General features: G+C 56.8%; 58 protein-coding genes and 1 tRNA gene (1 of these 59 only partly in view). 17 read left to right on the top strand and 42 right to left on the bottom strand.

Translation table 11 applies throughout. The features are described 5' to 3' along the window. Together hisB and hisH are read left to right on the top strand one after the other, a co-directional pair. Nucleotides 1-502, top strand: the 3' portion of a protein-coding gene (gene hisB, locus ACP15P_RS06570) for an imidazoleglycerol-phosphate dehydratase HisB (protein ID WP_424927709.1). 89 nt of this gene lie to the left of the window's left edge; the window shows 502 of its 591 coding nt (coding positions 90-591); the start codon falls outside the window, past its left edge; the stop codon is at nucleotides 500-502. Then, nucleotides 499-1140 carry an imidazole glycerol phosphate synthase subunit HisH gene (gene hisH / locus ACP15P_RS06565; RefSeq protein WP_424927708.1) on the top strand — a complete coding sequence of 214 codons (642 nt, stop codon included), beginning with the start codon at nucleotides 499-501 and terminating at the stop codon, nucleotides 1138-1140. Before hisB ends, hisH begins: the two co-directional genes overlap by 4 nt. A gap of 13 nt (nucleotides 1141-1153) precedes the next feature. Here the strand turns inward: hisH and ACP15P_RS06560 are convergent, their stop codons facing one another. Next, complete coding sequence (locus ACP15P_RS06560) at nucleotides 1154-2782, bottom strand: alpha-glucosidase family protein (protein ID WP_424927707.1); 1629 nt, start codon at nucleotides 2780-2782, stop codon at nucleotides 1154-1156. Between the two features lie 199 nt (nucleotides 2783-2981). Between ACP15P_RS06560 and parA the strand changes: the two genes are divergently transcribed. The 6 genes from parA to ACP15P_RS06530 all read left to right on the top strand — a co-directional run bounded on the left by parA (nucleotide 2982) and on the right by ACP15P_RS06530 (nucleotide 7972). Then, the gene (parA, locus tag ACP15P_RS06555; protein ID WP_424927706.1) at nucleotides 2982-3602 is read left to right on the top strand and encodes a ParA family partition ATPase; all 621 of its coding nucleotides are present in this window, start codon (nucleotides 2982-2984) and stop codon (nucleotides 3600-3602) included. An 80-nt stretch (nucleotides 3603-3682) separates the two neighbouring features. Then, nucleotides 3683-4378 (top strand): CoA transferase subunit A, encoded by a 696-nt coding sequence (locus ACP15P_RS06550; protein WP_424927705.1) that lies wholly within the window; start codon nucleotides 3683-3685, stop codon nucleotides 4376-4378. A 17-nt stretch (nucleotides 4379-4395) separates the two neighbouring features. Continuing rightward, nucleotides 4396-5445 carry a GSCFA domain-containing protein gene (locus ACP15P_RS06545; protein ID WP_424927704.1) on the top strand — a complete coding sequence of 350 codons (1050 nt, stop codon included), beginning with the start codon at nucleotides 4396-4398 and terminating at the stop codon, nucleotides 5443-5445. Beyond that, entirely contained in the window at nucleotides 5442-6254 is an 813-nt protein-coding gene (locus ACP15P_RS06540; protein ID WP_424927703.1) for a hypothetical protein, read from the top strand. Before ACP15P_RS06545 ends, ACP15P_RS06540 begins: the two co-directional genes overlap by 4 nt. Nucleotides 6255-6259: 5 nt before the next feature. After that, complete coding sequence (locus ACP15P_RS06535; RefSeq protein ID WP_424927702.1) at nucleotides 6260-6892, top strand: 3-oxoacid CoA-transferase subunit B; 633 nt, start codon at nucleotides 6260-6262, stop codon at nucleotides 6890-6892. 141 nt (nucleotides 6893-7033) lie between these two features. Beyond that, the gene (locus tag ACP15P_RS06530; protein WP_424927701.1) at nucleotides 7034-7972 is read left to right on the top strand and encodes a 2-hydroxyacid dehydrogenase; all 939 of its coding nucleotides are present in this window, start codon (nucleotides 7034-7036) and stop codon (nucleotides 7970-7972) included. A 46-nt stretch (nucleotides 7973-8018) separates the two neighbouring features. Here the strand turns inward: ACP15P_RS06530 and ACP15P_RS06525 are convergent, their stop codons facing one another. The 6 genes from ACP15P_RS06525 to ACP15P_RS06500 all read right to left on the bottom strand — a co-directional run bounded on the left by ACP15P_RS06525 (nucleotide 8019) and on the right by ACP15P_RS06500 (nucleotide 15002). Beyond that, the gene (locus ACP15P_RS06525) at nucleotides 8019-8774 is read right to left on the bottom strand and encodes an SDR family oxidoreductase (protein ID WP_424927700.1); all 756 of its coding nucleotides are present in this window, start codon (nucleotides 8772-8774) and stop codon (nucleotides 8019-8021) included. Between the two features lie 50 nt (nucleotides 8775-8824). Beyond that, nucleotides 8825-9457, bottom strand: coding sequence for an ABC-type transport auxiliary lipoprotein family protein (locus ACP15P_RS06520; RefSeq protein WP_424927699.1), 633 nt, complete (start codon nucleotides 9455-9457; stop codon nucleotides 8825-8827). A 1-nt stretch (nucleotide 9458) separates the two neighbouring features. Continuing rightward, complete coding sequence (locus ACP15P_RS06515; protein WP_424927698.1) at nucleotides 9459-11198, bottom strand: MlaD family protein; 1740 nt, start codon at nucleotides 11196-11198, stop codon at nucleotides 9459-9461. Between the two features lie 12 nt (nucleotides 11199-11210). Next, the gene (locus ACP15P_RS06510; RefSeq protein ID WP_424927697.1) at nucleotides 11211-11984 is read right to left on the bottom strand and encodes an ABC transporter ATP-binding protein; all 774 of its coding nucleotides are present in this window, start codon (nucleotides 11982-11984) and stop codon (nucleotides 11211-11213) included. Beyond that, nucleotides 11984-13099: an MlaE family ABC transporter permease gene (locus ACP15P_RS06505; protein WP_424927696.1), complete on the bottom strand. Its 1116-nt coding sequence runs from the start codon at nucleotides 13097-13099 to the stop codon at nucleotides 11984-11986. Before ACP15P_RS06505 ends, ACP15P_RS06510 begins: the two co-directional genes overlap by 1 nt. 136 nt (nucleotides 13100-13235) lie before the next feature. Then, nucleotides 13236-15002 carry a DEAD/DEAH box helicase gene (locus tag ACP15P_RS06500; RefSeq protein WP_424927695.1) on the bottom strand — a complete coding sequence of 589 codons (1767 nt, stop codon included), beginning with the start codon at nucleotides 15000-15002 and terminating at the stop codon, nucleotides 13236-13238. A gap of 372 nt (nucleotides 15003-15374) precedes the next feature. On the opposite strand from ACP15P_RS06500, the gene ACP15P_RS06495 reads away from it, so the two are divergent. Genes ACP15P_RS06495 through ACP15P_RS06475 form a run of 5 tightly spaced genes read left to right on the top strand, consistent with a single transcriptional unit; the run spans nucleotide 15375 to nucleotide 20000 of the window. Further along, a complete protein-coding gene (locus tag ACP15P_RS06495) occupies nucleotides 15375-16343 on the top strand; it encodes a Bug family tripartite tricarboxylate transporter substrate binding protein (protein ID WP_424927694.1) in 969 nt (322 codons plus the stop codon). Next, nucleotides 16343-16822, top strand: coding sequence for a tripartite tricarboxylate transporter TctB family protein (locus tag ACP15P_RS06490; RefSeq protein WP_424927693.1), 480 nt, complete (start codon nucleotides 16343-16345; stop codon nucleotides 16820-16822). The genes ACP15P_RS06495 and ACP15P_RS06490 overlap by 1 nt, the downstream gene beginning before the upstream one ends. Nucleotides 16823-16827: 5 nt before the next feature. Further along, on the top strand, nucleotides 16828-18333 hold the full coding sequence (locus ACP15P_RS06485) for a tripartite tricarboxylate transporter permease (protein ID WP_424927692.1): 1506 nt from the start codon (nucleotides 16828-16830) through the stop codon (nucleotides 18331-18333). Nucleotide 18334: 1 nt separating this feature from the next. Further along, nucleotides 18335-19696, top strand: a complete 1362-nt coding sequence (locus ACP15P_RS06480; RefSeq protein ID WP_424927691.1) for an acyclic terpene utilization AtuA family protein — start codon at nucleotides 18335-18337, stop codon at nucleotides 19694-19696. Further along, entirely contained in the window at nucleotides 19689-20000 is a 312-nt protein-coding gene (locus tag ACP15P_RS06475) for a DUF4387 family protein (protein ID WP_424927690.1), read from the top strand. The genes ACP15P_RS06480 and ACP15P_RS06475 overlap by 8 nt, the downstream gene beginning before the upstream one ends. Before the next feature lie 11 nt (nucleotides 20001-20011). On the opposite strand, the gene ACP15P_RS06470 is transcribed toward ACP15P_RS06475, so the two are convergent. Beyond that, complete coding sequence (locus tag ACP15P_RS06470) at nucleotides 20012-20917, bottom strand: AEC family transporter (RefSeq protein ID WP_424927689.1); 906 nt, start codon at nucleotides 20915-20917, stop codon at nucleotides 20012-20014. 223 nt (nucleotides 20918-21140) lie between these two features. On the opposite strand from ACP15P_RS06470, the gene ACP15P_RS06465 reads away from it, so the two are divergent. Genes ACP15P_RS06465 through ACP15P_RS06455 form a run of 3 tightly spaced genes read left to right on the top strand, consistent with a single transcriptional unit; the run spans nucleotide 21141 to nucleotide 23380 of the window. Continuing rightward, on the top strand, nucleotides 21141-21515 hold the full coding sequence (locus ACP15P_RS06465) for an MmcQ/YjbR family DNA-binding protein (RefSeq protein ID WP_424927688.1): 375 nt from the start codon (nucleotides 21141-21143) through the stop codon (nucleotides 21513-21515). 58 nt (nucleotides 21516-21573) lie between these two features. After that, nucleotides 21574-22314, top strand: a complete 741-nt coding sequence (locus ACP15P_RS06460) for a glutamine amidotransferase (protein WP_424927687.1) — start codon at nucleotides 21574-21576, stop codon at nucleotides 22312-22314. Between the two features lie 16 nt (nucleotides 22315-22330). Further along, a complete protein-coding gene (locus ACP15P_RS06455; RefSeq protein WP_424927686.1) occupies nucleotides 22331-23380 on the top strand; it encodes a Gfo/Idh/MocA family protein in 1050 nt (349 codons plus the stop codon). Nucleotides 23381-23404: 24 nt separating this feature from the next. On the opposite strand, the gene lipA is transcribed toward ACP15P_RS06455, so the two are convergent. After that, entirely contained in the window at nucleotides 23405-24355 is a 951-nt protein-coding gene (gene lipA, locus ACP15P_RS06450; protein WP_424927685.1) for a lipoyl synthase, read from the bottom strand. 236 nt (nucleotides 24356-24591) lie between these two features. Between lipA and ACP15P_RS06445 the strand changes: the two genes are divergently transcribed. After that, nucleotides 24592-24668, top strand: a tRNA-Asp gene (locus ACP15P_RS06445). A 118-nt stretch (nucleotides 24669-24786) separates the two neighbouring features. Here ACP15P_RS06445 and cysE read toward each other — a convergent pair. The 33 genes from cysE to tolQ form a co-directional block, all read right to left on the bottom strand. Then, a complete protein-coding gene (gene cysE, locus ACP15P_RS06440; protein ID WP_424927684.1) occupies nucleotides 24787-25602 on the bottom strand; it encodes a serine O-acetyltransferase in 816 nt (271 codons plus the stop codon). Between the two features lie 107 nt (nucleotides 25603-25709). Next, nucleotides 25710-26426: a DUF2793 domain-containing protein gene (locus ACP15P_RS06435; RefSeq protein WP_424927683.1), complete on the bottom strand. Its 717-nt coding sequence runs from the start codon at nucleotides 26424-26426 to the stop codon at nucleotides 25710-25712. Further along, entirely contained in the window at nucleotides 26410-30339 is a 3930-nt protein-coding gene (locus tag ACP15P_RS06430) for a baseplate multidomain protein megatron (RefSeq protein WP_424927682.1), read from the bottom strand. The genes ACP15P_RS06435 and ACP15P_RS06430 overlap by 17 nt, the downstream gene beginning before the upstream one ends. Further along, complete coding sequence (locus ACP15P_RS06425) at nucleotides 30339-30812, bottom strand: NlpC/P60 family protein (RefSeq protein ID WP_424927681.1); 474 nt, start codon at nucleotides 30810-30812, stop codon at nucleotides 30339-30341. Before ACP15P_RS06425 ends, ACP15P_RS06430 begins: the two co-directional genes overlap by 1 nt. Next, nucleotides 30784-31674 carry a DUF2163 domain-containing protein gene (locus ACP15P_RS06420; RefSeq protein ID WP_424927680.1) on the bottom strand — a complete coding sequence of 297 codons (891 nt, stop codon included), beginning with the start codon at nucleotides 31672-31674 and terminating at the stop codon, nucleotides 30784-30786. The genes ACP15P_RS06425 and ACP15P_RS06420 overlap by 29 nt, the downstream gene beginning before the upstream one ends. A gap of 5 nt (nucleotides 31675-31679) precedes the next feature. Further along, nucleotides 31680-32312: a phage distal tail protein, Rcc01695 family gene (locus tag ACP15P_RS06415; protein WP_424927679.1), complete on the bottom strand. Its 633-nt coding sequence runs from the start codon at nucleotides 32310-32312 to the stop codon at nucleotides 31680-31682. Nucleotides 32313-32324: 12 nt separating this feature from the next. Next, nucleotides 32325-32993 carry a phage tail tape measure protein gene (locus ACP15P_RS06410; RefSeq protein WP_424927678.1) on the bottom strand — a complete coding sequence of 223 codons (669 nt, stop codon included), beginning with the start codon at nucleotides 32991-32993 and terminating at the stop codon, nucleotides 32325-32327. Beyond that, nucleotides 32993-33205, bottom strand: a complete 213-nt coding sequence (locus tag ACP15P_RS06405; protein WP_424927677.1) for a rcc01693 family protein — start codon at nucleotides 33203-33205, stop codon at nucleotides 32993-32995. Before ACP15P_RS06405 ends, ACP15P_RS06410 begins: the two co-directional genes overlap by 1 nt. After that, the gene (locus tag ACP15P_RS06400) at nucleotides 33202-33531 is read right to left on the bottom strand and encodes a gene transfer agent family protein (protein WP_424927676.1); all 330 of its coding nucleotides are present in this window, start codon (nucleotides 33529-33531) and stop codon (nucleotides 33202-33204) included. The genes ACP15P_RS06405 and ACP15P_RS06400 overlap by 4 nt, the downstream gene beginning before the upstream one ends. 1 nt (nucleotide 33532) lies before the next feature. Next, nucleotides 33533-33946, bottom strand: coding sequence for a phage major tail protein, TP901-1 family (locus tag ACP15P_RS06395; protein WP_424927675.1), 414 nt, complete (start codon nucleotides 33944-33946; stop codon nucleotides 33533-33535). A gap of 28 nt (nucleotides 33947-33974) precedes the next feature. Continuing rightward, a complete protein-coding gene (locus ACP15P_RS06390; RefSeq protein WP_424927674.1) occupies nucleotides 33975-34394 on the bottom strand; it encodes a DUF3168 domain-containing protein in 420 nt (139 codons plus the stop codon). Next, nucleotides 34391-34732 carry a phage head closure protein gene (locus tag ACP15P_RS06385; RefSeq protein WP_424927673.1) on the bottom strand — a complete coding sequence of 114 codons (342 nt, stop codon included), beginning with the start codon at nucleotides 34730-34732 and terminating at the stop codon, nucleotides 34391-34393. Before ACP15P_RS06385 ends, ACP15P_RS06390 begins: the two co-directional genes overlap by 4 nt. Next, on the bottom strand, nucleotides 34729-35328 hold the full coding sequence (locus ACP15P_RS06380) for a head-tail connector protein (RefSeq protein ID WP_424927672.1): 600 nt from the start codon (nucleotides 35326-35328) through the stop codon (nucleotides 34729-34731). The genes ACP15P_RS06385 and ACP15P_RS06380 overlap by 4 nt, the downstream gene beginning before the upstream one ends. A gap of 1 nt (nucleotide 35329) precedes the next feature. Next, complete coding sequence (locus ACP15P_RS06375) at nucleotides 35330-35680, bottom strand: phage fiber-tail adaptor protein (protein WP_424927671.1); 351 nt, start codon at nucleotides 35678-35680, stop codon at nucleotides 35330-35332. Nucleotides 35681-35799: 119 nt separating this feature from the next. Further along, nucleotides 35800-36999 (bottom strand): phage major capsid protein, encoded by a 1200-nt coding sequence (locus ACP15P_RS06370; RefSeq protein WP_424927670.1) that lies wholly within the window; start codon nucleotides 36997-36999, stop codon nucleotides 35800-35802. Nucleotides 37000-37041: 42 nt separating this feature from the next. Then, nucleotides 37042-37602 carry an HK97 family phage prohead protease gene (locus ACP15P_RS06365; RefSeq protein ID WP_424927669.1) on the bottom strand — a complete coding sequence of 187 codons (561 nt, stop codon included), beginning with the start codon at nucleotides 37600-37602 and terminating at the stop codon, nucleotides 37042-37044. Further along, nucleotides 37599-37934, bottom strand: a complete 336-nt coding sequence (locus tag ACP15P_RS06360; RefSeq protein ID WP_424927668.1) for a hypothetical protein — start codon at nucleotides 37932-37934, stop codon at nucleotides 37599-37601. The genes ACP15P_RS06365 and ACP15P_RS06360 overlap by 4 nt, the downstream gene beginning before the upstream one ends. A 131-nt stretch (nucleotides 37935-38065) precedes the next feature. Further along, nucleotides 38066-38356, bottom strand: a complete 291-nt coding sequence (locus tag ACP15P_RS06355) for a hypothetical protein (RefSeq protein ID WP_424927667.1) — start codon at nucleotides 38354-38356, stop codon at nucleotides 38066-38068. A 2-nt stretch (nucleotides 38357-38358) separates the two neighbouring features. Continuing rightward, the gene (locus ACP15P_RS06350) at nucleotides 38359-39531 is read right to left on the bottom strand and encodes a phage portal protein (protein ID WP_424927666.1); all 1173 of its coding nucleotides are present in this window, start codon (nucleotides 39529-39531) and stop codon (nucleotides 38359-38361) included. Nucleotides 39532-39588: 57 nt separating this feature from the next. Beyond that, nucleotides 39589-40917 (bottom strand): DNA-packaging protein, encoded by a 1329-nt coding sequence (locus tag ACP15P_RS06345; protein WP_424927836.1) that lies wholly within the window; start codon nucleotides 40915-40917, stop codon nucleotides 39589-39591. Continuing rightward, entirely contained in the window at nucleotides 40895-41215 is a 321-nt protein-coding gene (locus ACP15P_RS06340) for a hypothetical protein (RefSeq protein WP_424927665.1), read from the bottom strand. The genes ACP15P_RS06345 and ACP15P_RS06340 overlap by 23 nt, the downstream gene beginning before the upstream one ends. Before the next feature lie 298 nt (nucleotides 41216-41513). Continuing rightward, a complete protein-coding gene (gene mltG / locus ACP15P_RS06335) occupies nucleotides 41514-42539 on the bottom strand; it encodes an endolytic transglycosylase MltG (RefSeq protein WP_424927664.1) in 1026 nt (341 codons plus the stop codon). 10 nt (nucleotides 42540-42549) lie between these two features. Next, nucleotides 42550-43812, bottom strand: a complete 1263-nt coding sequence (gene fabF / locus ACP15P_RS06330; protein WP_424927663.1) for a beta-ketoacyl-ACP synthase II — start codon at nucleotides 43810-43812, stop codon at nucleotides 42550-42552. A 73-nt stretch (nucleotides 43813-43885) separates the two neighbouring features. Beyond that, entirely contained in the window at nucleotides 43886-46378 is a 2493-nt protein-coding gene (locus ACP15P_RS06325; protein WP_424927662.1) for an AMP-binding protein, read from the bottom strand. Between the two features lie 285 nt (nucleotides 46379-46663). Then, nucleotides 46664-47557, bottom strand: a complete 894-nt coding sequence (folD, locus tag ACP15P_RS06320; RefSeq protein WP_424927661.1) for a bifunctional methylenetetrahydrofolate dehydrogenase/methenyltetrahydrofolate cyclohydrolase FolD — start codon at nucleotides 47555-47557, stop codon at nucleotides 46664-46666. 195 nt (nucleotides 47558-47752) lie between these two features. Beyond that, nucleotides 47753-49669, bottom strand: a complete 1917-nt coding sequence (gene ftsH, locus ACP15P_RS06315) for an ATP-dependent zinc metalloprotease FtsH (RefSeq protein WP_424927660.1) — start codon at nucleotides 49667-49669, stop codon at nucleotides 47753-47755. Between the two features lie 80 nt (nucleotides 49670-49749). Next, a complete protein-coding gene (tilS, locus tag ACP15P_RS06310; protein ID WP_424927659.1) occupies nucleotides 49750-51015 on the bottom strand; it encodes a tRNA lysidine(34) synthetase TilS in 1266 nt (421 codons plus the stop codon). Next, nucleotides 51012-51839 (bottom strand): tetratricopeptide repeat protein, encoded by an 828-nt coding sequence (locus ACP15P_RS06305; RefSeq protein ID WP_424927658.1) that lies wholly within the window; start codon nucleotides 51837-51839, stop codon nucleotides 51012-51014. The genes tilS and ACP15P_RS06305 overlap by 4 nt, the downstream gene beginning before the upstream one ends. A 17-nt stretch (nucleotides 51840-51856) precedes the next feature. Further along, nucleotides 51857-52387, bottom strand: a complete 531-nt coding sequence (gene pal / locus ACP15P_RS06300; RefSeq protein WP_424927657.1) for a peptidoglycan-associated lipoprotein Pal — start codon at nucleotides 52385-52387, stop codon at nucleotides 51857-51859. Between the two features lie 37 nt (nucleotides 52388-52424). After that, nucleotides 52425-53750, bottom strand: coding sequence for a Tol-Pal system beta propeller repeat protein TolB (gene tolB / locus ACP15P_RS06295; RefSeq protein ID WP_424927656.1), 1326 nt, complete (start codon nucleotides 53748-53750; stop codon nucleotides 52425-52427). Next, the gene (locus tag ACP15P_RS06290; protein ID WP_424927655.1) at nucleotides 53747-54841 is read right to left on the bottom strand and encodes a hypothetical protein; all 1095 of its coding nucleotides are present in this window, start codon (nucleotides 54839-54841) and stop codon (nucleotides 53747-53749) included. Before ACP15P_RS06290 ends, tolB begins: the two co-directional genes overlap by 4 nt. Before the next feature lie 12 nt (nucleotides 54842-54853). Continuing rightward, nucleotides 54854-55324: a protein TolR gene (gene tolR, locus ACP15P_RS06285; RefSeq protein WP_424927654.1), complete on the bottom strand. Its 471-nt coding sequence runs from the start codon at nucleotides 55322-55324 to the stop codon at nucleotides 54854-54856. Between the two features lie 2 nt (nucleotides 55325-55326). Continuing rightward, nucleotides 55327-56031, bottom strand: a complete 705-nt coding sequence (tolQ, locus tag ACP15P_RS06280) for a protein TolQ (RefSeq protein WP_424927653.1) — start codon at nucleotides 56029-56031, stop codon at nucleotides 55327-55329. Between the last annotated feature and the right edge of the window lie 73 nt (nucleotides 56032-56104).

The raw sequence follows: 56104 nt of genomic DNA, 5'->3' as shown, positions 1-56104 counted from the left end.
GACGGGTGTTGGTTTCTTCGACCACATGCTCGACCAGATCGCGCGCCACGCGATGGTTGACCTCGAGATCCGTGCGACCGGCGATCTGCATATTGATGACCACCACACGGTTGAGGATGTGGGGATTGCGCTCGGGCGGTCCATCGCGCAGGCTCTTGGCGACAAGAAAGGCATCCGGCGTTATGGCTCCTGCCTGCTTGCGATGGATGAGGCCCTGGTGCGCTGTGCGCTGGATTTGAGCGGACGGCCGTTCCTCGTGTGGAAAGTGGAACACCCGACCCCCAAGATCGGCACGTTTGACACGGAGCTGGTGCGGGAGTTCTTCACGGCGGTCGCCATGAATGGGGGCATCACGCTGAACCTCAACCGGCTGGATGGCGAAAACAGTCATCACATTGCGGAAGCGACGTTCAAATCGTTTGCGCGGGCGCTGCGTGTGGCGGTGGAGCCCGACCCGCGCGCCACTGGCATTCCGTCGACCAAGGGCACGCTGAGCGAATGATCTGCGCGATTATTGATTACGAGAGCGGGAACCTGCACTCGGCCGAGAAAAGCTTTCAGCGCATGGCGAATGAAACCGGTGTCGGGCGGATCGTCGTGACCTCCGACCCTGTGGAAGTCTTGCGCGCGGACCGTATTGTGCTTCCCGGTGTGGGGGCGTTTGCGGACTGCCGTGAGGGGCTCTTTGCGCGGGAAGGTCTGTTTGAGGCGATTGAGACGCGGGTCATTCGGGATGGCGTACCGTTCCTCGGTATCTGCGTCGGTCAGCAGATGATGGCGACCTGGGGGCGCGAGCATGGCATTGACTGCCGCGGTTTCGACTGGATCCCCGGAGAGGTCGTCGCAATTGAGACCGGCGACCCGACGCTAAAGGTTCCGCATATGGGCTGGAACGCGCTGGTGAACTGCGCCAGCCATCCGGTGCTGGATGGCATTAAGGACGGGGATCACGCCTATTTTGTGCATTCCTACCACCTGAAAGCGGACAATCCGGAGCATGTACTGGGACAGGTGAAACACGGGCGCGCGATCACCGCAATGGTGGGACGTGACAACCTGATCGGGACGCAGTTCCATCCGGAAAAGAGCCAGCAGACCGGCCTGCGGCTGATTGGCAATTTCCTGAGCTGGAAGCCCTGAGCCCGACGCGGGCTCAGGCGGAGCGGATGGCTGCGTCTTCCTGCGCGTCGAAATACCCAAATCCGTTCGGGCCGAGTATCAACGACCCCTCACCGGTTTTTGCGGCCTGAACCGGTGCATTCGGCATAAGGTTCAGACCCTCGATTTCCAGGTCGATCTCAAGCGGTGACAGGTTCAGGACAACCGCCGTGCGGGTCGCGTCCGTCGAGCGGATAAAGGCCAATACCGGTTCCTCGGTTTCCAGAAACCGGATATCGCCCGTGATCAGTTCCGGACGGGATTTGCGGAACCGCATCATCTCCCGGTAGAACGCAAGGCTGCCATTTGGGTCGGCCTCAACACTGTCCACGCTCCGCGCCAGTTGTGGTGGTTTGACCGGAAGCCAGGGTTTGACCTCGGAGAAGCCGCCATGCGGTTTGTCGGCCTCCCACGGGATCGGTGTGCGGCAGCCGTCCCGTCCCTTGTAGTCGGGCCAGAAACGGATGCCGGGCGGGTCGGTGAGTTCCTCAAATTCCAGTGCGGTCTCCGTCAGCCCAAGCTCCTCGCCCTGGTAGAGACAGACCGAGCCGCGCAGAGAGAGCAGCAACGCCAGAGCCTGTTTGACCAGCCCATCATGTGTATCGGCGTTCTCCGCCCAGCGGGTGGCATGGCGGACCACGTCATGGTTGGAAAAACTCCAGCAGGGCCAGCCATCCGAAGCTCTGTTGAAAAAGCGGGTTACCAGCGACCGGAAATGGCCGGCGGAATAATCCGGACCAAGCATGTCAAAGGAGTACGCCATGTGAAGTTTGTCACCGCCGGAGGTGTAATCACCCATGATACCCATTGACCGCTCACGCGTGTCGCCAACCTCTCCGACCAGGGTGCGACCGTCATATTCATCAACCAGAGCGCGAATGCGTTTCAGGAACCCGATGTTTTCAGGCCGAGTCTTGGAGTAGAGATGCTCCTGCATCTCGTAGGTATTGACAGGCGGCCAGTCATCGTCCGGTTTTGCCGGCGGGTTCGAGCGCAGCCCGGTGTCGTGGAAATAATAGTTCACGGTGTCGAGGCGAAACCCATCCACACCACGGTCCAGCCAGAAGCGCATCACGTCGAGCAGGGCGTCCTGAACTTCCGGCTCGTGGAAATTCAGGTCAGGCTGTGATGTCAGGAAATTGTGCAGGTAATACTGTCGCCTCGTTGCATCCCATTCCCAGGCGGAACCGCCAAACACGGAAACCCAGTTGTTGGGCGGCGAGCCATCCGGGTTTGCATCAGCCCAGACATACCAGTTGGCTTTGGGGTTGGTCCTGTCCCGCAGGCTCTCCTGAAACCAGGGGTGCCGGTCGGAGGAATGGCTGATCACCTGATCGACGATCACCTTCAGACCAAGTTCGTGGGCCCGGTCCAGCAGCGCGTCGAAATCCGCAAGCGTGCCGAACAGCGGGTCGATGCCCGTATAATCGGATACGTCGTAACCCATATCGGCCATGGGTGACGTAAACACCGGCGAAAGCCAGACAGCGTCCACGCCGAGACCCGCGATGTGTTCAAGCCGGCGGGTGATACCCGGAATATCGCCGATGCCGTCGCCGTCCGTATCCTGAAAGGATCTCGGGTAAACCTGGTAGGTTACACTGCCCCGCCACCAGTCACTCATGCCATCGCCTCCGGTTTGCCTCTAATCCCTGCTATGCGCCCCCGCGCTGCATGGTCAATGGGCACGTGCCGCGTGATGCGGGCGCACAGGGCAATTATTTTGCCCAACCGGCGGAAAACAGCACGGTTTTCGGAAAACCGCCCTTTTCTTCACCCCGCAACCGTCTAGTATTTCCGCAAAGCAACAAAAGGTGGGAACAATGGGTCAGGTCATCACGTTCGCGCAACAAAAGGGCGGTGCCGGTAAAACAACCGTGCTGGCGCACCTTGCCGCCGCCTGGTCCAGGGCCGGCAAATCCGTTGCGGTAATGGACCTGGATCCCCAGCAGTCCCTCGCACAGTGGGCGAAGCTGCGCAACGATGAGGGCGTCGAGTTCGTTGAAAGCAAGGATTACCGGGCCTCGTCCGACATGCGCTCCTGCCGCAAGAAATACGACCTTACGCTGGTGGACTGTCCGGGGGCCGCGGCGACACTGCTCGACAACGTCATTCGCGAAACAGACCTCGTTGTGGCACCCGTCCAGCCCTCGGCCATGGACATCTGGGCAAGCCGGACGATCATTGAGACTTCCACCAAAAACAAAACACCGTGCCGGCTTTTACTGAACCGGGTCCCCCCACGCTTCAATGGTGCGGATGACCTGATTGCCACGGTGGTCGATGGTGGTGGAGAACTGCTTGACACCAGACTGGGAAACAGGATCGCATACAGCCGTTCAATCATGACGGGCCAGTCCGCCCAGGAAATTTCACCAAGATCCCTTGCCGCCTCGGAAATTTCCGGACTGGCGAAGGAAATCGAGGCGCTGCTCAAAATTTGAGCGCTTGACAGTCGGGCCGATGATGGCCCAATCAATTTTCGGTTGCACTGCAAAATGAACCGGGACGCGAGGAAAACTGAATGAAAAAAGTGTATGACAACGCGGCCGACGCCCTGGATGGCCTCCTCTTTGACGGAATGCTGATCGCTGCGGGCGGCTTTGGTCTGTGCGGCATTCCTGAGCTTCTGATCGACGGGATTGTGGACGCCGGAACAAAGGATCTGACCGTTGCCTCCAATAATGCGGGCGTCGATGATTTCGGTCTGGGCAAGCTGCTGGCCACACGTCAGATCAAAAAAATGATCTCCTCCTATGTGGGCGAGAATGCGGAATTCATGCGTCAGTACCTGTCCGGAGAGCTTGAGCTTGAGTTCAACCCGCAGGGTACTCTCGCCGAGCGGATGCGGGCCGGTGGCGCGGGTATCCCGGGCTTTTACACCAAAACCGGCGTCGGCACCGTGATTGCCGAGGGCAAGGAGCACAAGGAATTCGACGGCGAGACCTACATCCTTGAGCGCGGCATCAAAGCGGATATTTCGATCGTGAAGGCATGGAAAGCCGATGACACGGGCAATCTGGTGTTCCGCAAAACCGCCCGCAACTTCAACCCGCCCGCCGCCACCTGCGGCAAGGTCTGCATCGCCGAGGTTGAGGAAATCGTTCCGCGTGGCAGCATCGACCCGGATCTGATCCACCTGCCGGGCATCTACGTCCACCGCCTCATTCAGGGCGAGCACGAAAAACGGATCGAGCAGCGCACGGTCCGCGCGGCCTGAAAGGTTTAGCCCCAGAAATGGCAAAAAAATCGGCCTCACCCTATTCCGGGCTGCCACCGAGGGCATTCTGGCGCAGCGGCGTTCAGGAACGATCGCCACTTGATCCGGGTGATATCTACACACCCCGGTTCCCGGTAACCCGTGACATGAAAATTGCCACGGCCGGTTCGTGTTTCGCGCAACACGTGGGTCGGGCGCTGCGCGGCGCGGGGCTGGATGTTCTGGATGCGGAGCCTTTGCCCGCCGCCGTGGACGATGCGACGGCGAATAAATACGGCTACAGGCTATATTCAGCCCGATACGGCAACATTTATACCGCCAGACAGTTGAGGCAACTTTGGGAAGAAGCCAACGGTGAGTTCACCCCTGCTGAACCTGTCTGGGAACACAAGGGACGCTACTTCGACGCTCTTCGGCCGAGTGTCGAGCCAGAGGGACTTCCCGATGTCGAGGCCGTCAGAGGTCACCGGGCCGGTCACCTTCGGGCAGTGATGGAGGCCTATTCGGCGGCAGATCTATTCGTATTCACGTTTGGCTTGACCGAGGCCTGGATCCACACGGAAACCGGGACGGTCTATCCAACAGCGCCAGGAACCATCGCCGGACAGTTTGATCCTGAAAGATGGTCATTCAAAAATTATGACGTGGTTGAGATTCTCGAGGATTTCGAGACCTTTCGATCCGCGCTTAAAACAGTCAATCCGAATGTGAAGTTCCTGATTACGGTGTCGCCGGTGCCGCTGACCGCAACGGCATCCGGCCAGCATGTGGAGGTGGCCACCTGCTACTCCAAATCGGTACTTAGAGCTGTGTGTGGCATGCTCCTGGAGCGCCATGACGACATCGATTACTTCCCGTCGTTCGAGTTGATCACCTCGCTGAATGCCCGGGGAGTGTATTATGAGCCGAACCAACGGAACGTCAGCAGCCAGGGCGTGAACACCGCCATGTCTACTTTTCTGAATGCACATGGACTGACACCGAAAAACCCGTCGGCCAAAGAAGACACAGATGAGGGCGAGGAAGTTGTTTGCGAGGAAATCCTGTTGGAGGCTTTCGCGCGATGACCAGAGTGCTGATCTTAGGAAACTCCCATGTTGCGGCGCTCAAACTGGGCTGGGAGTCGCTGGCCAAAAATCATTCCGATGTGGACGTCCAGTTCTTCGCCGCGCCCTGCGCAATGTTTCGACGCATAAAGCTCGACAAAAAAGGCGTATTGGGTCTCTCTGCGGCACATCGAAACGACCAGCATTCCATTAAGACGCTAGAAAAATTGAACGGCACCCTCTCGGTGACGCCTGGCGACTACGATGCCGTAATATGGGCTGGTCACGCCTGGTACAGACACATCGTACCGTCTTTCCTGCGGGAATTTTCCATCGATGGCGTTCGTGAAACGGACGCGATGCATCGCATGTCTGAAACGGCCTACAAAAACATGTGCATGAGCCTGTCCGAAAGATTTGCCCCAGGCGGCCGCTGGAAACGCTATTGCCGGGACAAACTCTGGATTGCCCCACATCCAATACAGTCTGAGAGCATCATCAAATCCACGGATGCCGAAATGGAGCGTTGGCGTCAAGCCGGAGCGCAGGGCAAGGGCTTCAGGCAGGCGCTCGACATCTACTTTTCACAGTTTGAGAACATGCTGACCAACCGAAATATCGGTTATATCGGTCAACCCGAGGAAACCTTGTCAGATACGGGACTGAGCAAAGAGGCATTCAGTTCCGGCTCCACCCGGCTGAAAGGTGGCGACAAGCACGGTGACGAGGACTACTCCCACATGAACCGCGACTTCGGAGAAATCATGATCCGTCTGATCATGGAAAAGATCCGTAAACCGCATACAGAAACCCCCGAAACAGGCAGGTGAATAAAATGGCATGGGACCGCAACCAGATGGCCGCCCGGGCGGCGCAGGAGCTTCAGGACGGATGGTACGTCAATCTTGGCATCGGGATTCCGACGCTGGTGTCGAACTACATCCCCGACGGGGTGGAGGTGACGCTGCAGTCGGAGAACGGCATGCTTGGCATGGGGCCGTTTCCGACCGAGGAGGAGATTGACCCGGACCTGATCAATGCGGGCAAGCAGACGATCACGGAACTGGCGCGCACGAGCTATTTCGACAGTGCGACATCATTCGGCATGATCCGGGGCGGCAAGATTGCCATGGCTATTTTGGGCGCGATGGAAGTGTCCGAGGATGGCGACCTCGCGAACTGGATGATCCCCGGCAAACTCGTGAAGGGTATGGGTGGAGCCATGGACCTCGTCGCCGGTGTGGGACGTGTGGTTGTGGTAATGGATCACGCCAACAAGAAGGGCGAGTCCAAGCTTCTGAAGGAATGCACCCTGCCCCTGACCGGCAAGGGTGTCGTGGACCGGATCATCACCAATCTCGGCGTGTTTGACGTGGTCGAAGGTGGTCTGAAGATCGTCGAACTGGCGGACGGCGTCTCGAAGGATGAGGTTGTTTCTCTGACCGAGGCGACACTGGTCGACGCCTGATACCTGCCTGCGGGTCGGGAGCCGAGGCATCCTGGCCCGCTGAACGGCGCGCTTTGGTTTGGCAAACGACCGGTTGCGGTCGGGGCCGGAACCACTCCATATAGGCGGGGTAAAATATCACCAATTACCCAGGAAGCGCCAATGAAGCCCGAAATACTCCAGATCGCACCGATGATGTCCTCCGTGGAGGAGGAGCTAAACCGGGCGTATGTGGTTCACGAATACTGGAAACTTGACGATCCCGCCGGCTATCTGGCCGACACGGGCGCTAATATCCGCGCGATAGCGACCGATGGGCATCACGGGGCGAAGCCCGAGATCATGGACGCCCTGCCCTCGCTTGAGATCATTTCAAGCTACGGCGTTGGTTACGATGCGATCAACATTCCCGACTGCAAAGAGCGTGGTGTGCGCGTGTCCAACACTCCGGACGTACTCAATGACGCCATGGCAGAAATCACCGTTGGACTAATGATCGGCCTGTGCCGGCGCATCCCGCAGCTGGACGCCGCTGTGCGTGCCAATGAATGGGGCAGGACCAGCTTCCCGCTCCTGTCGGAACTCACCGGAGCCCATGTGGGCATCCTTGGGCTTGGCCGAATTGGCAAGGAAATCGCGCTGCGCTTACAGGCCTTCAAAATGAAGGTCTCCTATCACGGGCGGAACAAACAGGAGTATCTGCCTTACGACTACTACGGTGATCTTGAGGCCATGGCGCGGGATGTGGACTGGCTGGTGGTTGTGGCCCCTGGCACGCCGGAGACCAAAGGCATCGTGTCGAAACAGATACTTGAGGCACTTGGCCCGGAAGGCAACCTCGTGAACGTGGCGCGAGGAACACTGGTGGATGAGCCCGCGCTGGTTGAGGCGCTGAGCAATGGCACCATTGCGGGCGCGGCGCTGGATGTGTTTGAGGATGAACCGACCGTGCCGGATGCGCTGAAGTCAATGGAAAATGTCGTGCTGTCGCCGCACCAGGGGTCGGCCACGCGGAAAACCCGCACGGCCATGGGCGATCTGGTCATCAGAAACCTGGCCGCGCATTTCGCTGGCAATCCGCTGCTGACGCCGGTCACCTGACCGGGTTTGGGACCGCTCCGGAATACGGTGCGGTCCCGGTTTTCGATCAGCCCCTGCCGACAAAGGGCATGTTTGTTGCCATGATGGTCATGAACTGAACATTGGCGTCGAGCGGCAGGTCTGCCATGTTCACAACCGCATTCGCCACATGCTCGACATCCATTGTGGGTTCGGCCTTCAGGGTGCCATCAGCCTGGGGCACGCCCTTGTTCATCTGCTCGGTCATGGCGGAGGCGGCATTGCCGATGTCGATCTGACCGCAGGCGATATTGAACGCCCGGCCATCCAGTGAGAGGCATTTGGTGAGCCCGGTAATCGCGTATTTCGACGTGGTGTACGGTGTCGAGCCGTAGCGGGGCGCGTGGGCCGAGATCGACCCGTTATTGATGATGCGGCCGCCCTGCGGGTCCTGGTGCTGCATCATGTGGAACGCGCCCGAGGCAATCAGGAATGCTCCGTCGAGATTGACGGAGACCACGGAGCGCCATTCCTCCCAGGTCACGTCCCCAGCCAGTTTTGCGCCGAGGCCCACACCGGCGTTGTTGAACACAACATCGAGACGGCCACATTTATCCGCGATGGTCGCAAAGAGCGCCTTGACGGAGTCCGGGTCGGTCACGTCCGTGGGGACGCCGATGCAGTTTGCGCCATCGTCGCCGAGGCCCTCGATCACGGTGTTGATCTTGTCAGCGCTTCGTGCGGCGAGCACAACGGTATGGCCCGCCCGTGCGAAAGCACCGGCGGTGGCTGCGCCAATGCCCTGGCTCGCGCCTGTTACAAGCACAATCTTCTTCTCTGACATTTTCTGTCCTCCCATTAAGTCTTCAGTGATGTTGGTTTTTGTTCGGCCAGTCAGGCTCCTCCGGAGCCCCGGGCCGTGCGACTGGCCCAGGAGACGACCTCCTCAAGCGCGCCGGTCATGGCGGCGTCGAATGCCCGGACCACATCGGGGCTTTCGTCTGATGCTACCGGCACACGCCGTTCGATGGTCCGGGCCGCCATGACCGTGGCGTTGCTGTCGCGGACCAGCGTGAAGCGCAGGCGGACCACGACAGTCACACCGTCCGGCACGACCTGAGCCTCGAATTCATCGATGTCTGTCAGAAGCGTGAAATCGGACAGCGGGCCGACGGTGCGGGACGTGACATGAGCGAACTGCCCTGAACCGGCGAGCGACCGGACGAGAAGCCACTGAAGGTGCAGCGGTGCGCGATCGGTCCATCTGGCATCCGAGAGATACGCGACCGAAAGACGGTCCGGCTTTACCACGATGCGGTCCGTTGACAGGGACGCGGCGGAGAGGGGTTCGTCGACGAATACAACGCCGCGGGCCCGTGAGGACACACCGCCCGCCGCGGAGACAGGCGACAGCTCATAGGTGTCGAGCGTGCGGGAGGCGTCATCGAGCGAGGCAACGGTTTCGCAGCCCGTCAGGGCCGCGCCCAGCGCCAGAGCCGCTATGGTTCGAAGGAATACCCGTCTCATGTCACCTCCTGTAATCCGGCGCCTGTCCACCAAGGAAAAAGCGGGCGGGATCGCGTTCAAGCTGGGCTGCGATACGGTCAAGACGATGGACCAGATTTCGCGCCTCCTGGCTGAAACGGGTCAAATCGCCAAGACCGGTGACGGCAAAATCCTGAACCGGCCCTGAACTGTTGGCGACCACCCCGTCGATCCGTGTCACGATTTCACCGGTGGTATTGAGGATTTCGCGCAGATCGGCAACCAGGTCGGGCACATCCGCCGCGATGGTTTCCATTGACGTACTGACCCGCGACGCGGCCAGGCTCAGATCCGCCGCGACCGGGGCAAACTGCGAAATGATCTGATCATCTGCGGACTCGACGACACCGCGCACCGTGACGAGCGTGGCATCGGCTGAGGACAGGGTTTGTTCCACCGCATCGAGGGTTTCGTTGGCGTTGGCGAAAGTTGCGGTTGCACCGTCAAGTGCGCCGGCGAGTTTGCCTGGAATGGGCTCGAGGTCTTGGGTAAAGCCGGTCACATCCCGCGAAATCCGGTCGAGCGTTGCGGTCGCAAGATCGGCGGAGGTGCGCACATCGGCCACAACGGCTGGAAGGTCGTCTTCCAGAACCTGATTTACCGAGGCCAGCGCCACCCGCGCGTCACCGACCAGAAGGCGGCCTTCCGAGATCAGGGCCGCGGCATCGCCATCCACGAGGGTTTCGATGCTGATGGAGGCGGATTCCACGGCTTCCATGGTTTCGGTAGCCTCGGTCATCGCCACGTCAACGGCGTCGAGGGTTTCGTTCAGGGTTTCGAGACGGGCATTGGCAAGGGTCGCGGTTTCACCAAACAGGCCGAGAACGGTGTCGGCATCCCTCTCAATACCCGCTATGGCCGCACGCAGTTCCTCAAGCGTCAGGGTCACCTCGTCGGTGACTTCCGTTGCGACGTCCTGCAGGACCGTGTCGATCCCCGCGACCGCACCATCGGCGGTCTCCAGGGCCTGTGTGGCGGCGTCCATCGTTTCCTGTGATTTGTCGAATGCCGCTGTCGCCGCCATCAGGGTGTCGTCGGCGTGTTTCAGAGTGGTCTCAAGCGACAGCGCCACGGGCTCCAGCGTTTCGGTGAAGCCGGAAATCCGCTCGGTCGCACCCGAAACGGTTTCCGTGATGGAGGAGAAATCCGCAATCACGCTTTCCAGCTGCTCCGAGGCGTCGTTTACGTTGCGCAGGATACCAGATACGTAATCCTGATTTTCATCGCTGACAAAATCCTGGAGGTCCCGAAGCAGCGTGACAGCCTCGTTTAAAAGGTCTGGCGCTTCTTCGGAAAGCTGCTGGACCAGAGAGGGATCTGCCCGGATTTCGGGAATACCATCGGGTTCCTCCGATGTCAGCATTGGGGCCGAGGCGCTGCCCCCGGACAGTGTGACGATGGAGAGACCGGTGACCCCCTGGGGGGTCAGCCTTGCGTCGGTGTCCTCCTTGACCGGGGTGCCGCTGGTCACCTCGATGCGCACGCGCACGAGAGATGGATCCTCGTCGTCAAGGCCGATGGAGGTGACCTTGCCGACCGGGACGCCGTTCATGTTCACGTCCGCAGCCTCGGACAGGCCGGCGACGCTGGTGAAGAGAAGATCATAACGGTCGTACTGCCGGTCGATCTGGATCTTCGCGAGCCAGACGAAGAAACCCAGAGCCGCGACGATTGAGGCGACGGTAAAGGCCCCGATCAGGACGTAGTTTGCGCGTGTTTCCATCAGGCCCGTCCCTCAGCCGGTTTCCAGTGCGGCCCGCGCCCGGGGACCGTGAAAATACTCGCGCACCCATGGGTGATCCACATCCAGCATTTCCTTCATGGTTCCGGTTACCAACACTTTTTTCTCCGCGAGAACCGCGATACGGTCGCAGATCGCGTGCAGACTGTCGAGATCATGCGTCACCAGAAACACCGTAAGACCGAGCGTATCGGCAAGGCGGCGGATGAGCTGGTCGAACGCGGCGGCGCCGATGGGGTCCAGGCCGGCGGTCGGTTCATCGAGAAAGACAATTTCCGGATCAAGGGAAAGCGCACGGGCAAGCCCGGCGCGCTTCCGCATGCCGCCGGACAGATCCGAGGGAAAGTCCCTGCGGGCCTTGTCCGGCAGCCCGACCATGGACAGTTTCAGCTGCGCGAGTTTGGCGCGGGTGTCGGCCGCGACGTCGAGGAGTTCGCGCATGGGCGCCTCGACATTCTGCTGCACGTTGAGAGAGGAAAAGAGGGCGCCGTCCTGGAACATGACCCCCCAGCGTTTGCTGATCTCGGTGAATTCGGCATCCGACGCGCTCAGAACATCGGTGCCGAAGACCCTGACTTCGCCCTTCTGAGGTTTCAGCAATCCCACGATAGCGCGTAGCAGCACGGATTTTCCCGTGCCGGAACCGCCGACCACCCCGAGGATTTCGCCGCGATACACGTCGAGATCGAGTTCATCATGGACCACATGATCCCCGAATGCGGTGTGAACCCCACGGACCTCAATGATGGTTTCGCGCGAGGACGTCATCACAGCCCCAGCAACGCAAAGAAGATGGAAAACAGGGCGTCCGCGATAATGACCATGAAGATGCCCATGACCACCGACCGGGATGTCATCACACCGAGGGATTCAGCGTTACCCTTGACACGCAGACCCATGTGGCAGCCGATCAGGGCGATGAGGACGGCAAAGAATGGAGCCTTGATCATACCGATCAGGAATTGCCACGCATCCGTATTGTCGAGAAGCCGTCCGTAAAACACGGTCGGCGACAGGCCCAAATTGATCCAGACCATCAGACAGCCGCCAATCAGACCCGCCATATCAGCGAGGAAGCCCAGAATGGGCAGCATGATCACCAGAGCCAGAACGCGCGGCACGACAAGAACGCTGACTGGATCAAGGCCAAGCGTGCGCATGGCGTCGATTTCCTCCCGCATTTTCATTGAGCCAATTGACGCGGTGAAGGCCGAGCCAGACCGGCCCGCCACGATGATCGCGGTTAGAAGAATACCCAGTTCGCGCAGGATGGATATGGAGATAAGGTCCACAACGAAGATCTCAGCACCGAACTGCTGAAGCTGAACCGCGCCCTGAAATGCCAGAACGACGCCGATCAGGAATGACATCAGCAGGACAATGGGGATCGCGTTCAGTCCGACCGCCTGCATGTGATGGACAAGGGACGTCCAGCGCAAACGCCATGGGCGCAGGGCGTAACCCGCAATGCGCGCGATGATCTCACCCAGAAGGCTCAGTATTTCGAGCATGCTGGACCAGGCCTCGGAAGTCCCCTGACCGACCATGTTCAACCAATTCACAAACCCTTCCTGCCGTTTTTGTGGCGGCAGAGGCTTTGGCATGTTGTCCGCGACGGTCTCGAGAAGGGATTTTTGCAGGTCGGTGGCGTTTTCAAACCCGGCTTCGGGATTGTTCGAGCGTTGCAGCAGCCCCGTCAATAACCAGGCACCGGCGGTGTCGAGTTTGCTGACATCGCCAATATCTATCGCGGCGAACCCGCCTTTGACGTTATCCGCAACCATCTCTTCGAGACGGTTCATGTTGACCACCGTGAGTTCACCGGACGCCACAAGCGTGGACATGTCGCCGTCGCCGCGGATGGATATCTGAGGTTCAGCCATAGGGCATGAGCCAGATCACCAAACTGTCAAACAACCCGAACGCTCCCGGCCATGTCGATGTTGCGCGCCATGTTATTGTACCGATTGGAAAAAGCAAAGATCAGGATTGGGGCTGGACGTCGAAACGCGGCAGCGGTCAGGAGGTTTTGCCCGCGCCCGTCTTGCCCTTCACTTTTTTGCGTTTCTTCAGTCCGGTTACGGCTCCTTTTGCCGGTGCCCGTTCATCCGCACCGGGTCTGTTTTTCCCGGGCCGGGGTTTGCGTGGACCATCGCTGGATTTGCGGTGGTCCTGCGCCGCTTTCGCAAAGGCAGGGATGCCCTCAACACGCCGCGCGGTGATGTCGCGCTCCAGAATGGCATCAGGGCCAAGCGCGCTGAAGAAACCGTCATCACTCCCCGGTGCAAGCTGCACGAAGGTCTCGTTGTGCTGCATGCGAATGGCGCCCACGTCCCGACGGTTGAGATTGCCAGCCCCAACCAGCAGTGGCAGCAGCCATTTGGGATCGGCACCCTGGGTACGACCGACAGAGAGACTGATCCAGGGGCCGTTATCGAAGTCGGAATGTTTGCGCTTGCCCTGCCCCGCGGCAGAGGTTGCCTCGAGTTCCTCTGGTGCGGATTTGCCTTCGCGGGCGAGACGGACGAAGGCGGCCGCAATTTTTTCAGGCCCATTCTGTTCGAGGAGCTTTTGCACGAGATCCGCATCAACCTCAACGGCGTCATCGGCCAGTACCGCGTGGTTTAGAAGACGTTCGTCATCGCGGGCGAGAACCTCCTCAGCCGACGGGGGGTTACCCCACTCAGCCGAAACGCCGGCATTGCGCAGAAGCCGATCGGTGCGGCTTCGGGCGCTGTTAGGGACGATCAGAACACTGGTTCCCTTGCGCCCGGCCCGTCCGGTTCGACCGCTGCGGTGCAGAAGGCTTTCGCGGTTTTTGGGAATGTCGGCGTGGATCACAAGCTCGAGGTTCGGCAAATCGATGCCACGCGCGGCAACATCCGTGGCGATGCAGACCTGAGCGCGGCCGTCGCGCATGGCCTGAAGAGCGTGGGTCCTCTGCGCCTGACTCAGTTCGCCGGACAGGGCCACAACCGAAAAGCCGCGATTGTTGAACCGCGACGTCAGGTGATTGACCGCAGCCCTCGTGCCGCAGAAAATGAGGACGTTTTTCGCCTCATAATACCGCAGCACGTTAATGATCGCGTTTTCCCGGTCGCGAGCGGCCACGGTCAGTGCACGGTATTCGATATCGCCATGCTGGTCGCGGTCACTGGTGGTGGAGACGCGGGCCGCATCGTTTTGAAACCGCTTCGCCAGAGCGGCAATGGGTTTGGACACGGTTGCGGAAAACAGGAGTGTTCGGCGTTCGACCGGTGCGGCCTCAAGGATGAACTCAAGGTCCTCGCGGAAGCCGAGGTCGAGCATTTCGTCGGCCTCATCAAGCACGACCGCGCGAATGTCATCGAGGATCAGCGAGTTTCGCGAAATATGGTCCCGCAGACGACCCGGGGTGCCCACGACAATATGAGCCCCCGCACCCAGCGCGCGGCGTTCGGTACGCATGTCCATACCGCCCACGCAGGATGCAATGCGCGCACCGGCATTGGCAAAGAGCCATTCAAGTTCGCGCTTGACCTGGATCGCCAGTTCCCGCGTCGGTGTCACCACCAGCGCAAGCGGAGCATCCGCCTGACCGAAACGCGCGTCTTCACCTAACAGAGTTGGTGCGACCGCCAGTCCGAACGCTACGGTTTTGCCTGAACCGGTCTGTGCGGAGACAAGCATGTCGCGTGAGACGTATTCCGGCGCCAGCACCGCCTCCTGAACCGGGGTCAGGGTGGAATAGCCGCGCTGTTCCAGAGCCTCCGACAGGGGCTGGGGAATACCTGGAATTTCTATCATCGTATTTTCTTTCGGATCCGGGAAACCGTGTGACGGGAACCGACCCGGACCCTGGGCACACCGGCACAGCGGAGTTTTCCGCAGGCCTTTTGCCGCGCTCCTATACCTGCGCGCACCGGTTGTCGAGCGTCATCCTGGTTAACCGGGGCGATGTATACGGATATGTCACGCGTATTCCGGGATATCGCGCAGTTCTGCGAGATGATGCCCCGATGCGATCCACACCAATCCGGAATTTGACAAAAGTCCGGCTTTCAGGCCGCCCATGGGCCGTATTTGCCGTTTACATGGGCGCGACAGCGATGCCAGACTGCGATTAGTCAATAATAACATGCAGGTTAAACAAAACCGCATGAAGAAAGGGAGACTTCCATGACCTCACGTCTTTTCCTGGCGCTGATTACCGGTGCCGTTATATCGACAGGAGCCGCCGGTGCGGTTTCCGCTGCGGAATGTATCGCACCTGCAAACCCTGGCGGTGGCTGGGACTTCACCTGTCGCCAGATCGGCAAGATCATGTTCGACATTGGTGCCGTTGATCAGCCCGTCCAGGTGACCAACATGGCGGGAGCCGGCGGCGGCGTTGCCTATAACCACGTGGTTGCCGAACGCAGCAGCGACGAGGATCTGATTGTTGCAGCCTCCTCCGCCACCACAACGCGCCTCGCGCAGAACGCCTATGCGGGAATGACGGCCGATCAGGTCCGTTTCGTGGGTGCAATCGGTGCCGATCCAGGTGTGATCGTGGTCGCGAATGACAGCCCCTATCAGAGCCTTGGAGACCTGGTTGAGGCAATCAAGGCCGATCCAGGGTCTGTCGCGTTTGCTGGCGGGTCAGCGGTTGGTGGCTTCGATCACCTCAAGCCGCTCATGATCCTGCAGCGGGCCGGGTTCACGGACATTACCGAGGTGAAATACATCGGTGTGGACGGTGGCGCGGATGCGATCACCCAGACCGTCGGTGGCTTCACACAGGCCATGACCGGTGACATGTCCGAGATTGTCGGTTTCCTTAACTCAGGGGAAGTTCGGGCCATTGCCGTTCTGACTGAGGAGCGCGTTCCGGGCTTTGAGGATATCCCAACGGCACGGGAACAGGGCTTTGACGTTGTAGCGGTCAACTGGCGCGGGCTTTACATACCCAAAGACGTCAGCGACGAGACCTTCGATGCCTGGAGCGACAAACTTCAGCAGGTTGCCGACAGCGAGGAATGGCACGAGGCGATGGCCGCAAACGGTCTGGCACCGTTCACCATGGTCGGAGCCGATTTCCAGTCCTATGTCGACACCCTAGTTGGTGAGATCAACACGCTCTCCAAAGAGATCGGGGTCATCCAGTAATGGCCAGTGACCGGATTTTCGGTCTGGTCGCCCTGTTTGCAGCGCTCGCGTATATCGCGAGCGCCACCCAGATCCAGACCAGCTTTCTCGCTGACCCGGTCGGGCCAAAAGCCTTTCCCATCCTGATTGGTTCGGTTGCGTCCCTCTGCGCACTCGTTATGATCGTTCGCCCGGATCCCGACCCGGAATGGCCGGCCACGAGGACGTTGCTTGCGCTTTTTGTCGCGGTCGTGGTTCTGGTCGCCTACGCCTATTCCCTGAAGCCGTTTGGCTTCATCATACCCACGGCAATCACCGCGGCAGTGCTCAGCTATCAGATTTCATCGCGTGTTGTTGCGGCGGCCCTGTCCGGAGCCGGTCTTTCGGTGGGACTGTTTTTGCTCTTCAAATACGCCCTTGGGCTTGGACTGGTGCCGTTACCGCACATGTCGGAACCGCCCGCCGCCGTCGCACCGGCTGAAATCGGCGCGGAGGACTAGGACCGATGGATACACTGGCCAATCTCGCGCTTGGATTTTCCATCGCCCTTTCGCCCTATACGCTGATGCTGGCGGTCATCGGCTGTTTCCTTGGCACCATTATCGGCGCCCTGCCCGGTCTTGGGCCGTCCAATGGCGTGGCAATTCTCATTCCGTTGACGTTTTCGCTCGGGCTCGATGCGACATCAGCCCTGGTTCTGATGACCGCGGTTTACTACGGGGCAATGTATGGCGGCAGGATCAGTTCGATCCTGCTGAATATTCCCGGTGACGAACCCGCGCTGATGACGACGCTTGACGGGTATCCGATGGCCCGTCAGGGCCGCGCGGGTGATGCGCTGGTCCTTTCCGGTGTTGCATCCTTTGTCGGTGCGTTCCTCGCCACAATCGGCCTGATGCTTCTGGCCCCGCTGCTGTCGCGTGTGGCTTATTTCTTCGGTCCGGCGGAGTATTTTGCGCTCTATCTTCTCGCTTTCTGCACGCTCGGCGGCATGGCGTCGAACAACCAGGCCAAGGCGGCGATGGCCTCGTGCCTTGGGCTGGCAATCGCTATGGTCGGCGTGGATAACAACTCAGGCATGCCGCGCCTTACCGGCGGAAACATGCATCTGATGGATGGTATTGATTTCCTTGTGGCAATCGTCGGCCTGTTCGCCATCGCCGAGGTGTTTTTCTTCATTGAGAGCCACGGCAAGGATTCGTCGATCGGCATCAAACTGGACCGTGTGACCATCCCCTGGAAGGACATAGGCAAATCCAAATGGACCATGCTGCGTTCGAGCGTGGTTGGGTTCTTTGCGGGCGTTCTGCCCGGTGCCGGTGCGTCGCTCGGCAGTTTCCTGGCCTACATGTCGGAGAAATCCATTGCCGGTCCCAAAGGAGGATTTGGCACGGGCGTTCCGCAGGGCATTGCCGCACCGGAAGCCGGGAACAACTCCGCCGCCGGTGGTGCGCTGGTTCCCATGCTGACGCTGGGCGTGCCGGGATCGGGCACGACGGCCGTTCTGCTCGCGCTTCTTATGACACTGAACATTACGCCCGGTCCGACGCTATTCACGGATCGGCCGGAGGTGGTGTGGGGTCTGATTGCGTCGCTGCTGATCGCGAACTTCGTTCTGCTGATGATGAACGTGCCAATGGTCAAGATTTTCGTCAAAATCCTCACGGTCCCGGCCTGGGTTCTGCTGCCGGGAGTTACGATGATTTCTTTCGTCGGCATCTACTCTCTGTCCGGCAGCTATTTCGATCTCCTGCTGATGGTGGCATTTGGCGTGCTGGGTTATGTGCTGCGTAAGCTCGACATCCCGACGGTGCCGGTGATTTTGGGCATCCTTCTTGGCGGGCACATGGAAGATGCCCTGCGTCGGGCGATGGTGATCTCCGACGGTGACATCTTCTACCTTCTGTCCTCGCCCATTTCGATTGGACTTTGGATTGCGGCGGTAGCGGGTTTCGTGGCACCGATGTTCCTGCGGGAACTCCTAAAAAAACCTCAGAGGATTACGGACTGACATGACGCGCGTACTCGTACCATCCGGAGCATTGGGGCTGAATTACGACATTGTGGCCCTGGAACGCGGTCTGGCGGAAAAGCCGGACATTATCGCTATCGATGGTGGCTCAACGGATTCCGGCCCGGCCTATCTTGGCCGCGGCATGTCGAAATATGCGAGGGCGTCCACCAAAACCGAGTGGAAGGGCCTGATGGAGGCGCGGGCCAAAGCAGGCGTACCGCTCGTCATTGGAACCGCCGGAACCTGCGGCACCGATCAGACCGTTGACTGGCTGCTGTCGATTACGAAGGAGATTGCGGAGGAGACCGGGGCAAAACTGAAGGTTGCAACCCTGCGATGCAGTCAGGATCCGGAGCGCCTGGTGGAGGCGCTCAACCAGGGCCGCATTCGCCCACTTGATCCCGCGCCGGAGATCTCCCCGGAGATCCTCCGCGACTGCACCAATATTGTCGCCCTGGCCGGAGCGGAACAGATCCAGGCGGCTCTGGATACGGGCGCGGATATTGTGATCGCGGGTCGAACCACCGATACCGCTATCATCGCCGCCCTGCCCCTCAGGAACGGAGCGAACAGTGGTGCCGCGTGGCATGGCGCGAAGATTGGAGAATGCGGCGCGCTATGTGCGACCAATCCGCAGTCGGGCGTTCTGATGGTGGAATTCGATGACAACGGCTTCACGGTGGCACCCATGGCCGAGTCGTCGCGGTCGACGCCGCATACCGTTTCAGCGCACATGCTCTATGAGAATTCCAATCCGTTCATCCTCTTTGAGCCCGGAGGACACCTGGACGTCACGGAGGCAAAATACCAGGCCAAGGATGACCGCAGTGTACGAGTGACAGGGTCCAAATGGGTGCCGTCCGACACGTACACCGTGAAACTGGAAGGGGCGCGACAGGCCGGGTACCAGTACGTCATCCCAACGCTCATCCGGGATGCCCGCTACGTCGAAAATATCTCAACCTGGTGCGACGACATAACAACCAGGTGCCGCGAAAAGGTCATGCAGAGGCTAAACCTCGCGGCGGAGGATTTCAGCATCGAACTGCGCGTGATCGGCCGCGATGCCACTCTGGGCGCACTGGAAAACCGTGCGGAGACAGCTGCCGAGGTTGGCGTGATGGGGATTGTGACGGCTCAATCGGACGAGTTGGCCTCGGAAATCACCAAGACCCTCAACCCGTATCTGCTGCATCATCCGCTCACACAGGAAGAGGAACAGCCGACATTTGCTTTCCCCTTCTCACCGGCTGAACTGAGGCGCGGGGAGTGTCACGAGTTTTGCCTGAACCATGTGCTGGTTCTGGATTATCCTATGGAGGCTTTCAGGCTCGAGGTCGTGGAGGTCGGACATGGGTAAGCTGGGGAGCATCGTCGAAAAGGTCCGCAGCAAGAACGCCGGGCCGTTTTGGCTGACGGTGGATATTTTCTGCGGGACCCCGGACAGCTACCGGAGGGTGGTATCGGGTCTCAAAACCACGGACGTGGCGAAACTGGCGGACACGCCAACCCAACACGTCAAACGCTTCGATATCCCGGATCTGAACGTGGTGAAATTTAGTTTTCCCAGACCCCAGGTGCAGGGCACGCCTCAGGACAGGGACATGCACGGGGCCGCGTTTGCCTCACTGCTGGCGGAATTTGAGCTGCCTGAGGCGGTTTAACGCACAGATCATCAGGTCAGCACGACCAGCCAAAGTGGCAAGGTGACGCAGCCAAGGATCGTGGATTGCGCCACCATTGTGGCGACAGATGTTCTCTCGGCGCCGTAAACGGTGGCAAGGACCAGCGATGCCGGTGCAGTGGGAAGTGCGGCAAAGAGCGTCAAAACGCTCAGGTGATCAGGGCGCATTCCGGCATAACTACCGCTGCACCAAACCAGCACCGGCAAAATGACGAGCTTAACGACGTTCAGCGCGCCCGCGAATGCATCCAATTCGGCAAGTGCCTTCCAGTTCACGGCCGCACCAATAGACAGCAATGCAACCGGAACAGCCCCCCAGGAAAGGACGCCCAACCCGCCCAGTAGAATCTGCGGAAGCTCAATTTGGATGGCGGGGAGCATGAGACCCAAAATGCCGGCCACAATAAACGGATTGCCGACCACGTTGCGCAGCATTCCGGTGACGCCAATTTTTCGGCCGTGGGTCAAAGCCGTGATGGCCATCAGGTTTGAAACCGGAATTGCGAAAGCCACGGCGAGTGACATCAATCCGTGACTGGTTTTCGGGAGGAGCTGGACGGCGACGAGGCCCAATGCGGTGTTGAACCGCCAGGCTGTCTGCCACAGGGCCGCGAAGTCCACGAAGCGGGGCGGGCCGAGAGGTCTTAGCCACCACGTAAGAAAACACCCCGCCCCCATGACAAAAGCGGTTCCGAGCGCGATGACCGTAAGATCACCTGGTGCTGGAGGATGGCTGTATGCGGCAAGGAAAATAAGCGCGGGAAACATGACGCGGAAGTTGACCCTGTCAGCGTTTCTCCAGACTTCCGCAGGCAGGAACCGCCCAAGCACGGCACCGGCCATCAACAACATGAAATCCGGCGCAAGCGTTGTAAGGACTGCCAGTATCGAACCCACCCCGTGTTAATTTCAGGTTCTTTGAAAACCGGCAGAGCTAACCTGATTAGCCGAATGCACGATTACACCAATGGGAGTTTTGTCGCACAGGTCACCGCATGGCGTCGAGGATAAGCCGGGATTGTCCACTCATTTTTGAGTTCGACCCTGACTGCTTACGGCGAACAGAAAGTACCAGCTGATTTCGCTTTTTTCCTTCGGTCTGCCGCTCTAAACTTTCAACATGACACGGGAAGAGTTCAATCAGTTTTGTTCGGAACTCCCTGCGACGACGCATGTTGTCCAATGGGGTAACTCGGACGTATGGAAAGTTGGCGGGAGAGTTTTCGCGATCTGTGGATGGAGCGACGGCGAAGACGCGTTCACATTCAAGGTATCGAAAATCGCGTTTGAAATTCTTGCCGAAAAGGATGGGGTCAGACCGGCCCCCTATCTTGCATCGCGTGGATTTTCGTGGCTGCAAAATTACGCAAAACCCGGTCTGAACGATGACGAACTCAGGGATCACATTCGTAGTTCCCATGACCTGGTCGCGCAGGGTCTGTCCAAAAAGAAACGGGCCGAATTGAACATTCCTGACCGGATCAGCGTCGAATGAAGTCGATACTACCCGCCATTTCCAGACCAGAATTTATCTTGCGAGGACTCCGCACCAGATGAAGCCGTTCCTTATACTCCAGTTGCGCCCGGAAACGCCCGCGTCAGACAATGAATTCGAAGCGATCTTGGCAAAGAGCGGACTAGCCGCTGAAAACACCAGAAGAATTCGACTGGACTGCGAACCAATCCCGGCGGACCTGAACCCTTCGGACTTTTCCGGCACCATAGTCGGAGGTGGACCAGGATGTGTCAGTGATAACCCTGCGACCAAATCAGAAGTGGATCAACGAATTGAGGATGGCATTTTTTCCCTTATGCCGAAGATCACCAATAACGATCTGCCGTTCCTCGGGTGCTGTTACGGAATAGGAATTCTCGCGTCACACTTGGGCGCACGGGTCAGCAGGGAAAAATACGGAGAACCGGTAGGAGCGGTCGAGTGCACTTTGACCGAAGCCGGGCGGCGCGACCCGGTCCTGGAAGGGTTGCCCGATAGATTTCAGGCTTTCGTAGGCCATAAGGAAGCAGCGCAGAACCTCCCGGAGGGTTGTTCTCATTTAGCCTCATCACCGACCTGTCCGTATCAGTTGATCCGCTTCGGCCAGAATGTCTATGCGACACAGTTTCATCCGGAACTGGATGCCGACGGACTGGAATTCCGCGTCGGCGTGTATCTCGATTACGGTTACTTTCCTCCATCAGAGGCGATGAAAATTGTGGAGCGTGGACGCGCGGCCAATGTCACTGAGCCGGAGCTCATTTTGAAAAACTTCGTCAAACGGTACGCAGCTGACTAGCAGAGCGTCCTTCACCATGGGCACCTCAGACAAAATTCATATTGCAGTCGTTGGAGCCGGTTTAATCGGCAAGCGGCATATCGAGGTTATTCAGTCACTGGAGAACGTCGAACTGGATTCCATCGTCGATCCGACAGCCGCGGCCCTAAAAATCGCGCTTAGTCTGGATGTTCCTCATTACGAGACCGTTGCGGATCTTCTCGAAAGCAGGCGACCGGACGGGATCATCATCGCAACCCCGAACCAACTCCACGTGGAACATGGTCTTCAGTGTATCAATAAAGGCATTCCGATACTCATCGAAAAACCATTGGCCACATCGTCGGATGACGCCGAACAGTTGGTGACAAAAGCGGAAGACTCGGGCGTGCCAGTACTGGTTGGGCATCACAGACGACACAACCCGCTTATCCAACGAGCAAAAAAGGAAATAGAGTCGGGGGGAATTGGTCCGGTTGTCGCCGTTAACGCACAGTGCTGGTTCTACAAACCAGACGAGTATTACGAGGTCGAGTGGCGAACGAAAGCAGGAGCAGGCCCGGTCTTCATTAACCTCATCCACGATATCGACCTGTTGCGTTATCTGTGTGGAGAAATTGAAAGCGTAATCGCGGTCACTTCAAATCGCACGAGACATTTGGAAGTGGAGGACACCGCAGCGATCGTTCTGCAATTCAGGAGCGGTGCCTTGGGTACGGTAAGTGTCTCCGACACGATTGTAGCCCCCTGGAGTTGGGAAATGACGAGCCGCGAAAACCCGGTTTACCCTCCGACCAACGAGGCCTGCTACCGTATCGGGGGAACAGAGGGAGCAATATCAATCCCCCAGAATATCATTTGGCACTATGCAAACCAGCGAAGCTGGTGGTTGCCCATAAGGGAACGCGCAATTGAACAGGATTCGTGTGGAGATCCGTTGGTCCTGCAGATCAATCACTTTGTCCGGGTAATCAGAGGAACGGAGAGCCCTCTCGTATCAGGACGGGAAGGACTTATGACACTGAGAGTCATCGAAGCAATCAACCGCTCGGCGGTGTCCGAAAGGCGCGCCAGGATCGAGCAGTAGCGTTTACCGACCTCTCCTCAACAGTCAGCCCTGGTTTCGCAAGCGGGCTGCTCTCAATTTCTCAAAATCATCGCCTGCGTGATAGGACGATCTCGTTAACGGAGTGGCGGAGACCATTAAGAAACCCTTGCCGTAGGCCGCTTTTTCATATGCCGCAAACTCATCCGGAGACACAAATCGCTCAACCGCATGATGCTTTGGGGTGGGTTGCAGGTACTGACCGACAGTAAGAAAATCGACGTCAGCCGCGCGCATGTCGTCCATGACCTGCGTTACAGCCTGACGATCCTCACCCAACCCTACCATGATACCCGACTTGGTGAACATGGTTGCATCCAGTTCCTTGACCCTCTGCAGCAAACGCAAAGAATGGAAGTAGCGCGCCCCAGGTCGAACTTCCGGGTAGAGACCAGGCACTGTCTCCAGGTTATGGTTAAAAACATCAGGGCGGGCTTCGACAACCGTCTCCAGCGCTTCAGGACCACATTTCAGAAAATCCGGTGTCAAAACCTCAATTGTGGTTTTTGGACTTTTCCGTCGGATCGCCTTGATAGTGCGGGCTATGTGCTCTGCACCCCCATCGTCCAGGTCATCGCGATCGACTGATGTTACAACGACGTGGTTTAACCCGAGCTTTTCCACAGCGACAGCTACACGAGCGGGTTCAAACAAATCGAGACTTTCCGGACGACCTGTTGCCACATTGCAAAAAGTACACCCACGCGTACAAATCTCGCCCATGATCATCATGGTTGCGTGACCCTGGTTCCAGCACTCACCCACGTTCGGGCACCCGGCTTCTTCACAGACAGTAACCAGCCGGTTCTCTCTCATTATACCGCGGGTCTTTTTGTAGCCCTCACCGGTTGGCGCCTTGACCCTGATCCAGCTTGGTTTTCTCAGAATTGGCGTATCGGATTTGTGCGCCTTTTCAGGATGCCTTTCGGCCCGGTCCTTGAGATTTCTGTCAGCCATGGAATTCTCCGTATTCGGAATTCCTCATAGCGTATCATCAGGGCCTTGTCCCGTCGAATTTTGCTAACGGATCCATCTATAACCACGCTAATGGCCGGCAAAAATCTTAAGAATTCACTGCGTCCTAAGGCACGCAAAAAATAATCTCTGCACCTGAAAAAATATCAATCAATTCGCTTGACGCCCCCGATGCATAACCCTACAACCCGGCCTTGTCAGGACGCAACCTGACATGCGCGGTTGTAGCTCAGTTGGTTAGAGTGCCGGCCTGTCACGCCGGAGGTCGCGGGTTCGAGCCCCGTCAACCGCGCCACTTTCCCTACAGAACCGAACCTCAGTTTCTATTGGACAGATGGTAAACTGCAGCCGTCCAATCGAATTGGTTAGGCCGATAAATATCGGCCGAAGCTGAATTCAGGAATAAGCAACTGTCACTCGGCGGTGCGCTGCGCCAACAACTGGTCCATGGAACGCGAGGGCTCGGCGCATCCGGCACCACCAACAATCCTTGCGGGTACGCCGGCAACGGTTTTGCATGGCGGAACTTCTTCCAAAACCACCGAACCCGCCGCTATCCTACTGCAATGCCCGACCTCTATGTTACCGAGTATCGCCGCACCGGCGCCAATCAAAACGCCATCGCGAATTTTCGGATGCCGGTCGCCATCCTGTTTTCCAGTACCGCCAAGGGTTACCGAGTGCAGCATCGAAACATTGTCGCCTACTACCGCGGTTTCTCCGATCACCACTGAATGCGCATGATCGATCATGACGCCTTTGCCCACCTGGGCTGCAGGATGGATATCAACACCAAACGCTTCAGACGTGCGCATCTGAAAGAACCGGGCCATATCACGTCGGCCCTTGTTCCAGAGATAGTGCGCAATCCTGTGACATTGGATTGCCTGGAATCCTTTGAAAAACAGAAGCGGCTGGATATAGGCATAACAGGCAGGATCTCTGTCATACACGGCCAAAATATCCGCCCGGGCTTTGATGCCCAACTCCCGGTCGTCCAGATAGGCCTCGTCTGCAATTTCGCGCAAAATCAGTTCATTCATCTCAGATGAACGCAGCTTCTGTGCTACGCTGTAGCTCAGGGCCCTCTCCAAGCTTGGGTGGTGCAGCACACCCGAATGAACCAAACTCGCCATGAGCGGCTCATTTTCAGCCATGGCTTCAGCTTCACGACGTACCGTATTCCATACGGGATCTATCGTTGCATATCGTCTGGACTCTTGTGCCATGGCTAAATCCTTCGAGGTAACCACTCACAATTGTCTATGTTCGGGCAAAATTGCAAGACTTCGTGACTGATGACCTGCTCACCCGCAACTCCAGTTACTTTCCAGCTTTAGACTGTCCGCGGTGGAAGAAGTGTGGTGCAATGAATTGCCAGACGGACCTCCCCCGCCGAAAAGTCGCCGTTGTCCGCAGTTAACAGCAAGGGAGTGTCCTGGTAATAGGCGACAGGCGCGCCGCTCAAGCCGAGAACCGTGCTGTTCTCAGAGACACCAAAATTGGACCCATAGCGGTTGTCTGACCCCTGCACGCCCAGCCGCCAAGACATCAAAGTGCCATCGGCCAAATCCGAAGTTACCCTGCCGGAAATTCCATAAACCAAGGTGTTGGCTGGAATTGCGACGTCCGTGAAATGTGACGCTCCCGGTGCAACCGGATGATCAAACTCGATCACTTGGCTTATTGTTGCGGCACCTCCGGAAGAAACCGCAACAGCTCCGCCGACCCACCTAGCACCATCATAGATATATGTGGCCGATGTGGCGTCATCCCAAACCCGCCATCCAGGTTTGGAATTGTGAAACAACCACCCTCCATTGATGTAGACGGCTATTTTACCCTCAAAACCCTGCCAACTCCCGGTTGCACCTTCAGGCACAATGTAGCTTTCACCTTCAGCCGGCGAAGGAGGAGCCGACACTTCAGTCGAAGACTTAACTCGCAACTGGACCAGCGTGTCCAACATGGTCAGCGAACTGTTGACAGTAACGTGTTTTTGGGCCTGGGCCGCCTGAAGCAACGGAAGCTGAAGATTAGCCGTTTTGTTCATTCAATTCGATCCTCTGACAAGGCCCAGGCCCATAACTTTCGGAAATCTGCGCTATTTCAAATGCAAGTTGTTTACTGGTACTGATCCCGTGAACGGCCTTATCCTGCTGTGAGTAAAGGAATCCGGGATTGTTCACAGTTTTGTCGGCAACCAAGGTTGTACCGTCAAAGATTTTAACGTGGTACTTTTCGGATTGCTCACCCAACGGCACATCAAATCCGGCCCAACTGTCCCCATCAATTCTGGTTCGTCGTACCCAGGAAACGAAAATATCTCCGTTCGCCCTAATTTGAGCACTCAGGTGGACCGGAGCATAAGGCCGTAGTCCAACACCTTCAAAAGCCAATGTTTCATACCGATAGGTATCCGAGTCATACGACTTGTGAGCAGGGCCAACCCGATAATGCCTCTCGAGCCCACGAGCTGACTGAGCAATGTCGATTTGTTGTTGAGCCCCATCAAGAACCACAAAATCACAATTTGGCGGCCAGCTTCGTGGAGTTACTGCGTCAGTCCCAGCCTGACCACGCAGGAGTTTTGAAAGCAAATACTCGTTGGGACCCTGAAGTTCTGCAGATTGAAACTGAATAATCTCCCAATCCGCATTTTCGTGACCTCGGACTGCCGCGACATTGGCACCATTCAACACTTCCGCTTCGCTTCGGCTACTGAGAACGCCCGCGGTAATTCTCACCCGGAAGCCGGAATTCAACCACTCCCCGGGACGACCGGCGGGAATGGCATCCAGCGTTTGGCCAATGACTGATGGCTGAGTTACCTCAATATTCTTTGTGTAACCGTTGTCGGTCTCACTTGACGAAGAGTACACTGAAACGTTGCTCTGCCACGGATAAGAGGAAACTGCAAAATGTGGTGCATATGGAACCTCCGTTCCGCGCAGCAGTGGAATATCCAAAAACCGGTAATTTACGGGTCCGATTTTGTCGATTCTTGGTACGGTTAAGTCCGGCTCCTGAAAAAACTCCTTTACAAAAAGTCCAGTATCCGTCCTCACCGCGTTGACCACCCGATGCCCCAACTCGTCGATACGATCGACCCGATAGGTCGCCTTCAATTGACCGTGGATCAATGAGATGCTGTCACCGGCCATTACCCGCAACGAAGACGGCGGAAGCACAAAAGAAATCTGGTCCCGGGCGACCTGGGATTCAGAAAGCCACCGATTTACTACGGTCTTGGCTTCACCTGATCCAAGCACAATTGGATAGCTGGTCCTCGACGTATGAGGTTCAGAATTCTCCGGATCAACTGCCTCGACCGCCCCACTGGAGTAATCGTTCCCACCATCAACGTATCCAAGCACGACCCGACCCGCCGCCTCTATGTTTGGTACACGCTTCAGGGTTTGATCAGCTTCAGTTCCATGCTGCACGAAATCGCTGCGCATGATCTCGTGGGCCCGGCCTGTCCCTCTGGAAACAAACTCCAGGTCTTTGCCACTCGAAAAACTGTCGAACCCATAAACCTGTTGTAGTGGCTGCAGACTCTGGCGTGCGGTTTCAATGTCATTGATGGAGTAGCCGGTCACCATGCCGTGCAGATCATCCAACCGGACATCGGAAACACCGGAACGATCGGTCACCTCCGCCACAACTTCCGCCAGCGAGGCCGAACAGGTCCTGCCATTTAGCCAATGCCCGCGAGCATAATTTACCCCGTCGGTCCACGTTTCCGTTCTGGCCGGAAAGTCGGGCCACGGCCTGGCGTCCCAGGCCCAGACGTATGCATGCGACAGGTCGACCATCGTTCCGTCGTATTCTCCAGAACGCGGGTTGTGGCGATCGTCTTCCCAATAGGCAAACATCGCCTGGAGGTAACGGTATTGGATAAAATCGTCTCGCGCGCCCGACGAATAGTAAGGAAAAAAACTCTCCGACGACTTGGGGTCATGAAAGACGTTCGGTTGGTTGGTGCCCTTGTCGACGGCTGGACAACCAAGTTCAGAAAACCAAACTGGTTTGGACTCAGGCAGCCACTCCGTCGGCTCATCCCGCTTAACGCCACCTATGCGATTGTAGTGTCGATTTGACCACCAACTTTTGATGTCTTTGTTACGAAAGACCCAGTCCTCGCCATATGCAGTATCCTCAATCGGAATTCGGGTTTGATCCTCTCGCCCCTGAGCGTCCGCATAGTACCAATCATACCCCTCGCCGCCCGCGACGTTCCTGGTCAGGTAATCCATTGAGTAAATTGAACCGAAATCCGCGTCAGCATGTTCGGACGCATCCCTCCAGTCCGAGAGCGGCATGTAATTGTCGATACCAATGAAATCTATATCGGGATCAGCCCACAGCGGGTCCAAATGAAAAATCACGTCATTGGAACCATCGTCGGGGCGGTGCCCGAAATACTCGGACCAGTCGGCAGCGTAACCAATCTTTACATCGCTACCCAGTACAGCTCGCACATCCGCGGCCAATTCACGAAGTTTTTCAACGGAGGGGTACCCGGCCGCGGAATCCCGAATGGATGTCAAACCTCGGAATTCGGAGCCAATACAAAACGACTCAACTCCTCCCGCTACCGCACAGAGGTGCGCATAGTGCAGGACGAACCGCCGGTAGGTCCATCCATCCGTCCCGACGTAAGTAACCCTATCACCCTCAATTTTAAAATCATCGAGAGAAGCCGAGCCAAAGAAGGCATCCACCTGATACCCGGCCTCACTGGTTTTGTCGGGAGAACCCTCCCGACCCGGTGCCTTGGAGAGCGTTATTCGGCCGCGCCACGGAACCACAGGCTGCACGCCGTTTGACCATGGGTCGGGCAGTTCGTTTTCTTCAGTGATATCCATCAGGATAAACGGATAGAACATCACGCGCTTGTTCCGAGCCCTCATATACCGAATGGATTCGACAACCGTTGCATCAGCTGGAGTGCCGCCAAAAAGGGGAATTCCGTCAATCAAGCTTACCTGCCGCGCTTCATCCCGCGTGGCGCCGGAAACCTCCCAGCGAATTGGATCTCCATCTTCCAGCTTTTGCTCAACCATCGGCTGCAGTGAACAGTGGCTGCATCGCAGATCATCACCAAACCAGGAGACAACAAGCGAGACAGCGTCCGCCTGAGGGAGTTCCGCCTCCATCTGCTCCATTGAGGCAACAAAATCCGGTTTACCCAGATCATTGTGAACGTTCACATAAATCGTTTCACCATTCGTACGGGAGTATTTTACCGGCTGCGCAGCAAGAGAATATTCTCCCGTGCCGGGAACCAGCGCCACACCCTTGATGTCTTTAACCGGATTTCGGCCTGCAACGGCCTCATCCACCTCTGGACGACGAATGACTTCGAAGTTCAGTTGCGGAATTCTGTTCCCAAAAGGAGCAAGTTGCAGGTTCTCCAGAACGACATAAGCTGTCCCCCGATAGGCAGGAGCGGAATCGGACCCCTCAATTGCAGCAATCAACGGATCGGGAATCTGACTTTCCGTACCACGATGCAGACGCATAACGAGATCGGATTGGTCCACCACCTGACCATCAGCCCAAATTCGGCCAATACGAACCACCTCTCCCTCACACAAAGCTAGCGCAACACTGATGGAATAGGAGAACTCCTTGACCTTCTGGCCGCCCCCTTTTCCACCTACATTTTGTTGATTGACCGTCTCCAAAAACCTGCTTGACCAGATCAGTTGACCAGCCACACGAGTTCTTCCAAAAACTCTGGGTAGCGGAGTGCCTTCACTCGCCCCCATAACCCTGAATTGGTCAACTCTTCCGGTCTGCACCGGCGCAGCCCCGGCCCCAAGAATCATTTGGTCTATGGAGTTGCCAAGCATCGCACCGGCAGCTTTGCCCATCGCGAGTGTGGAAATGCCGGCGATAGAGCCGCCAAATGACCCGGAAACAGCCGCACCCGCGGCGGACAGCACCAGAGTTGCCATTAGTTACTCCTGTAAGGAAAACAAAACACGCCAGCCAAGTTTCGCATCCATGAATCTGTCAGGGGAGACTCGGTGACCCCTTGCCCTGAATAGGCATGAATCATCGTCGGATAGCCGGCCTGGCTGGCAGCCAATACTCCGACGTGTTTGGCAATCGCGTTGTTCCGCATTCTGAGGACGAGTATGTCACCCTCTACGGCGTGCTGTCTGGCTACCGGCTTCAGGTGTAACGTTGCTGCATCAAGCAATACTTCCTCATCGCCGGTCTCTGACCAGTCAGGACTGTAAGCGGGAATGTCCACCGGTTCTTCGCCGATAATCTCCCGCCACAGCCCCCTCAGCAAACCGAGACAGTCGGTACCGGCGCCCTTACAACTCGCCTGATGCCTGTAAGGTGTACCAATCCAGTCCCTTGCTTTAGAAACCACATGGTGGTCAGGCTTCCTATCCGTTTCTGAGGCTTGATCCGTCATGTAGTGCTCCGTCCTTGGGATAGGCAGCGACCCAGTCCTCGTATGGCAAATGAGGAAATCCCCGGAAATTCAGTAAGTTGGAAAACTTAGCCGCGCAGGTATCCGCAGTTTTGTCACACCCTGCGACGATCCGAAACCTGTCACCAACCCGCATCGGAGAACCCGGCATTCTCCACAATTCGATCACACGATCTTCATCACCAATCAGCTTGTCAGCCTTAATTGATTGAGTGGTTCCTTCATTTGCGCCACTGAGCCACGTTATCGTTCCATTCGAAAACCAACCCGGCTCGTACCCAGAAAGATCTGTCGCAGTGAAACCAGCACCATCGCCAAGCTCAAAAACTTCAGATTCCGCGGAAAACCCCGGGAGAGACATGTCAAAACCACACTTTGCGTCCCCCAGTCTTCGGTCACAGGTTTTCAGTATGCTGCGCCCAACCGGCTTGTTCAGCTCCTCGGCCATCCCACGAAGCTCAACTTCGAAGGCGCCATCCGTCCGCCGGAACTCACCCAGCGTTCCACGAAACATCAACACACGTAATTCGGGATGCGACCAATCGACCAGCCATTGATATATTTCAGCTCCATCGAACCGCCCCGATAGAACATCTTCGTCTTTAATGGCAGCGGCGTTAAGTGCGCCGACAACCTGAGCGTTATCCACACTGAGACCTGTCGAAGTCTGAATAGCACCCGCATCCATTCCAGTACTGGCCTCGAAAACGACGCCTTCAAACCGCATCGCGTCGTCATGGTCCGTAAAACCAAAAACCATTCCGTCCTTGCGACTGATTTTCCAACATCGACAGTGCCGGGTTGCTCCAGAGTCGAGATTGGCCTGCATATCCACAGGGATCATTCGCATTAGACCCTCACCTCGATCACTGGAATATTGGGAATCTCGCCTGCCGCAAAACTCGTGAGACTTGTGGAAATGCGTTCGGTATCAAACCGCACCGGCACATCAAACTCGAACCCGCACGTGACAGCAGCGCCTTCAGCCGGCGCCGCATCAAACGTAATCGTTCCCGACGAGTAGTCGATCGAATAATCCTGAAATTCGCTCAATAGTTGACTTCCAACGGCCACTATCACGGTTCCGTTCACGGGCTTGGATATCGGGCGCACGTATTTTGTCGGGCCATGGGCGTAGGTCTTTGATATTTGGAACGTTTTTTTAGTGCCGTCCCCAACACCGATCGCCTGATCGAAAGCGGACGGTGTCTTCGACGGTTTGCACGACTTGAAGTCGCTCCAGTCTTTCCATCGAAAACCGAACAATTGACCGTGTCTGGCTTCAAAGAATTCGATGACATCAGAAAGATCATCCAGGGAGCGGACACCCAAACCGGCGTCATAGCGCCGTCTGGAATGTGCCCACGGCGAATTACGTTCCTCGAAACCGTTGCTCAGAGTTACAATTTCAGTACGCCGCTCCGGACCGCCACCGGAACCAATAGACAGATCTGTCGGAAACCGAACCTCGTGAAAACTCATTCGCAGAACCCTTCAAAGATTTCTCTGGCCACGTTGGATGGCCCGGTTCATTTCAGCCGCAATCTGGCTTTGTGATCGTTGGAAGCTCGCAGCATCGTTCGTCGAAACATTCATCGTCACGTTCACCGAGCTTTTTCCGACGCCACCGGCCTTCACGCCCAACCGTCCATCCGCGCCACGGGCAAGAGGGATAATTGCCTCCGGACCCGCCTCCCCCATCAATCCCATCCCGCCTCTGGTCGGGAAAAGCGAAGGCCCATCCACTACGCCACCACGTGCAAACGCACCAACGCGACCGTTCGAAAAGACGCCGCCATTTGCGAACGGCATGATGTTCCCCAGGAACGCCGATAGTCCGCTGCCAACTGTGGTGTCTACCGCGTTTTCGATTGGAGAAAGCGCGCTGTTCAGTGCGGAATTGGCAATATTTCTCCCCAGACCGGAGAGCACATCGGATAGTTTTTTACCGTCAACAATCATGTCCTTGAAAGCACTGCTCACGGTCGATGAAACCGCATTCGACAGTTTGGCCGCGTCCTGACCAGTTGAGCGAAATCCACTTTGAACGCCCAGCAGCTCCTGCTGAAACGTGGACGCAACGCTCTCCAAACCACCAATGGTTTCAGCCAGACCCGAGAATTGGTGCTCAAGGTCATTCAGGCCATCGTCATATTCGGACATTACTGCTGCTCCACATCACATGCGGCATTCGCGGCATCAGGAAAGCGGGATGCCAGTTCTTCGAAGGTTTTTCTAGTAGGGACTGGAGGCCCATCGCCTCCTCCGGCCATCAGCATGAGTTCAACCGGAGTCAGTTGCCAAAAAGTCTCCGGTGTCAGCCCAAGTCCGGCAAGTCCCAGCCGCATCAATTGCGGCCAGGCAATCCGGTTCATTCAACGTCACCTTCACCGGGCAGGGTGAACGTGATCTTCAAAAGGTGTGCAGCCGCCCTTGCGACAGCAACCGGCCCACCCTCAATATTGAGCTTCAAAAGTTCCTCTTCTGAAACCTTCCACCCTCCGCCGTTAAGCCCTGCGGTGATCAGACAAATCAGGTCCCTGACCCGAAAATCTCCGGTCTCAAAGCGACGGATCATCTCGGACAGAGAGTCACTGCCCAATCTCGTTTCAAGCTCAGCCAGCGAACCCAGAGTCAGCCGCATAATGCGTGTCTGGCCCTCAATAACGATCGCAACTTCGCCGCGATACGGATTTGCCATTTTAAATAGACTCGAATTCGACGGCACCAGCAGAGGCTAGCGCCAATTCGTAAGCCGCTTCCCCATTGTACTGGCCGGAGTATTCAATACTGGTCAACTGAAACGGCCCCTCGATAATTCCGAAATCGGGAATGATCACCTGAAAATTCGGGGTCTCACCAGCAAAAAATATGGCTCGAATGCGCTCGTCTGTTGCGTCATCACGGAAAATACCCGAGCCGGCTATCGCCGCACTACGCACCCCGGCTCCGCCAAGCAGTTCCCTCCACCGCCCCGCACTTTCAATACTGGTTGTATCAACGGTCTCCGCATTGAAGGTGATACGCGTAGCCCGAAGCCCGGCGACTGTTTCGAATTCACCTGCGCCTGAAATATCAAGCTTGATCAAAAGATCCCTGCCTCGTTGGGCTGACATGAGTGAAATCCTCTAAATATTTTAAGATTTAATCTTCGTCGATGGTCGCGCGAAAACGGAGATCGATACGGCGTTTTTCCGGTGCCATACCGCGCGATGCCCGGGCACGAAGAAAACGAAGATCAACAAGTGTCCCTCGCGGCAACTGGAGTTCCGCTGCCGTCAAACACTCGCAAACTGCACCAGCAACGTCTTTGACCGCTTCAAAACCATTTCGCTCTGAGTGAACCGAAACAACAAAATCGTGGACACTTCCACGACTGGTTTTCGTACTCAAAGGTCTCACCGTTTCGGCACCGAGCGAGACAAACTCACGGGGTAACTCGCCGGAGACACCCTCTGGAGGCGCGTCAAAAACAGCTTCACCGACTAGGTCGGAGACGGTAGCGTCCTGTTTGAGCGTTTGGTAGATTGCGGCCTGAAGTCCGGAAGAAAAATAGACGGTCATCGTACCGCTCCTTCTTCCGCAATGATTTCAAGGTAGCGACCTTTGGCATCACGGTCGGATACCGAAACCACGTCATAAATACGCCCACCTTCGCGAAAGCGCTGACTTGGCGAGGGTCTCGCGGGACTCGAATGCGGCGCATTTCTGCACACAATTTTGTATCGGGCCTTCGATACAGTCCGTCCGGAGACCAAACGCTCCCGGCCGGTCAGCGGCTGCAGGTCAACCCAGTGTGTTCCCTGCGTTACCCAATTTTCGTCAAACCCACCCGAAGAGTTGGGTTGCTTGACCCGCTCCTCAAGGACAAGCTTGCGCCCAAGATGGACCGGCCTAGTCATGCGCCACACCCACCAAGGCTCATGGAGCGGTAAGGATCGGTCAACATAAGCACTCCAAACGGCATGGCTGCCACGGCATCTGGCGATCCGGCGCTGTTTTCGTAGTAATGAGCGGCCAACAGGTAGACCGCCTGTCTCAAGTCAGCGGGCACACTCTCCCAATTGTCTGAGAAACCCGCAACAAACTGGATCTCCACATGCCCATCCCGAGGGATCGCGGGAAGCCGACGACCAAATTTTCCGACCAGCCGGGGACGCCGGGCATCCCTCATTACCGACCAACTGTTTGGATCAAGCAGGGTTTCGGCACCATCAGTTCCAATGAGCTTAACCTTGGACACGGACTGGATCGGACCGATCGGCAACCTCTGTGAGTGATCATCCCTCCAACCTGTTAATGTGCAGACATATTCCTTGGTCAAAAGCGCGAGCCCGAGTCTCGCCTCAATCGCCGACATCGCTGCACGAAGATAATTCTCCAACAGCGCATCCTGAGAGCCGTCGTCTGAAAAACCGGAGGCGAGACGCAAATGATCCGCAAGTCCGCGAATTGGCACCTCGGTTACCGTAGGTGATCCGACCTCGGAAAGAACCATGCTATTCTCCTGATTTTGACGCGGTAACGATGGCAATACGGACGACAATGGATTGCGACAGAACTCTTCCGCGGCTTGTTCGCACCTTGCTTGACACCAAGTAAAACTTGCCAGGAATGCCGCCGCTAAACTCGGCCCAAGACCGATAGAAGTCGTGATGCTGTTCAGTGATCCTGAGATCACGCTTGCCATCTGGCGAGTTCGGTATTTCCCACCCAAGATCGTCGATGATGGTTTCCAGCGGCTCCAGATATCCGCTTCGCCAGTCCAGAACATAATCCAGACGTTTCCCTACCTGCTTCAGCACGTAAGCCGTCATTAAAAACCCCAATAACTTGATAAATGCGGGCACGCCCCCGACACCGCCCGAGCGGAGGGAGGAGCAGCAACTGGATAGTGCCGGAGGCGACCCAACCCGGCACCATCAGGGACCGGGTTACCTGAAGACGGACGTGATCCGTCTAAACCGTTTTAACTTGCAGCAAACTTTAGAAGTTTGATAGCGGCGAAGTCACTGACATCACCGCCGATGCGTTTTGTCGCATAAAACAGTACATGCGGTTTTGCCGAGAAAGGGTCGCGTAGAATGCGAAGGTCCGGACGCTCCGCGACCGTGTAACCGGCGCCAAAATCACCGTAGGCAATCGCAAAGCTGTTGTCAGATATATCGGGCATGTCCTCAGCAATAAGCACGGGATATCCCATCAATCGCGCGGGTTCACCCGCCGAAAGGCCATCAGACCAAAGAAAGCGGCCGTCCGCATCTTTCATTTTTCTGACCGCACCGGCAGTCTTCGAATTCATGACAAAACTGGCGTGCGCTCGGTATCTTGCACCGAGAGAATAGACCAGATCAACGATGGCATCGGCCGGTTCCGCGCCGTTGAAATCTCCGGCTGCACCAGTCGGAACGTAACCGATGCTTCCCCAATCCCAGAGGTCATTGTCAACCTTCGGGTAGGTCAGGAACCCCTTCGGCTTGTCCTGTCCATCACCTGAAACAAAAGCTGAGGCCTCGGCACGACTAAATTTGTCCGCAATGCGCTGAGCCAGCCAACCCTCAACGTCGAACGCACTGTCATCAAGCAGGCGCTGCGACGCCCGGGGAAGAGCGGAAAGCTCATGCAACGGAATGGAAATGCGGTCCACCTGGGGCGTCGAGGTTTCTTCCGTATCGCCATCCTCGGTTGCCCAGCCGGCACCGATATCACTGTGGTCAACCAACACATCGAATGCAGTTGCTTCGACCGTGACCACATTGGCTATCGATCGAATGGACGACGCATCGCGGAGCACTCCGACAATCTCGCTGGCGGTTTTGGGATCGACCAAATACCCACCATCAGCGGACACTGCGGTCGAAAGAGCCTTCTCTTCCACACCGAGCCCACGCAGTCCGTCATCGTCACCAGTACGCAAATATGCAGCGAAAGCCTTCTTGTGCGGCGTTTCAGTCTCAGATGCAGACGACAGTGGTGGACGGTTCATAGATGTAGATTTGCGATCAAGCATGGCCAAACGGGATTCCTGTTCCTTGAGTTTCGACTTGATTTCGGACTGAAACGCGCTGAATTCACTTATGAAACCCGTGAGCGCAGCTTTGACTTCGACATGCGGGCCTGCACCCGGGCCAGAGTGCTCCGCCCGGGATTTGGTCTCAGATGATTTCATCAACCTAATTCCTTGATGACAGTTTTGATTGTGTCCTGGATGTCAGGCCATCATTTCCCTGGCTGCGCGGAACGTGTCCGCCAGGGTCCGAGCCAGGTCGTCTTCCTCATCGGAAGCCTCTGCCTGTACCCGCGCTTGCGGCAGCATCGGGAAGGTCACGAGTGAAACCTCCCAAAGCTCAATCTCGTGCAACAGTCTTTGGCCCGAACCGCTCTTTTCGCTTCGCACGGTTCGGTATCCAATGGAGAGACCGTCGATGGCACCGGCCTTTAACAAGGCGTGCGCTTCGCGGGCCTGCTGGACCTCAAGTAGAAGCCTACCACTTACAAAGAGACCGCGGCTGTCCTCCCTGACCTCGTCCCAAACACCAATGGGCTTGGTGGGATCATGCTGCCAGAGCATTTTGACATTTGAGCCGGAGCTGAACAGCTTGCGAAGCGATACGTCGTACGCACCGCTCTGCACAACATCACCACCCTGATCAGTTGCCCCAAAGAGCGACGCGTAACCGGAAATCTCGGCTCCTTCCCGCAACGCCAATTGGTCGTCGAACCGTTTGAACTTGGTTTCCAGGCCAGAATGGTCATCAAGTGTCGGGATCATTCGGTCACCTCAAATTTGTTACTCATTCCCCGGGTCACCTTCGGCGGAAACCCATTGGCCTGGAGCGTCCAAACCATCGTGACAACGTAGGATCCGACCACCACCGGATTGCAGGGAGGATTGACCGGCACATTCATCCACCAGTTCAGGTCGGTGTTTTTGGGCGTAATCCAGTTCGCGCGAAAATCGGTATTGCCCGATCGCGCACAAACAAGCTCGAGGCCGGCCGGAGTGACCTTGTGAAGCGTCACGGTCCATCCCGCGTTTACCGAACGGCGAACCTCGCGCACAACCTCAACGCGGGGACTTTTACCCACACGGGAATCACTCACTTTAATCGACCTGACGTCCAACCAACGACTTGCCGGAACCGCGCTGTGGAGAACGTTGCCGAGAGCCGGTACGATGCTCCAGGTCAAAAGCGTTCCAAGAAAGACACCGGCCAGCGCTGGAAAGCATCGCCTCATTGCTGAATTCCTTTAAGAAAATCCCAGGCAACCCCTCGCAGTGCCATCCACCCTGCAGATACGACCATCGCCCAGGCCGCTACGGCTTTGATCGTCTGAAACAGCCAAATGCGCCGGTTTCTTTCCTCAAGAAGGACATCGATCTCCCGGAACTTCTCCCGGATCTCTTCCGCCGGAACCATCTTGTCGAGCATGTCCTGATGCTTGCAACTCAACGGCTGGGAAGACGGCTGAAAAGGTTCATACAGGAAACGGGAACCCCCTCCCCGATCATGTGAATGGTTCATACTCAGTCCTGAAGTCGCGGAAGTCCGAGCAAATGCCGTTTTTCCTCGTCACTAAGAAAATCCGCTGCACTGATCCTGCTCCAAAGTGCCTCCCGTTCCGACGCCAGGGCCGGAACATTGTCCTCGTCCACTTTCACCTGAAAATCGGCACCGTAGAATGCCGGCATCCATCCTGAGAGGGCTGCCATCGTTTTTGTAACCAGTGGTAAGATCGTTAGCCGATAAAATGCCCGGTGAGCTTCCTGGTAATTGGCGTAAGTGTTGTCACCCGGGAGCCCCAGGATCATTGGCGGGACACCAAAGGCCAGAGCAATATCCCGTGCAGCGGCCTCCTTGGTTTTCTGAAACTCCATATCGGATGGAGAAAAGCCCATTTGCTTCCAGTCCAACCCGCCCTCAAGAAGCATGGGTCTCCCGGCATTCCGGGCGCCCTGGTGATGCGATTCAATTTCATCGACAAGGCGGGCGTACTGATCCGGCCCCATCGCGCCCATTCCGTCGGCACCTTTGTAAACGATGGCACCGGACGGACGTGCCGCGTTGTCCAACAGGCTCTTCGACCACGTACTTGCTGAATTATGCACATCCATCGCGCTCGCAGCCGCCATCAGCGGTGACAGGCCATAATGATCATCCTGAGGGTGAAACAGTTTGACGTGCAGGATCGGCGGCCGTTCCGACTGCATGTCAAACGTGTGTTTGTTCGCCCCTACATGATATTGATAGGCTACGGGCCATCCATCGGACCCGGGCACGGCTTTCATTCGGTCGGACCGCAGTACATACAATTCGCCCGGCCCACCGGAAAACTGCTCTCCGGCGGCCTCAAGAAACCCATCACCGTTCAACAACAGGTGGCCGTAGAAGCTTTCAAGCAGCGCGGCGCCCGACTGCCCCGGATTGGGTGATCGCAACAGCTGGAGGAACGGGTGCACGTCAAAGCGCCGTTCCTCATCCTGTACAACCACCGGAACGGCTGCCGCCGCCTCAGCAATCAGTTTCACAGATCGATAAGCGACCGGATTATTGAGGAATCCCACTCTTGTGAGTGTTAAGTTGTCCCGCGCGGACCATGCAGCACGTCCCGCACCCTGAAATGCAACTACGGGTGCGGCGGCAGACGCCTTCGCCTCTGGTGTCGCGGATTTGGACGTGCGGAAGTATTGCAAGACCATATACTTCTTGCTCCTGAACTAAATTCTGTGATGTCCGGGCGACGACGCCCGTGTTGCCTAAAGCTGCCTGATGCGCGGCGTCTGGAACTTCTCCACCGGTCGGATCATGAGTTCCGTAATGGCCCAGACGAGCGCATCGACACGATCCGGGCTCCCCTTGCCTGTGAAGCCACCAACCGTCATTGCGGCCATCTGGTCTTCAAGCTCCGGAAACATGGTCCGGTGTCTAACCCGGTTCTGCTCGTAGAGAGCCGCGACAGGCTCAGCCCGTCGCCCCTTCCCAAGACTGGCCCGGACCCCTGTGTATGGGATGTTTGGATCCACCTGACGGATGAGCGACGCCACCAGTTCACCACCCTGATTAATCTCAGCAACCAACCGATCGGCACGATATTTGTGAAACAGCTCAACAGCGCGTTCGGCCCATGTGCGTGGGGAGGCACCATGCAGGCTCCCATCCTCGACCACTTCGGCCTTCCAATTAAGGGGCTCTCCAGCAATGTTTATACCTGCAACAATTATTCCGCATTCATCCGCAGCCTCGCCGCTGCTCACTGGTGGATCAACTGCCACGACAATGCGATCAAGAGTGTCCAACACCGGCAATTTTCTTGCCTGTTCCAGCACTTCTGCTGTCCAAAGCGCCCCGACCCCATCCAACAACAGATCCCCGTCGATCTCCTGCCGGCCCAGGCGGGTATTTCCGTATGTCTCAGTAATGCTTTTCAGAAACCCGTCCGCAAGGTGCATACGATTTGCGTGGGTCGGAGCACGTGTCGAGACTGTAAACGGGTCATCAAGTATGTCCGCAAGTAATGGATTTGAACGTGGCGTGGTCGTTACCACCTGCCGCGGTTTGGAGCCGAGGCGTAACCCAAATTGCAGCATATCCCACGTATCCCGGCCTTTCCGCCATTTCGCCAGTTCATCACTCCAGGCACAATCGAATTGCGGCCCCCGGAGAGATTCAGGATTGCTGGCGGAGAATATCTGCGCCACCGCACCATTCGGCCATTCAAGGCATCGTCTCGAAGGATTCCAAATCGGTCGTCGGTCCGGAGGTGAACACGCCATGATTCCGGAATCCCCAAAAACCATGACCTCACGCGCCTGATCCAGGGTTTCCGAAATTAAGGCAACCCGGGAACACAGACCGGGGTCACCGGCTCTGGCTCCTTCGACCTGGGATCTAACCCACTCTGATCCTGCCCGTGTTTTCCCGGCTCCCCGTCCACCAAGGATTACCCAGGTGTTCCAATCACCTGATGGAGGTACCTGATGTTCCCTGATTGCCCAGAGATCGAACAACCAGGGCAACGACATCAGGGCGTTATCACTCAATTCCCCAAGAAATGACCCAAGCTCATCCTTTTGCACGCCAGACATCAATTCGGGAAAAGATCTCCGCGCGTGCTGTTTCGAGGTCGAGCTCAAGTCCATCTCCACGTACCGGGGTACTGTTTTGCTTTGCGAGGCGCGCCTCAAGATCAAGGAGCGTTTGAAGCGCTTTCTGATGTGCGGCAATTGCTGCGGCGGCCTGCTTGCAGTCGATATCTGAACGAGGATCCTCCTCCTTCAATTCCTCTATGCGTCGCCGCAGAGCGACGGACACATCGCGGTAAAGCTCCAAAGACCGAACCAATCGATCAGATTGGCTCAGATCATGCGGTTTTGATTTTGACATTTACTACTTGCCCTGGCTGCTCCGCCCGGGACAGAAAACAAAAAGGACAGTCGAATTGACTGTCCTTTTTTGCTCACTTCTACCAGCTTGAAAAAACTTATACACTCAAGCGTACGGTAAGTCAATACTGATTTTTTGTTTAGGGAATTTTTATTTTGTTAATCAAAGGTAAATCATAATTTTTTGTAAAGAAAAATTTTATATACCAATATACAGTATCTAATATCGAATATTTACTTAAATAAAAGAGCGAAAACTGTGGCTTATATTGCTCCATAAAAAATCAGCAGAAAATAGCCTAGTTCCCGGTAGATGAAGCCTCTTCTTCCTGTTTCGCGTCCAATGCACGTTCAGCCTCAAGTCTGCGCCAGACCGCTACGTTTTGGTTGTGCTCTTCCAGCGTCTCCGCAAATGCATGCCCACCGGTTCCGTCCGCAACAAAGAACAGGAAGGGAGAGTCAGGTGGATTGGCGGTTGCCATGATGGCTTCGCGCCCAGGGTTGGCGATTGGCGTGGGCGGCAGTCCGTCAATCACGTAGGTGTTGTATTCCGTCGGCGCGTTCAGTTCACTTCGCCTCAGGCCCCGCCCAAGTGTGCCCTCACCTTTGGTTATCCCGTAAATTACTGTCGGGTCGGTTTGGAGCCGCATGCCCCGTTCCAGACGATTGACAAAAACGCTGGCGACCAAACCGCGTTCCTCGGCAAGTCCCGTTTCCTTTTCAACAATGGAGGCAAGGACCAACAGCTCTTCCGGTGTACTCAGCGGCAGATCTGGATCGCGTTGGATCCAGGCCTCCGCCAGATACTCCAGCTGCTTGTCATGCATACGTTCGAGAATACCAGCGCGGCTGTCGCCTTTCTGGTAATCATATCCGGCAGGCGCCAGACTGCCTTCGGCTGGAATCTCCGGGATTTCGCCCGTCAGTTCCTCCTGAGCGCGCAGCATTTCGACAACCTGCCAACTTGTCCATCCCTCAGGGACAACAATCTGCCTGAACACGTTACCACCACGGTTCAGCAATTCCAGAATGGATGCCATCGAAGCCCCGGCGGGAATCTCATATTCCCCGAACTTGAGCCCCTCATCGCTACCGGTGTAACGGGCACCCATTCTAAAAACGAACCCGCTGGAGATGGCACCATCATCTTCAAGGCGCTCAACGACAGAGGCAAAACGCTCCCCTCTGGCCACCTCAATCCGCAGCGGTTCGGCCAACGGCCCCGGACCATCAAACTGCGACTTTCCCCAGGTAATGACACCAAAGAGAAGAACGAGACCAACAATCAGGAACGTCAGTGCGTTCGCGGCGAAATGACGTGCCATCAATTACGACCTAAGAAACCCGTTTCAGGATCAGGGAAGCATTCGTACCACCAAACCCAAACGAATTTGACAGGGCCACGTCAATCTTGCGTTCCACAGGTTTGTGGGGGGCCAGATCCAGTTTGGTCTCCACCGAAGGATCATCAAGATTGAGCGTTGGCGGAGCAACCTGATCACGCAGCGCCAAAGCACAGAATATTGCCTCAATTGCGCCCGCAGCCCCCAACAGATGTCCGGTCGCGGATTTGGTCGATGACATGGTCACGCCACTCACATCCTCACCCAGCAGCCGTGATACAGCCCCAAGTTCAATCTCGTCGCCCAACGGGGTGGAGGTCCCGTGAGCATTCACGTAATCAATGTCAGCAGCGGACACTCCGGCATCTTTCATGGCTGCGCTCATGGACCTGAAACCGCCATCGCCATCCGACGCCGGCGAGGTGATGTGGTAAGCATCCCCGGAAAGACCGTAACCGGCAACCTCACCGTAAATTTTCGCACCACGTTTTTTGGCGTGTTCGTATTCCTCCAGCACGACGACACCGGCACCTTCACCCATGACAAAACCGTCGCGACCCTTGTCATAAGGTCTGCTGGCACGTTCCGGTGTGTCGTTGTATCCGGTTGACAGCGCCTTACATGCTGCAAATCCGGCGATACCCAGCTCGCAAATTGCAGCCTCGGCTCCGCCGGCCAACATGACATCGGCGTCACCGTACTTAATAATACGGGCGCCATCACCGATGGCATGAGCGCCGGTTGAGCATGCCGTGACGACAGAATGGTTAGGCCCCTTGAAGCCATACTTGATCGAGACCTGCCCGGAACAAAGGTTAATCAGGCTTCCCGGAATAAAGAACGGTGAAACCCTTCTTGGGCCGCGATCGCGCAGGGTCAGTGTGGTTTCCGCAATTGTTTGCAATCCGCCGATCCCGGAGCCAATGATCACGCCCGTGCGCAGCCGCTCCTCCTCGTCGTCCGGTGTCCAGTCCGCATCACGTACAGCCATCTCAGCAGCAGCCAGTGAGTACAAGATGAACTGGTCAATCTTCCGCTGTTCCTTGGGCTGCGCCCAATCGTCGGGATTAAAGGTACCGTCCGATCCGTCACCTTTTGGAACCTCACAGGCAACCGTGCAGGCGAGATGGCTCGCATCGAAACCCTGAATTGTTCTTGCGCCGGATTGTCCGGCAAGCATGCGTTTCCATGTCTCCTCAACACCACAGGCGAGAGGAGACACCATACCCAATCCAGTAATGACTACGCGTCGCATTCTTGACGATACCCCAATGCAGTTTCACGGCTATTTACCGTCAATACCACATGGGGAACAAGGGTCGAATGCCTCAGGCAGGCAGCTGGTCGTTCAACCAGGCGTCAATTTTCCGACCGAGCGGTTCACCATTGGGCACACGCATCATTTTAATATGCGTACCGGGATGATCGATTATGTCGACATTTCCGTGAAGGAGTTTTGTCCAAACTTTTTTGCTCAGTTCCCTGTCCGGGTTTTCGTCCGCACGAACCAACAGTACCTTGTCCAGCTTGAGCGGTTTGGGTTTGTACCTGAGCATGGCTGCCATATGGACCTCGAAAAGGTTGTTGGGCGTTCCGCGCAAACCCAGCGCGTAGGGTACGGTCGACGTCATTCTCGTCCACACCTTTGAACGTCCCTGACGTGTCTTTACCGAACCGGTCATGGAACGGATGTATCCCATTTTGTCACCCATCTTTGCCAATGGGTCGATCAATATGACGCGGGTAACCTTAACTCCCTTGCTTTCCAAAATCCTCGCGGCCTCGAACGCCGCATGAGCTCCAAAACTGTAACCCATCAAGCGTATGTCATTCTTGTCCGTATCATGGTTGAGGATCACATCCGCTATGTGCTCCGCAACGTCGGACAGGTCTTTGCCCGCTTTTGTTTCATCGTCCATGCCCCTCGGGTGAATGCCAAAAATCGGCTGGTTCTCATGCATGCCAGGAAACAGCGTAAAATAATCGGACAGGTGACCGCCCCGCACATGTATGGCATAAATCGGGGTCCGTCCCTGTCCCTTCTTGAGCACCACGGGAACACTGGCATCGTGCCCCTTCAGCGCATCAGATACCTGCACGGACATGGACCGGACACTTGAACCATTGAGGAACAGCATGTCCAGCGGAATGCGAATGTGATACTCCTGTTCAATCAGCACCAGAACCGACATCGCCTGAAGAGAATCCCCACCCACGTCGAAAAATTCGTCCGACGGTCCAAACTCAGTATGACCGAGAACGTTTTTCCATATTTCGGCCACTTTTTTCTCAGTTTCGCTCGCATCCTCAAACCGGTCCGTGCCGTCATTGGAAATCAGGTCCAGCGGATTGGGCAGTTCGGACCGTTTGAGTTTGCCCGACGTCGTGACCGGCAACTTGTCCAGTTCGAAATAATGGTTCGGTACCATATATCCCGGCACGATTTTCGAGAGGTAACCCCTCAGGTCCGGTTTACCGTTCTCAGCATCAGGCTTCAGGACATAGAAGCAGGCAAGACGGCGAATACCCTGCTCGCCCTCGAAGGCTGAAACGGCAACTCCCGCGATATCCGGGTGCTTCATCAGGATGCTTTCGATTTCAGGCGGCCGCACATTGTAACCGCGGATTTTTACCTGTTCGTCCTTGCGGCCAAGTGGGTAGACGAGTCCATCCGTGTCCACATAGGCAAGATCGCCGTGAGTACAGCTCCAGAGCCCATTTTTCTCCTCGCGGAAGACACCTGCCGAACGCTCAGGATCGTTGTGGTATCCCGCTGGAACAAAATCGCCGATCACCGAGATCTCACCGGGAGTCCCAACGCCGACCTTGTTTCCCTGTTCGTCCAAAAGGCGAACATTTTCCGGATATCGAATGGTGCCCAAAGGCAGCGGGCCCTCCGGCAGTGGCTCACCGCTTATGACCTTGTAGACGATCATGGCGCAGAATTCCTGACAGGAATAGCGCACATCCAACTCGGCCCCTGGCAGGAAACACCGGTTGAATTGCTCCAGATCGTCCAGTCTCAGGCGTTCGCCTCCCATGCCAACCCGGCGAATGTCGGGGAAAGGGCGATCGGCTGCTGCAACGATTTGCCTGTACATGGCGGTAAAAAGAAAAAAGGAGGTCGCCTTCTGTTCGCGCAACCATTCGCCCGTTGCCTGCGGACCGTCCGATCCCACATTATAGACCGCAACCTTCGCGCCCTCTGTGAGCGGGTAGACCTGCTTGTCCCACCAAATGACATTGAATGTTCCGACAATGTCTTCCTTGTTGACCGGGTGCAGTTCCTGAAGCTGACGGATCCTGATGTCAGCGATTTTTCTGCTTACCACCACGCCCTTGGGCTTGCCCGTGGAGCCGGAGGTGTAGGTCACAAATGAAATCGCTTCCGGTTTGTTTTCAACCGGAACGAAGTCCCCGACTTCCGCACGGGTTGGTTTGTGTTGGGTAAGGATAATGGGCTCTTCGGTAACCAGAGACCGGGCCAGATCGGCATAGTGATCCCATGTCGCGATCCTCACGATGCCCGCATGCTGAACCAACTCCTCAGAAACCGCAATTGGGTTGCCCGGGTCCAAATACATGACGGCCGCACCTGCCTTGGTACAGGCAATAAGCAGGATAACGCATTCCGGAGACATGTGGCCGAGAAAACCAATCAGGTCATTTTCTCCGTGCCTGCCGTCAACCAGCTGTTTGGCCAGCAGGTCAGAAGCCACATCCACTTCCTCATACGTATAGTCGATCTTACCATCAGTAAGTGCGACCCTGTCAGGCTCAGTTTTGACCCAATAGGAAAACCGCTCGAGGAAATACTCCATTCCACACCCCACCAATATGCTACAAACCACGCATTACGCCTGGACCCCGCAACAATGTATTTTCCGCGGCGTCAATTGTGCAAGAATTAACAGAAACTTTTTGGTAACAACGTTAATGCACGTCACAGAACGGGGCAAAAGAGCGACAAAAGCGCAAAATATTTGAACGCAAAACCAATGGTCCAATCAAACCATCTGAAAACAACCGCTCAGGATTGAAAAAATCCGCCCCGTTTGGTGGGACGGATTGACCGCAGAGATGGATTTAATTGAACAACCAAGCCTTCAGTTGACCAGATCGGCAGGAGCCTCAAGGCCATTGCTTCGGCAACATGCGGTCACCGTATTCGCAAGCAGGCAGGCGATTGTCATGGGGCCCACGCCCCCCGGCACCGGGGTAATCGCACCCGCGATTTGGGACGCGGAATCGTAATCGACATCGCCAACCAACCGCGTGCCGCCCTCAGGTTTTTCGATCCAGTTGATACCAACGTCTATCACGGTAGCGCCAGGTTTGATCCAGGACCCTTTCACCATCTCCGGCCGCCCCACGGCCGCGACAAGGATATCCGCTTCCCGGCACACCTTCTCAATATCACGGGTTCTGGAATGGGTCACTGTCACCGTACAGCTCTTCGCCAGCAATAACTGCGCCATCGGCTTACCGACAATATTGGAACGCCCGACAACAACCGCATTTAGACCGGAAAGGTCACCAAGGCGGTCCCTCAATAGCAGAAGACATCCCAACGGCGTGCAGGGCACCATTGCTGACTGACCCGTCGCGAGCCGCCCTACATTCGAAATATGAAACCCGTCCACATCCTTCTCTGGAGCAATGGCGTTTATTACAAGTGACTCGTTCAGATGCTTCGGCAGCGGAAGCTGCACCAGAATGCCATGTACGTCAGCATCATTGTTCAACTGATCGATCAGCGCCAGTAGCTCAGCTTCAGAAGTATCGTCAGAAAGTTTATGCTCGAACGACTTCATGCCCGCTTCAACGGTTTGACGCCCCTTGCTGCGCACATAAACCTGACTGGCCGGATCCTCACCAACCAGAACCACCGCCAAACCAGGTGTAAGACCTTTGTCGGATTTTAGCCGGGAAACGTGCTCGGCCACTTTCGACCGCAAACCGGCCGCGAATTCCTTCCCGTCAATTCTCTCCGCAACCATTTTTTATCCCCCATGCATCACCTGAGCGACAAAAGCCCAAGCCATTTAAACATGCCCGCTATGGAGCATTTGCATTGGGAAAGTTCAATGCCTTCCTGATTCCACAACAGGTCACCACGCAAAAAAAAGGAGCGGCTCTGAGCCGCTCCTTCATTCAAATAACGAGTTCCGAAAACTCTTCAATTCAGTACGCATCTACGTCGCAGGTTCAGGCTCCAGCCCATCGCTACCACGGTTCGGCTTGGATCCCTTCCCAGCCTTTGGAATTGACGCAATTCCGGAACCTTCAGTATCGTCGTCGTCATCCTCGCCACGGTTCAAGGGCTGCCCCTCAATAACGCGGGTAATCTCCTTACCAGTGAGCGTCTCGTACTCCAGCAGCCCTTGGGCAAGACGCTCGAGATCGTCGTGCTTCTCCGTGAGGATCCGCTTTGCAGTCTCATACCCCTCATCAACGAGCGCACGCACCTCAAGGTCGATCAGTTCGTGCGTATCAGGCCCCGCATTGATGCCGCCGCCCTGTGGACCGAGATAGCTGTTCTGCTCGTTGGAGTACTCAATGTTGCCAAGCTTCTCCGACATACCGAACTTCGTCACCATCGCCCGCGCTATGCGGGAGACCTGCTGAATATCGGAAGATGCTCCCGACGTCACATTTTCCGGGCCAAACGTAAGTTCCTCTGCGACCTTACCGCCCATCGCCATGGCGATCTGGGACTTGTACTTGGTCATCGTCACGGACAGTTGGTCACGCTCCGGCAGCGAAAGCACCAGTCCAAGCGCACGGCCACGCGGAATAATCGTCGCCTTATGGATCGGATCATGCTGAGGCACGTTGAGACCGACGATCGCGTGACCCGCCTCGTGATAGGCCGTAAGCTTGCGCTCATCCTCACTGAGAACCATGGACCGCCGTTCCGAGCCCATCATCACCTTGTCCTTGGCGTTCTCAAAATCTTCCATCGTAACGAACCGCTTCCCGGTCCGCGCGGCCATAAGAGCCGCCTCATTCACAAGATTCGCGAGATCAGCACCGGAGAAACCCGGACACCCACGCGCGATAATTCTCAGGTCCACGTCTGCAGCAAGAGGTACCTTGCGAGCATGCACGCCGAGGATCTTCTCACGACCCTTGATATCCGGATTTGTAACCTGAACCTGCCGGTCAAACCGGCCTGGTCGGAGCAAAGCCGGGTCAAGAACGTCGGGACGGTTGGTTGCGGCAATGATGATAACGCCTTCGTTTGCCTCAAAACCATCCATCTCCACGAGCAACTGGTTCAACGTCTGCTCACGTTCATCATTACCGCCGCCGTAGCCGGCGCCACGATGTCGACCAACGGCATCAATCTCGTCGATGAAGACAATACAGGGAGCGTTCTTCTTCGCCTGCTCAAACATGTCACGCACTCGGGATGCACCAACACCGACGAACATTTCCACGAAATCGGACCCCGATATGGTGAAGAACGGCACACCCGCCTCACCAGCGATAGCACGAGCGAGGAGCGTTTTACCGGTACCCGGAGGACCTACCAAGAGTGCACCGGTAGGGATCTTGCCACCAAGCCGCGAGAATTTTTGGGGATCCCGAAGGAACTCAACAATCTCTTCAAGTTCCTCTTTCGCCTCATCAATACCGGCGACGTCGCTGAAAGTTACTTTACCCGCCTTTTCAGTGAGCAGTTTCGCCTTGGATTTACCGAAGCCCATGGCTCCACCGCGTCCACCGCCCTGCATGCGGTTCATGAAGAAAATCCAGACGCCGATCAAAAGAAGGAATGGCAGCCACAGACCGAGGGCCGACATGAAACCGGACTGCTCCTGCGGCGTTACATCGATCTCAACACCGGCTTCCCGAAGTTCAGGAAGGATGTCAGTCCCACGCGGCTGAATGGTCTGATAGGAAACGCCGTCCACGCCCGTGATGTAAACATTCTCGCCATCGAGCCTGACCGTCTCAACCTGCCCCGCCTCGACCTGATCAAGGAACTGCGAGTAGCTCACTTCCCGCCCCATGCTCGTCCGACTGCCATTCGAGAAGACATTGAACAGCGCGACCATCAGCAGGATCAGGATAATCCAGAACGCAATGTTTTTAGTATTGCCCAAAACGAGCTCTCCCATAGGTCCGTGACGGAATGTGCGCCGCCATCAGTTACCCGGCTAACATAAGGTTTGTGGTGCGGGTTTCAACGCACTATCGTCATAGTGTTGAAACCATGTTGACAGGGTTTTAGGGCAAAACGCACCTGATTGTCCATTCCTGTCACAGGTGTGGCGATCAGACGCCCATCCAGCCGCAAAGCTGGCAGAGTCAAAAGAAGTTCGCGCGGAAGTCTAATCTGAAGATCGCTTTTCACCTGTGGCAACTCGTCAGGCGCAATCGCGCCGACCGTTGCACCGTCAGGGACCTGCTCTAGGTCCCAGGTCCAGCGGCTATCCCAGCAGCCAATTACTGCCGGAACATCCGGCGAAACGGACGACGGTTCTCTTCGAAAGATTACGCCTGCCTTACGCTTTCGAACGACACATCCGTGCAGGGAAGCCCCGGGTAAGTCCGGCTCTTCCACAATTGCTTTGACCAGAGCCTTCAACGCCGAAAATCTCGGTCTGTAGCCCTGCCCGGAAACACAACATAGTATCGAGGAAACAACGCGCAGCCGGAGATCTTCCGTAACTTTCGGAAATTCATCCGTCTGAAGAGTCACTTCTCCGTATCCCGTTTGGAAGGCATTCTCTTTGAGAAAAGCCTCCGTAACGCCCTCCAATGTCTCCCGGGCCCTCGACATGTGTTCCGCAGTTGTCGCCAAGCGTTCCGCATCTAGTCCAAGAGACGAGAGTTCCGCCAAAGCTGTTCGCCAGCGCACCCGCTCAAAAGATTCGTTGTCGTTGCTCGGGTCATCCACCCAGGAAACATTGTTCTCCCGAAGAAATGAGCGGAGGTCCTCTCTCCGGATACCAAGCAGCGGACGAACCCAGTTGATACCTGAGTGCTTTCTTGCCGACGACATAGCCGCCAGACCGTCAACACCCGATCCCCGCGCCAAGCGCATCAGAAACGTCTCGGCCTGGTCATCAAGTGTGTGACCAAGCGCAACCGTAGATATGCTGTTCCGATGTGCCCAGGCCGAAATCAGGGACCGACGTGCGTCCCGCGCCCGGGCCTGCAAATTGCCATTGCCATCCCAACCACGCCACACCGAAGTTTGATGTGAAATGTCCAGATATTTGCAAAACTCTCCGACAGAGGCAGCCTCATCTGCAGATTCCGGCCGCAAACCATGATCCACAGTCACTGCAGATACGGACCTGCCACATGCCGTGGCCCATTCCTTTGCAATAAGAATCAGTGCGGTACTGTCGCTACCGCCGGAAACCGCGACTCCTATTGTCCCTTCAGAGCAGGGAGCGACTACGCAATCAAACGCGTCAACGAAGCGCTCAGGCACCCTCATGGGCAGCTGAGTGACGTCTTCCGCTCCGTAACCTCTGCCTCAATACCGGAGTCCGGATAGCGGATTTCAACCTCATCCAAGGTCAGACAAGCTTCATGCACCTGTCCCAGCTTGGCCAGACTAGTACCAAGACCAAGGAGCGAACGGGGAGCCAAACCACCCTGCGGATCGCCGCTGAACGCCGAGAGGTAACTTCTGGCCGCATTCTGCCAGTCTTCCATGGCAGCGAGCGACTCGCTCCGCTGATACTGCGCCGCATTGGAAAGTGGCCCACCCGGATAGGTGGCAAGGAACGTGTCGAACATTTCAACAGCCCGGGCGTGCTCGCCGTTTTCGCCCGCGCTCACGGCGGCATCAAAATCGGCCTGTTCCGTAACGGTCAACTGAAGTTCTGGCTCTGAAGCCTCGTTGGTTTCCACGGGCCGTGGCTGAGGACGCGTGATTCCTCCCCCCAACAGCTCGGGCTCGCCAACAAAAGAGGTGTCGCCTCCCTCAAGCTCCGTCAGCCTGAATTCGATATCGCCCACACGATTACTGGCGTCACGTACCACACGGTCGATATCGTTCGTGAGAACATCAACCCGGTTGTTCAATCGGCGCAGTTCGGCCTCCAGCTGATCGAGACGCACCAGGGCAGACGCGGATTCCCTGGGCAGACCCGATGCCGCACCGGTCTGAACAAGCTCGCTCCTGAGCTGCTGGATCTGCTGGTTAAGCAGATTTACCTGCGCCCGCGTATCCGCGACTGTTTCGCCCATCACTTGCGCACCGGTCGCGGAAAGCACAACCGCGAGCACTATTGATCCCAAAAATCTTAGTTTCATGGGCATCCATCTATGTCTTAACTGCCTACCGTGCCAGTCACCACCGTCACGGCCCGGCGGTTTTGTGCCCAACACGTTTCCTGCGCACAGGTCGCAAGCGGACGTTCGCGTCCGTAGGTGATTATACTTATCCGGCTGTCCGGGATGCCCTGACTGACCATGTAATTGCGCACGGCACTCGCACGACTCGATCCCAGCGCCATGTTGTATTCCCCGGTACCACGTTCATCCGCGTGCCCCTCGATCAGGATCTTCTGGTTCGAATTCTGCCGCAGCCAGCTGATCTGCGCATCGAGTATTTGACGGGATTCGGCCGTCAAAGTGACCTGATCGACCTCAAAATTGACCATGTCGCTGATCTGCGTTCCGGGAAGGGTTCCTGCGCCCGTAGTGTTGACGCCATCAATGTCAAACCCGCCATTGAGTGAGGATTCCGTTCCACTGAAACCACCCGTCGTGGACGCATCCGGAACGGTTACATCACCCGTACCCGAACAGGCCGACAACAACAGCCCAGCAGCCAGCAGCGCATTCAACTGATATTTCATTGCCATTCTCCCTGTAGACGGCGCGACGTTCGATGCATCAGGCGAGCAGACCCGACCAGGAAGGGTCGGACGCAAAACCATTGGTCGGGACCTGTCGCAGATTTCGACCGGTAATATCAACCGAATAGATTTGCGGACCACCCTGATCGCCCGCGGTTTCCCTAAAAAACATGATTACACGTCCGTTTGGAGACCAGGTCGGCCCCTCGTCGATGTAGCTGGCGGTCAATAACCGTTCATTCTGCCCGTCGGGACTCATCACGCCGATATGGAAACGCCCACCAACGATTTTCGTAAAAGCAATGCGGTCCCCGCGCGGCGACCAGACCGGCGTTGCATACCGTCCATCACCGAAACTGATCCTCTTCGCCTCGCCGCCGCCAGACGGCATGACGTAAATCTGCTGACTCCCGGCCCGGTCACTTTCGAACACAATCTGCCCGCCATCCGGCGAAAAACACGGGGCCGTGTCGATTGAAGAGGTCTGGGTGAGCCTCGAAAGCCCACCCGAATTCAGATCCGTCACATAAATATCCGAACCTGTCCCGGAAGACACTGACAATACCGCACGCTGCTCATCCGTCGAAAAACGGGGAGCAAACGTCATTTGCCCCGCATCGGCCAATATTTCCCGACGCTCCCCACTGCCTTTCAACAGGAAGATGCCAGGCCGGCCCGTCTCGTAGCTGGTATATAGAATTTGTCCTGCAGACTTGGACAGTCGAGGGGTCAGCACCAGGTAGCTGCCATCGGTCAAAAATGACGAATTTTGCCCGTCGTAGTCCATTATGGCCAACTGCTTCCGTCTGGCGCTTTTAGGTCCGCTCGCAGCGATGTAAGCCACTCGACTATCGAAATACGGGCTTTCCCCGGTCAGACGCGAATAGACAGAGTCCGCGACCTTATGGGCCATCCGGCGCCACGACCTGGTGGTTCCGTCGAACTTGAGCCCATCGCCAATCGCCGTCTGACCGAACACGTCATAGAGCCTGAAGCTCACTTCGATCCGATCGCCGCTTTGAGCCACGCCGCCGGTAACGAGTGCCTGCGCGTTGATCACCGACCAGTCTGAATACTGCACCTGAGCATCAAACGCGGCGATCCTGCCGATATGGGCCTCCTGGGGAATTTCACGAAACAGCCCGGTATTGATCAGATCGTCCCTCACAACCTGACTGATCTGACGCGCCATGATCGCTGCACCCTCGGACACGGCGACAAACTCCGGAATGGCTAACGGCATCGGCTCGACCACGCCTTCTGTGATCTCAATCCTCAGACGGTCCTGTGCGACACTGGCCCACGGACGAAGACATGCGACGGCTGACGCCCCAAGAACCACTTTTCGACGACTAATTTTCAAAACGACACCATTCCTTCAGGATTGAATACAGCATCAAAGCTGCGCCAATGGGAATACTTTTCAGGCGGAAGACCCGAAAACGGAGAACACCGGATCAGCGCACGTCGCGCGGCCCTGTAGGCCGCGTCAAACCGACCATCGGGAATCGGGTCCGGTTCCACAAGCCGGATTGAACTCTCAATTACTGAACCATCCTCCCGCAATTCCACCGCCAGGGCGACAACAAGATCCTGAGCATCCCGAAGTCCCGCCGGCACGTTCCAGCACCGCTGAACCGCAAGTCGCAGACCGTCGCGTTCGCCAGCCGAGAGCGTCGCACCCGACGAAAGGCCTCCCCCCTGTGACGGGGCCGGAGCCGTCGGCTGGGTGACTGCCGGTTCCGTTGGCTCCGTCACACTGGCGACCAGATCGCGGAGTTGCGAAGAGACCTCCTCCTCCGCAGGTTCCGGTACAACCTGTTCCTGTTCGGAAATTTCAGCAACTGCAGCGGTCTCGATAACCTCGGTCAAATCGGATGGCCGGTTACGCGGGCGAACCGAAGCCAACGCCGCGTCAGGCACGACGGTCGGCTCTGGCTCTGGCTCTGGCTCTGGCTCTGGCTCTGGCTCTGGCTCTGGAATTTCAACCACTTCCGGCTCAGGTTCCACCACTTCCAGTGGCGGAGTCACCGGATCCGGCTCAGGCAAATCCGATGGCCTCGACCTTGGATTTGTGGGTGCAGGCGGCTGTTCGGGCGCAACCGGTGAAACGGCCTCGAGATTCTCAGTAGGCGCAAGCAAAGGGGATTCCGGGTCAAACCGTGGAGCAAGGGTGGCGACGTCCTCCTGTGGAGGCTCAGGCTCTGCGGGAGCAGGCTCGACAACCGGAAGCTCCGGTTCCACAATTTCCTCGGGAGGTAGAACAACGACCGGCTCTTCCTCACCCGTATCCGAGCCGGACGACATGGCTTCAAGTTCAGACTCGGTGACAAAACTCACGGACGCGGCCAAAACCGGGTCGCTCTCCTCAGGGCTAAACCACGGCAATCCAAAAATGGCCGCTGCGATAATCGCTGCGTGGGCTCCACCTGAAATAATGGTGCCGGTGTTCATCTGCGTTTCAGGCTAACCGCCCTCTCCATCGAAACTTGGACCGCCCTGCTCGGTCACCAGACCGATATCATTGAACCCCGCCGAACTGAGCGCACCCATCACTTGCATGACATTTTCGTAGGGAATGCCTCCGTCAGCCCGTAGAAAGACCTTGTTGCTGCTCCGCTCCGCTGCGACCGACCGCAGAAGGGGTATAAGATTGGAACGTTCGACCTCGGAATTCTGGACGTAAATCCCACCGTCAGACCCAAGTGAAATCGTCAGGGGCTCCTCGGACTCGGACGGAAGCGCCGTCGCCGACGTCTCCGGAAGCTCGATCGGAACACCTGCCGTCAGCAGCGGTGCCGCCACCATAAAGATGATGAGCAGCACGAGCATCACGTCAACCATTGGCGTGACGTTGATCTCCGACATGGGACGTGTGGTCCTGCGGTGGCCACGCCCGCGCCGGACGCCGCCCTGCTGCTGTACACCCGCGCCCATCGTCAGGTTCCTGCCTGATCGAGCTGTCTCGAAAGGATCATGGCGAACTCATCCGCAAACCCCTCATAAGAGGCGATCACGCGGTCGGTATCCTGATTGAGCTTGTTGTAAAAAATAACCGCCGGGATGGCTGCAAGCAACCCAAGGCCGGTGGCGAGCAGCGCCTCCGCAATACCAGGAGCCACAACGGCAAGGTTGGTACTCTGCTGCATCGCGATTTCCTCAAACGCATGCTTAATCCCCCAAACCGTGCCGAAAAGCCCAATGAACGGCGTGATCGAACCCACAGTAGCCAGAAAGCTCAGACCAGTGCCAAGACTGTCGGCTTCGCGGCCGATCACCACATTCATCGAACGCTCAATCCGGGACTGTGAATTCGCAATCAACCCGCCGCTGTTGCCATGGGACCGCCGCCATTCCGTCATACCAGCGGCAAATATTCGGGCGGTCGAACCTGGCGGCTCCGGGCCGACACGTTCATAAACCTTATCCAGCGGCTCTCCGGACCAGAACTCCTCCTCGAATTCCCGGACTTCCTGCGCGGCGCGCCGCACGTCGAGAGTTTTCTGGATAATGATCGACCAGGACCAGAACGAGGCCGCGATCAACATGAGCATGACAACCTTTACCAGAAAGGTCGCACGCAAAAATAGCGCCCACAGAGAGAAGTCAATCTGTTGGGCGGCTGCCAGAGCATCTGGTTCCATTGTGTCCTGCCAAAGCTTGCTCGTATCCACGTCGTATTTTCGACGGTATGGGCTTTTCCGCCCGGTTATGGAT

Source organism: Amaricoccus tamworthensis, from assembly GCF_049800875.1.
GTDB lineage: Bacteria > Pseudomonadota > Alphaproteobacteria > Rhodobacterales > Rhodobacteraceae > Amaricoccus > Amaricoccus tamworthensis.
The sequence above is the reverse complement of the archived record's forward strand: the minus strand, read 5'-3'. Positions and strand labels throughout refer to the sequence as shown.

What these genes read in the sequence shown, in the direction of transcription:
- ACP15P_RS06435 (WP_424927683.1), bottom strand. Translation starts at nt 26,426, where the DNA reads ATGAACAAAACGGCTAATCTTCAGCTTCCGTTGCTTCAGGCGGCCCAG.
- ACP15P_RS06340 (WP_424927665.1), bottom strand. Translation starts at nt 41,215, where the DNA reads ATGTCAAAATCAAAACCGCATGATCTGAGCCAATCTGATCGATTGGTT.
- ACP15P_RS06415 (WP_424927679.1), bottom strand. Translation starts at nt 32,312, where the DNA reads ATGAGTTTTCACGAGGTTCGGTTTCCGACAGATCTGTCTATTGGTTCC.
- ACP15P_RS06475 (WP_424927690.1), top strand. Translation starts at nt 19,689, where the DNA reads ATGGGTAAGCTGGGGAGCATCGTCGAAAAGGTCCGCAGCAAGAACGCC.
- ACP15P_RS06350 (WP_424927666.1), bottom strand. Translation starts at nt 39,531, where the DNA reads ATGGTCTTGCAATACTTCCGCACGTCCAAATCCGCGACACCAGAGGCG.
- ACP15P_RS06460 (WP_424927687.1), top strand. Translation starts at nt 21,574, where the DNA reads ATGAAGCCGTTCCTTATACTCCAGTTGCGCCCGGAAACGCCCGCGTCA.
- ACP15P_RS06395 (WP_424927675.1), bottom strand. Translation starts at nt 33,946, where the DNA reads ATGTCAGCCCAACGAGGCAGGGATCTTTTGATCAAGCTTGATATTTCA.
- ACP15P_RS06485 (WP_424927692.1), top strand. Translation starts at nt 16,828, where the DNA reads ATGGATACACTGGCCAATCTCGCGCTTGGATTTTCCATCGCCCTTTCG.
- ACP15P_RS06430 (WP_424927682.1), bottom strand. Translation starts at nt 30,339, where the DNA reads ATGGCAACTCTGGTGCTGTCCGCCGCGGGTGCGGCTGTTTCCGGGTCA.
- hisH (WP_424927708.1), top strand. Translation starts at nt 499, where the DNA reads ATGATCTGCGCGATTATTGATTACGAGAGCGGGAACCTGCACTCGGCC.
- parA (WP_424927706.1), top strand. Translation starts at nt 2,982, where the DNA reads ATGGGTCAGGTCATCACGTTCGCGCAACAAAAGGGCGGTGCCGGTAAA.
- ACP15P_RS06380 (WP_424927672.1), bottom strand. Translation starts at nt 35,328, where the DNA reads ATGGTTCTTTCCGAGGTCGGATCACCTACGGTAACCGAGGTGCCAATT.
- tilS (WP_424927659.1), bottom strand. Translation starts at nt 51,015, where the DNA reads ATGAGGGTGCCTGAGCGCTTCGTTGACGCGTTTGATTGCGTAGTCGCT.
- ACP15P_RS06465 (WP_424927688.1), top strand. Translation starts at nt 21,141, where the DNA reads ATGACACGGGAAGAGTTCAATCAGTTTTGTTCGGAACTCCCTGCGACG.
- ACP15P_RS06515 (WP_424927698.1), bottom strand. Translation starts at nt 11,198, where the DNA reads ATGGAAACACGCGCAAACTACGTCCTGATCGGGGCCTTTACCGTCGCC.
- tolQ (WP_424927653.1), bottom strand. Translation starts at nt 56,031, where the DNA reads ATGGAACCAGATGCTCTGGCAGCCGCCCAACAGATTGACTTCTCTCTG.
- ACP15P_RS06560 (WP_424927707.1), bottom strand. Translation starts at nt 2,782, where the DNA reads ATGAGTGACTGGTGGCGGGGCAGTGTAACCTACCAGGTTTACCCGAGA.
- ACP15P_RS06290 (WP_424927655.1), bottom strand. Translation starts at nt 54,841, where the DNA reads ATGAACACCGGCACCATTATTTCAGGTGGAGCCCACGCAGCGATTATC.
- ACP15P_RS06455 (WP_424927686.1), top strand. Translation starts at nt 22,331, where the DNA reads ATGGGCACCTCAGACAAAATTCATATTGCAGTCGTTGGAGCCGGTTTA.
- ACP15P_RS06545 (WP_424927704.1), top strand. Translation starts at nt 4,396, where the DNA reads ATGGCAAAAAAATCGGCCTCACCCTATTCCGGGCTGCCACCGAGGGCA.
- ACP15P_RS06520 (WP_424927699.1), bottom strand. Translation starts at nt 9,457, where the DNA reads ATGAGACGGGTATTCCTTCGAACCATAGCGGCTCTGGCGCTGGGCGCG.
- ACP15P_RS06505 (WP_424927696.1), bottom strand. Translation starts at nt 13,099, where the DNA reads ATGGCTGAACCTCAGATATCCATCCGCGGCGACGGCGACATGTCCACG.
- cysE (WP_424927684.1), bottom strand. Translation starts at nt 25,602, where the DNA reads ATGGCACAAGAGTCCAGACGATATGCAACGATAGATCCCGTATGGAAT.
- ACP15P_RS06345 (WP_424927836.1), bottom strand. Translation starts at nt 40,917, where the DNA reads ATGTCTGGCGTGCAAAAGGATGAGCTTGGGTCATTTCTTGGGGAATTG.
- ACP15P_RS06405 (WP_424927677.1), bottom strand. Translation starts at nt 33,205, where the DNA reads ATGAACCGGATTGCCTGGCCGCAATTGATGCGGCTGGGACTTGCCGGA.
- ACP15P_RS06325 (WP_424927662.1), bottom strand. Translation starts at nt 46,378, where the DNA reads ATGGAGTATTTCCTCGAGCGGTTTTCCTATTGGGTCAAAACTGAGCCT.
- fabF (WP_424927663.1), bottom strand. Translation starts at nt 43,812, where the DNA reads ATGCGACGCGTAGTCATTACTGGATTGGGTATGGTGTCTCCTCTCGCC.
- ACP15P_RS06355 (WP_424927667.1), bottom strand. Translation starts at nt 38,356, where the DNA reads ATGAACCATTCACATGATCGGGGAGGGGGTTCCCGTTTCCTGTATGAA.
- ACP15P_RS06425 (WP_424927681.1), bottom strand. Translation starts at nt 30,812, where the DNA reads ATGACGGATCAAGCCTCAGAAACGGATAGGAAGCCTGACCACCATGTG.
- ACP15P_RS06510 (WP_424927697.1), bottom strand. Translation starts at nt 11,984, where the DNA reads ATGACGTCCTCGCGCGAAACCATCATTGAGGTCCGTGGGGTTCACACC.
- lipA (WP_424927685.1), bottom strand. Translation starts at nt 24,355, where the DNA reads ATGGCTGACAGAAATCTCAAGGACCGGGCCGAAAGGCATCCTGAAAAG.
- ACP15P_RS06365 (WP_424927669.1), bottom strand. Translation starts at nt 37,602, where the DNA reads ATGATCCCGACACTTGATGACCATTCTGGCCTGGAAACCAAGTTCAAA.
- ACP15P_RS06500 (WP_424927695.1), bottom strand. Translation starts at nt 15,002, where the DNA reads ATGATAGAAATTCCAGGTATTCCCCAGCCCCTGTCGGAGGCTCTGGAA.
- tolR (WP_424927654.1), bottom strand. Translation starts at nt 55,324, where the DNA reads ATGGGCGCGGGTGTACAGCAGCAGGGCGGCGTCCGGCGCGGGCGTGGC.
- ACP15P_RS06390 (WP_424927674.1), bottom strand. Translation starts at nt 34,394, where the DNA reads ATGACCGTCTATTTTTCTTCCGGACTTCAGGCCGCAATCTACCAAACG.
- ACP15P_RS06495 (WP_424927694.1), top strand. Translation starts at nt 15,375, where the DNA reads ATGACCTCACGTCTTTTCCTGGCGCTGATTACCGGTGCCGTTATATCG.
- ACP15P_RS06535 (WP_424927702.1), top strand. Translation starts at nt 6,260, where the DNA reads ATGGCATGGGACCGCAACCAGATGGCCGCCCGGGCGGCGCAGGAGCTT.
- ACP15P_RS06550 (WP_424927705.1), top strand. Translation starts at nt 3,683, where the DNA reads ATGAAAAAAGTGTATGACAACGCGGCCGACGCCCTGGATGGCCTCCTC.
- ACP15P_RS06400 (WP_424927676.1), bottom strand. Translation starts at nt 33,531, where the DNA reads ATGGCAAATCCGTATCGCGGCGAAGTTGCGATCGTTATTGAGGGCCAG.
- ACP15P_RS06370 (WP_424927670.1), bottom strand. Translation starts at nt 36,999, where the DNA reads ATGAAATCATCTGAGACCAAATCCCGGGCGGAGCACTCTGGCCCGGGT.
- ACP15P_RS06420 (WP_424927680.1), bottom strand. Translation starts at nt 31,674, where the DNA reads ATGATCCCTGTGGATATGCAGGCCAATCTCGACTCTGGAGCAACCCGG.
- ACP15P_RS06525 (WP_424927700.1), bottom strand. Translation starts at nt 8,774, where the DNA reads ATGTCAGAGAAGAAGATTGTGCTTGTAACAGGCGCGAGCCAGGGCATT.
- ACP15P_RS06490 (WP_424927693.1), top strand. Translation starts at nt 16,343, where the DNA reads ATGGCCAGTGACCGGATTTTCGGTCTGGTCGCCCTGTTTGCAGCGCTC.
- ACP15P_RS06530 (WP_424927701.1), top strand. Translation starts at nt 7,034, where the DNA reads ATGAAGCCCGAAATACTCCAGATCGCACCGATGATGTCCTCCGTGGAG.
- folD (WP_424927661.1), bottom strand. Translation starts at nt 47,557, where the DNA reads ATGGTTGCGGAGAGAATTGACGGGAAGGAATTCGCGGCCGGTTTGCGG.
- mltG (WP_424927664.1), bottom strand. Translation starts at nt 42,539, where the DNA reads ATGGCACGTCATTTCGCCGCGAACGCACTGACGTTCCTGATTGTTGGT.
- ACP15P_RS06305 (WP_424927658.1), bottom strand. Translation starts at nt 51,839, where the DNA reads ATGAAACTAAGATTTTTGGGATCAATAGTGCTCGCGGTTGTGCTTTCC.
- ACP15P_RS06480 (WP_424927691.1), top strand. Translation starts at nt 18,335, where the DNA reads ATGACGCGCGTACTCGTACCATCCGGAGCATTGGGGCTGAATTACGAC.
- ACP15P_RS06385 (WP_424927673.1), bottom strand. Translation starts at nt 34,732, where the DNA reads ATGACTAGGCCGGTCCATCTTGGGCGCAAGCTTGTCCTTGAGGAGCGG.
- ACP15P_RS06410 (WP_424927678.1), bottom strand. Translation starts at nt 32,993, where the DNA reads ATGTCCGAATATGACGATGGCCTGAATGACCTTGAGCACCAATTCTCG.
- pal (WP_424927657.1), bottom strand. Translation starts at nt 52,387, where the DNA reads ATGAAATATCAGTTGAATGCGCTGCTGGCTGCTGGGCTGTTGTTGTCG.
- ACP15P_RS06540 (WP_424927703.1), top strand. Translation starts at nt 5,442, where the DNA reads ATGACCAGAGTGCTGATCTTAGGAAACTCCCATGTTGCGGCGCTCAAA.